Here is a 57058-nt window from a genome sequence, read left to right as displayed (position 1 = left end):
ACGCCGGACGCTCCCAGATGGCAGCCGGATTCCTCTCCCACCTCGCGGGTGAGCAGGTCGAAGTCCGATCGGCCGGATCCCTGCCCGCAGGGCAGGTCAACCCCGCCGCTGTCGAGGCCATGAAAGAGGTGGGCATCGACATCTCCCACAGCACACCCAAGATCCTCACCGCTGACGCGGTAGAGGCTTCCGACTACGTCATCACCATGGGCTGCGGCGACGCCTGCCCGGTCTTCCCCGGTAAGAAGTACCTGGACTGGGAACTCGACGACCCGGCGGGCAAGGGCGTCGAAGCCGTCCGGCCCATCAGGGACCAGATCAAGACCCGGGTCGAGGCACTCGTCACCGAGATCCACGGGAAGGGCAGCTCGCGCTGAGATGTCCGTGGCTCAGGGGCCCCCGTAACTCGATGGTCCGGGCGCTGGCGATCAGGGCGAACACCATCGTTCTCGACCACATCACGGTCCTGGAGGACACCGGGCTTGTGAAGTTCGAAGAGCTGAACGATGTGAAGTGATCAGGCCCGGTCGCCCACGCCAGGATGCTGTGAGAGCAGCCTCCCGGGCCCCGGTGCATCGAGGCAAAGGCTCAGCGTCCCGAGACATGTGATCGACGCTCGTCGACGGACTGCGCCCGCAACGCTTCGAAGGCCCGGTCGACCAGCGTCGGCAGGTGATCCCTGCCCTCGCCGTCAGCCCAGACGGTGAGGGCGGTGGTCAGTGCCGCAAGTGAGGCTGCTGCGAGGACGCGGACCCGCAGGGAATCATCGTCCGGTCGGCGTGCCATGAGGGCGTCGCGGAAGAGCTGTTCCGTGGCGTACTGGTTCTGCCACAGGCGGGCCCGTAGAGCAGGTGCGTTCCGGATCAGCCGCGTGCGTACGAGCAGTGCCTGCTTGTCCGCCTCGTAGATACCCGCGAGGCCCTGGGCAAGGGCCTGTTGGAGCGCGGTGAGTGGGTCTTCCTCCAGCGGGCGTTCTTCGATGAGCCGGGTGATCAGAGGGTCGTAGTCGTCCGATTCGACGACGGATTCCTTTGTGGGGAAGTAGCGGAAGAAGGTCATGTGGGAGACGTCCGCGGCCGCGGCGATGTCCTCCACGGTGGTGCTCTCGTAGCCCTGGTCGAGGAAGAGCCGCAGGGCGTGCTCCTGGATGCTCCGGCGGGTCTGGGCCTTCTTGCGTTCGCGCAGGCTCTCGGCAGGGGGCTCGGACCCGCCGCCGTTCGGCTTCATCGCTCTCGTCTCCCCGGAGTTCGGTGCATCGGCCGTCGCCTCACCGCGATTCCCGGTCATGGTCCTTGTCCAGGGCGGATGTCAGCCACTTGTCGAGCGCGGCCATGGACGTACCTCGCCAGGCGAGGTGAGCATCCGGGCGGACGAGCATCACGTGCACGCCCAGAGGTGTGCGGGGGGTGAGCGCTGCGATTCTGCCGGGACCTCCAAGTCGCCGGCGGGCGGCTTCGAGGAAGTCTGCCGCTCCCGTGCGGGGCGTCAACAGCGCCCAGCGGGCGCCGAGTTCCGCGTGCAGCCTGGTCCTGTGCCCGTCCGTCGTCGTGCAGTCGAGGTCCGGGGCCCGGTCGCCGGGCCGCGGGCCACGGGTCGTCCAGGTTCGCAGCGAACGACGGGCGAGCGGTCCACCCCGGTAGCTGATCTTCAGCTGGGAGGCCTGCTCCCAGATCAGCCGCTGCACCGTCGGCCGGTTCATCAGCGGCACGAGGAGGTGATCGCGCAGCGCGCGGGCCGGTGCGTTCTGCCCCGTGACCACACGGGTCATGGCGCTGGTGGACTCCAGCACCTCCTTCGCGATGGGACGGCGCTCGGACTCGTACGTGTTCAGCAGGTCCTCACCGGCCTGTCCCGAGGCCACGAGAGCGAGCTGCCCACGAACCTGTCCGCCCGAGAATTCGACCATGACCCCGGTGGCGTCCTGTTCGGCGGCGGTCAGCTCACATCCCCACTCCACTTCAGTCCCCAGCGCAAGGAGGCGATGCCTGAGTCGTGCTTCCACTTCGGACTGGGAGATCAACAGACCCGGCCGGGTCATCAGTCTTGTGGGCTGGCCGACCTTCAGCCGCGACGGGACGGCCGTCGACGTGAGTGATCACCTGTCGGATGTGGATCGAGCTCTCCGGAAGTCGTCCAATGCGCCAAGACAGTCGAGGACTTCGGACCCTCTCGGCTGGAGTCCCAAGGCCCGGGAGGTGGTGGCAGGTGCCTCGGCGCGGTCGATCACCCGGACCGGGATTCCCGCTGCCCGAAGGCCGCACGCCAGAGTGAGCCCCGTCGGCCCCGCTCCGGCAACGATCACGGCTGGAGCTTCCATGACGATCTCCTGTTAGGAACTAACAGATACTCGATAAGAGCCCGTGCCAAACAGGGAGCCGACCGACGATTGCCAGCGCTGTTCGCTGAGAACAGGCAGCCCCGGAGCGCCCTACGGGCCGAGTCCCGTCTCGCGGTCCACTGACGGCAGGTACTGCTCAGGAACGCCACAACGTCCTGGCCGGCTGAACCACTTGGACGTCATGGAGGGGTTCGCGCAGGGCGCGGAGAGGGGCCTGCCAGAAAGGCTGAAGAGCCTTGACGGTCAGGAATCGGGATTCGAACTCCACGTGACCCGCTGCGATGGTGGCGGCGCGCAGACCGCTCGCATGCAGAACCTCGATCAGATGGTGGAGTGCGCCTCCGCAGACGTCGGTCACGACCGGTGTGTCGGTGACCCGTGCGAGCGTTCCGCCGGTCACCCGGGCACTGGCTTCCAACGCGGCGATCAGGCGGACGAGGTGGACGGGACCGTCGAGCGGATCCTGAACCACCTCACGAGTCACAGCTTCGAGCTGGTCGTTGCCGAATCCCGACCAGGCGGCCACAAGCCGGGCGAGTGGTGCAGGGTCGATCAGCCTGCCCTCGTCGCCGCCGTAATCCGCTGCCTCGACCAACAGCAGAGACGGGCCGGGGCTGGGTTGCCCGTGAGAACCAGTGCTGGACATGTTCCCCTGTCTCGCTGCCGCGGACGGTCGCACCGGAGCTTCACAGTCGTCCGCCCCGAGCCGCAGTCTCGGCCATGGGGCATTGAATCGCATTGCCGACTTCCGGCAGTCTTCGGTGGCCGTTGGCTTCCGCATCAGCACGCGGCGACCTTCGGCGCAGCCGGCATCCGGCTGCTGCGTGGTGTTCGTCAAGGCGCGTCGGAAGCAAGCAGGTGCGCTTGCCCTGGTCGTAGCTGGAGTGCTTGTCCCGTCCCGTTGCGCCGCTGTGCGTCAGGGTGCTGGGAAATCGGCCTTCGCATCTCGTCGCGCCAGAAGAAGCAGCGCTGCCACGGGACCCGTGAACAGGAAGATCATGACGACCGTGTCCACCACGAGGTTCTCGGTCACGATCCCGACGGACAGGAAGCCGAGCCAGAGCAGGATCGTGAGTCGCCCCGGTGTGCTACCCCAACTCCAGTGGTGTCGCTGACAATTCTCGGTGAACTGCCTGGCCCAGCGCGGGTCGCGGGCCACGAGAGCAGCCTCCATCGTCTTCAGCGCTTGCCTCTCGCGTTTCGACAGCACGGCCACTCCACTTGGGCGATCGACGTCCCGCTTCTTCATCTCACTGCTGCTCGTCGGCCCCGCATGGAGCCGTGTGTTCAGCGTGCGAGCGGGATGCCATCGTGCTCCCCTCCGGGTGCCGCGGCAAGGACCGATCTGCCGCCGTTCCCTGCCGGGACCGCGAGTCCTGCCATGCCTGGTGCTCCCAGTCAGGCCAGAGCGAAGTAGCGCAGCCAGACGTAGCCGGCCGACAGGGTTACGGTCACGGCGGTGACGATCAGGCCGTACTTGGTGAACTGCCAGAACGTGATGGGCTGACGGTTGGATTCGGCGATCCCCAGGACCACGACGTTGGCAGACGCGCCGATGGCGGTGGCGTTGCCGCCCAGGTCGGCGCCGAGGGCCAGTGCCCACCACAGCACATGCTGGCTGTCTCCGCTACCGCCCATGTCGTGGACGAGGTCGGCGGTGATGGGCGCCATCGTCGCCACGTACGGGATGTTGTCGACGATCCCCGACAGACCGGCCGAGCCGAAGAGCAGGAGCATCGAGGCCAGCAGCGGCTCGCCTCCGGTGGCCTTCGCCAGGGACTTGGACAGTTCGCCGATGACGCCGGTCTCGATCAGTGCGCCGACCATGACGAATAGGCCGGCGAAGAAGGCCAGCGTGGGCCACTCCACTTCCTTCAGCACTGTGCCCGTCTCGGCCGTGGAAATCGCGATCAGCAGCCCGGCGCCGAGAAGCGCGACGACGCTCGGCTCGAAGTGCAGCACCGGATGGAGAACGAATCCGGCGACGACCAGGATGAGAACGATCAGGCTCTGGACCAGTAGCCGGTGGTCGTGGATGGCGTCGCGCTCCTCGAGCGCCATGACTTCCTTGGTGCGCTCCTCGTCGTAGACGAAGACCTTGCGGAACATGATCCGGCACAGCAGGATCAGCACGGCCGTGAGCACCACCGCGATGGGCAGCATGTGCACGAGAAAGTCGTTGAACGTGAGCCCGCCCCGGCTGGCGATGATGATGTTCGGCGGGTCGCCGACCAGGGTGGCGGCACCGCCGATGTTGGAGGCCAGGACTTCGGCGATCAGGAACGGGGCGGACCGCAGCCCCAGCCGCTCGCACACCAGCAGCGTCACCGGGGCGATCAGCAGCACCGTGGTGACGTTGTCCAGCAAGGCGGACGCGGCCGCGGTGATCACGATGAGCATGGCCATCACGCGGAAGGGCCGGCCGCGGGCGCGCTTCACCGACCAGATGGCCAGGTATTCGAAGACGCCGGTCTGCTTCAGCACTCCGACGATGGCCATCATGCCCAGCAGCAGGAAGATGACGTTCCAGTCGATGCCCGAGCGTTCGCTGTAGAAGGCCGCCTTGTCATCGGTGGCGCCGATCGCGAGCATGACTGCTGCGCCGCCCAGAGCCGCGGCCGTGCGGTGGACCCGCTCGGTGACGATGAGCACGTAGGCCCCGACGAATGCCGCGATCGCCGCCCAGCTCTGCCAGTCGTTCACGTGACTCCCAACAGTCGGTCCAGCAGGTGCGCCGCTGTGATCACGCCGAGCATCCGGGGCGGCGTACCCCGGGCGTGGGAGTCGTCCCCGAGTCCTTCCATGACGGCGACCAACGGGCTCCGTTCACGTGCCATCAGGGCAGCGACTTCCAGAGCGGTGTCATCCGCGTCCGTCGTCGGCGGTTTCTGCCGCTCCCGCACGGGGGGCAGGGCTTCGGATACGGGCCTGCCGGCCAGGGCTTGGCACAAGCGGTCGGCATGCTCCTCATCGATGACCCTCGCCAGGGCCGGGTCCTCGATCGCGTAGCTGGGAACCAGCACCTTGACCAGCTGGGAAGCGGGCAGCACGGCCTGCGGTCGATCGTGCTCGTCCAGCACCAGCAGTCCGGGTAGCCGACGGTCCGCCAGGAGGCGCGCGGCCTCCAGGACGTCGCTGTCGAGAGTCACCGAGGGGTACTCCTCGGCCAGGTCACGTGCGCGCATTGTCGTTCTCCTTCACCGCTTCGGCTTCGCTCGAGGCACCTCGGCCCGCAGCGGGGCCCTTCTCATGCGTGCCCGCAACGGCGTCGTCCGGAATGCCGACCAGCGCCTCGAGGCGGAAGGCACGGGCGATCGGAGCGTCAGTGCTGCTGTGCGCCACGATGGAGAAGGCGATGCACACCGCCACCAGCGTGAAAGCTTCTTTCCCGTGCGGGACGCCGGATTGCAGCACCAGTAGCCCGTAAACGACCGAGGCGAACCCCTTGGGACCGAACCACGCCGCGGTCAGCCTCTCCCTCCTGTCGAAGCGGGTGCCGACGAGCGACAGCAGCAGCGACGCCGGACGGACGAGCAGGATCGTCAGAGCGACCGCCACGTAACCGCGCCACGGGAGTCCGGCGAACAGCGACGGGGTGAGCAGGGCGCCGAAGACGAGCAGAGCCACGAACTTGGCCAACTCGGCGAAGGCCCCACCCAGCGGTTCGAAGGCGCGCCTCCCTTCAGGCGAGACCGACGCCAGCACCGCACCCGCGCAGAACGCCGCCAGGTAGGGGTTGGCATGCGTCAGATGGCAGGCCGCGTAGAGGATCACTCCCACCGAGAGCGGAAGCAGCGGCTGCAGCTTGGGCTCTGCGCCCAGGACCGGAACGCGGGTCATCCAATGGACGGCCAGCGGGAGCACGGCGCCCAGCGCCAGGCCGGCCACCAACTCCAGAAGAATCGCGTCCAGCGACGCCGTGGCCGTCTGCGCCGACGGGCCCGCCGCCGAGATGAGCACCAGGACGACGGGCAGCGCCAGACCATCGTTGATGCCGCTCTCCACGTTCAGCAACTGCCGCAGACGGGCCGGGACTTCCTTGCGTCCCACGATGGCAGAGGCGAAGACAGGGTCCGTCGGCGACAGAACCGCCCCAACCAGGAACGACGTGACCCAGTCCAGGCCCACGAGGAAGTGGGCGGCCAGCGCCACTCCGACGAACGCCAGGGGCATGCCGAGAACGAGAGCCCTGGCCGGAGAACGCCACGCTCCGCGGAGACTGGGGAACGAGACGTGCATCCCGTCCGTGAACAGCACGGCGAAGAGAGCAAGATCCGCGGTCACCGCGACGACGTCGCTGTCCGGGGTGATGTGAATCCACCCGAGGAAACCGTCACCGACCAGGGCCCCACCGACGAGGAACAGCAAAGAGGTGGAAAGCACGGACCGGGCTGCCAGCCCCGAGAGCAGCACAGCCACAAGAAGCGCTGCGCCGAAGACCACTACGAGCACCACGGGAAGCCACCGATCGGAAGAGAGCTGTCTCTTGATCGCCGACCAGACTTCCCGGCACTCCAGCGGGAACATTACACGGACGGCAACCATCCACGACAGGTCGCTGTCGACGTTCCCTGTGGTCCCGGGAGGCTCCGGTGCAGGTCGCACGCGGGGCCGGCCCGGATGCTGCGCCGGACCGGCCCCGCTCGAAACCGCTGGTCAAACTACTTCAGGAGCACCCCTTTCCTCCCGACGTGGTTGGGCCCGCACTCGTATGACGGCTGCCCGGATCGGACAGTGCCCTCACCCTCACGCGGACCGAGCCTTTCGCGTTGTGCGCAGAGCAAGGGCCACGCCGCCGAGGACCACCACGGTGGCCGCCGCAAAGAGGACCAGCGTGACCGTGCGATCGATCCCCAGGATCGTGTCGCTTCCGTCCCGCTCCGCTGCCGGGGCGGGTTTCGCGAGATGCAGCCCCTGACAGGCATCCGGGGCCGCCGCGGCCTTGGCGCCGTCGGCGACCTCGAACTGGAAGGAGTTGGTCTGGCGGTCGCCGTCGGCTGCGGAGACGCGGTAGGTGAGTGTCGTCACCCCTGCACGCATCCGGCCGACAGAGGCGCAGACGACGGAGTCGTCTGCCACCTCCGGCTTCCCGACGGGCACAGAAGCGCCTTTGGCGCCGGTCAGCTTGACCTTCGGCGTGGAGCCGGAGGCCAGGCCGGGGAACTTCAGCGAAATGACGCTCGTCCCCGTCCCGACCTTGGACCCCGGCGCCGGCGTCGCCTCCTGCAGCGGACTGTGGGCCTGGGCGGGCGCTCCGAACACGAGCAGCACGCACAGGCACCCCAGCAGGGCTGCCGACGTCCTCAGAACTCGAAATCGGCGCATGCGATCCGGTTGTCCTGAGCCTTGTGGGGGTGGACGACGAGGGCGACCGCGTCCTTGCCGGTCTTCTTCTTGTTGTTCACCGTCGTCATGGCCTTTCCGTCCTTGTCGGCCTTGAACATCAGGTGGATCTCGTTCGGCGGCTTGGCGGGGCCGCCCTTCTTGAACTGGAAGTGCTCACCGCCGTTTTCGGCGGAGCAGTGCTGTGCGTGCAGATGCGCCATATATGTGTCTCCCGGCTTCAGGCCGGTCAACGAGACAGTCACCGTGGTGCCCTTCGGGCCCTGCGCCTGCCAGGCCGTGCCGTTCACGTCGTCCATGCCGGGCGGGCGCGTGTCCAGCAGCTTGAAGGGACCCTTAACGACGTCGGCGTCGGGGATCTTGCTCGCAGGCGTGGCATGGGGGTCCCCCATCGCCTTGCCGTGCATTCCGCCCATGTTCTTGGACCCGGACCCGTGGTCGGCCGACTCCTTCGAGGCGCTGTCGGAGGACCCGCCTCCGCAGCCGGACAGCAGGGCCGCTGCCGCGGCCACGACGGTGCAGCACACCGCGAGACGAGGGCGGCCCGTACGCGCGGCCAGTCCCCGCTCGGACTTCATCGGCCGTGCCGCTGACGTGGTGTCATGCAGAGGCACCTGACCGGATACGTGATGGTTCATGGAAACTCCCGATCGATGAGGAGGCCTGGGCCCTCCCGAAGGCGTCACGGCACAACGCTGCGGCGCACCGCGCGGTAGGGACACGGCCCAGGGCCGAATGAACAGGCCGACGCGCACACAGGCCCGCCGGTACGGTCGCCTGTTCTCCCCGGCCACGGTCACCGCAGAGGTCGGACCGGTTTCAGGGCCAGACGGAGAGCAGCGCCTCGGGAGACAGGCGACTGGCTGTGCATCGGCCCTGCGGTGGGCCTCTCCGGACCACGACGTGTTCCAGTGCCGTGAGAGCGGGCTGCCGGTACTCCCCGCCATCGGCAACCGTCCGCCACGACAGGGCTCCGAAGCTGGTCTGCGCGTGTGAGAGGGCCCGGAAGACTCGGCGCAGCGGGGCGAACAGGACCGCTGCCAGCGCCCGTCCGATCCGATGGACCGCGGCTTCGCCCCGCCACAGCCACAGCCCGCACATGACAGCAGCCAGCAGGTGCGCCAGGAGCATCCCGGCGGAACCACCGTGGGTCACGGCCGAGACGAAGGACGAGCCGGAGGAGCCCATCGACCCGCCGCCGGCCATGGCCTCCCCGTGGTGCATCGCCATGCCTGCGTGGGACATCGACATCGAATGTGAGTGAGCGCCGTGATGAGCGTGAGCACTCGCCGTGGCATCCGCTGCGCCCGCCGGACGCAGCGCCCAGGGAGCGAAGGTGAACAGAAGGTGCAGCAGCCCCTGTGTGAGAACCGTGGTCCCGATGACCGTCGTAGCGCCACGCTCGCGGCCGGTCAGCCACCACCCGCACGCAGTGCCGCCGGTGAACGCGAGGCCCAGTGCCCACCAGGGCAGGACGTCGGCCGACATCAAGGCGTGCCCCAGTGCCGACGTCACCAGGCAGAGGGCTGCGAAGACCGCGGTTCGCGCCAGGCGCACGATGTCAGCGCCCGGGCCGGCAGCATCCTCCTGGCCGCACCCCCGCCTCGGACCGCCACCGCGGCGACGCGTCCGGGAGAACATGCGACAACTCCTCGCAGCCCAGGGGGCTTCCGGCCCTCAGGGGACGCCGAGCGACCGTACTCATTGCCTCACCCGGGCATCCGCCCTTCCCGGGAAGTGCCCCGGGTCACGCGGACGGTACCGGAACCCATGGGGCGGGGGGCGGCTTCTGGCACGTGAGTATCAAGCGGTCGGTCATCGACACGGTCGTGGATGTGACATGCGCGGTTGCCAGACGCGACAGAGAGGCACCGACGAACGGGTCTCCGTCAGTGACGAAAGTCGCGGCGGGGCCCGTTTCTCGCTGGTCGGACGTCAGGCGCCCTCTTTGGGGCGTCTGACGTTGCGCAAGCACTGCTTCTACGCGTAACTGACCATGTCGGTACATAGTTCCCGTCGGAGTGGCGTCAACTGCGTCAGGGCGCCGAGGAGTTGAGCCGCCCGTACGGGACGGCCGGGTCCGTGGGACGGATGACGCGGCGCACTTCGTCGACGCCGCGGCCTCACCCCGCGTGTGAGCCGGCCGGTGGGCACGTGTCGTGACGGTCGCGCCCCAGTTGCGGGCTCAGGCCGCGAACCACACCGTTGAAGCGGAACCGTCTTCGGGCTTGGACGGTGCGCAGGGAGCGCTCCCGTCGGCCGGTCGTGAAGAACCCCGCAGACCCGGGTGGGACCGGCGACGGGCCTACGCGCGAGGGCCGAGAGGAGCCGGCGGTGGAACTGGGCAACGCTGTGGTCGTCGGGGTCGACGGATCGCCCTCGAGCTTCTCGGCCGTGGAACGGGCCGCGGAAGAGGCCGTGCTGCACGGAGTCGGCCTGGACATCGTGCACGTCCTGACCATGCCGCCTCTCCCGGCCGCCGTGGACGCCACGACGTACGAAGCGGTGAGCGGGGCCATGCACGAGAAGGCGCACGGCCACCTGTCCGAGGCGGAATCGCGTGCGCGTGCCGTCGCACCGGGCATCGAGATCAGCAGCGCCGTCATGGCCGGCGAGGCGGCACATGTGCTGGTCGAGTCGTCACGCCTGGCGTCGTTGGTCGTGGTCGGCAGCAGGGGGCTGGGCGGTCTCAGAGGTCTGCTTCTGGGGTCGGTCGCGGTGCATCTGGCGGCTCACGCACACTGCCCCGTCCTGGTCTTCCGTGGGACTCCCGATCCTTCGGGGCCGATCGTGCTGTGCGCCGACGGATCCGCGGCGAACTCCGCGGCGGTCGACTTCGCCTTCGCGGAGGCCTCGTTCGGTGATGCGCGTCTCGTGGCCGCACATGTCTGGTCGGAGTGGTCGGTGCCGCCCACGCCCCCGCGGGACCCGGCTCTCGCATACGCCAGGAAGCCCGGCGAGCTGGCGGGCGAGGAGGAGGCCCTGCTGTCCGAGGCGCTGTCCGGGACGGGCGAGAAGTACCCCGACGTACCGGTGGAGCGGCGGCTGCTGCACGGACGTACACGTCAGGAACTCATCGACGCCAGCAGGGACGCGCGGCTGATGGTGGTGGGTGCGCGGGGCGCGGGGGGATTCGCCGGGATGCTGGTCGGTTCCGTCAGCCAGGCCTTGCTGCACCATGCGCATTGCCCTGTCGCGGTCGTACGCCGTGAACAGTACGAATGAGGCGGGCCGAGGGGGCGGGATGAGGGGGCGGAATGAGGGAGCGGCCGCTCAGCGCAGTCGCCGGGGGTAGGCGTCGGGGCCCGTGCCACGGCCCGGCCGCGGCGGACGGGGCTTCTTCAGGTGGATACGGCAGTCGACGGCGGTGACGCCGTCGGGCCGGGCGACGACCGGATTGAGGTCGGCCTCGGCCAGCTCGGGCAGGTCGTCCGCCATCCGCGACAGTCTCAGCAGCAGATTCCCGAGGCCGGCCAGGTCCACCGCTTCGCCGTCGCCCTGGCCGTGCAGGAGCGGCGCGCAGCGCGGTGCGGCGAGGAGTTCGCGCACGTCGCGGTCGGTGAGCGGCGCGAGGCGGGCGGCGTGGTCGGCCAGGACGTCGGTGGCGGTGCCGCCGAGTCCGAAGAGCACGAGGGGACCGAAGACTTCGTCCTGGACGACGCCGGCGACGAGTTCCACTCCGCGCCGGGCCATGGGCTGGATGATCGCGCCGGTCATCCGCTGCCCGAGGTGGGATTCCAGCTCGCGGTAGGCGGCGCGCACCGCGCCGGGGCCTTCGAGGTCGAGGAGGACCCCGCCGTGGGCGCTCTTGTGCAGCAGGTCGGGGCCGTATGCCTTGAGCGCGAGGCGCTCCCCGGCGGGCGCCAGCCGCGCGGCCTCTTCGGCAGCCGCGGCTTCGTCGTGGGCCACTGTCTGCGGCGGGTGGGGAATGCCGTAGGAGTCCAGCAGCTCCAGGCATGAGTCCGGGTCGAGCCAGACACCTCCGGGTTGCCCGGCCGGCGCGGTCCGTACGAGCCGGCGGGCGCGTTCGGCGTCCACGCTGTCGCCCAGCTCGGGCACGGAGCCGGGCGGATGCGCCAGCCAGCGGGCCCGCTCGGCGGCATGGGCGAGGGCGCGGGCGGCGTCCTGCGGATCGGCGTAGGCGGGCAGGGCGGATGGTGCGGACGGTGCGGACGGTGCGGCGCCGTCGGTGCTCCGCAGCAGCCGTACGCGCTCGGCCTGGTCCGGGAGGACTGCCAGCAGCGTTCGCGAGTCCGCCCGGAGAGCGGACGAGGTCAGTGCCCGGAGGGGATCGTCGCCGCGCGCCGCGGCGGTCGCGGTGGGGACGAGCACGACGAGCACCGCGTCGACCGGGGCTTCGGCGGCAAGCAGCCGCAGGGATGCTTCGAGAGCGGCTTGCCCGACGGCGGCGGTGGTGTCGAGGGGGTTGGCCGCGTTCGCTCCCGGCGGCAGCAGTGTGCGCAGCTGCGCGGCCAGCTCTTCGGGCAGCGGCGGAAGGTCCAGCCCGGCCTCGGCGCAGGCGTCGGCGGCGAGGACGCCGGTGCCGCCTGCGTTGGCCACGACGGCGACCGAAGCGCCGGCCGGGAGGGGCTGGGCGTGCATGAGCGCAGCCGTCCCCATGAGGTCGCCGAGGGAGCGGGTCGCGGTCACTCCGGCCTGGTGGAAGAGGGCCTGCCGGGTCATCGTGGGCGTCGCCGCCGCGGCCGTGTGACCCGCCGCGGCCCGCCGGCCCGCCTCGGACCGGCCCGCGTCCACCGTGAGTACGGGCATGGTCCGGGTGATGCGCCGGGCGGTACGGGAGAAGGCGCGGGGGTTGCCGAAGGACTCCAGGTGCAGCAGGGCGAGGCGGGTGCGCTCGTCGGCCTCCCACCACTGGAGAAGGTCGTTGCCGCTCACGTCGTACTTGTCGCCGAGGGACACGAAGCTGGAGACGCCGATGCCCAGCCGGGCGAGGTCGCCGAGCAGCGCGATGCCGATCCCGCCGGACTGCGCGGCGACTCCGGCGGTGCCCGCCTCGGGGAGGCCGGCCGCGAAGGTGGCGTCCAGGCGGACGCCGTCCTCGGTGTTCGCGACGCCGAGACAGTTCGGCCCCGCGAGCCGCATGTCGTAGTGGCGGCAGATGTCGAGGAGAGCGGCGCCCTGGGGCTCGTCCAGACCGGACGTCAGCACTGTGAGGGCTCTCACGCCGAAGTGGCCGCACTGGTCGGCCACTTCGGGCACCGCTTTCGCGGGCACGGCGAGTGCGGCGAGGTCGGGGGCGTAGGGAAGCCCGGAGACCGCGGGGTGGCACGGGACTCCTTCGACGGACCCGGCGTGCGGATTGACCGCGTAGACGGGGCCGGGAAACCCGGAGCGGCGCAGGTTCCGCAGCACGGCGCGGCCCACCGATCCGGGTGAGCGGCCCGCTCCGACCACGGCCACGGAGCGGGGCTGCAACAGCGGCCGCATGCTGGCGACATCGGCCGTGCTGCCGCGGGAGTCGACGGCGGTGAGGAAGCGCTCGTCGGGCGTCAGATCGACCCGGCAGCGGACCTCGCCGTCGTCGAAGCTGCGCTCGTAGCGCAGGCCGAGGTTCGCGAAGACCTCCAGTACGGCCCGGTTCTCGGCGAGCGCGTCGGCGGTGAAGGCCGTGACGTTCCCGGCGCGTGCCGCGTGTGCCAGGTGCTCCAGAAGAAGGGTGCCGACGCCGCAGTGCTGGAAGTCGTCGGCCACGGCGAGGGCGATCTCCGCGGTGGACGGGTCCTCGGGAAGCTGCTCGTACTCGGCCGTGCCGATGAGTTGGGAGCCGTGAAAGGCGAGCAGGGCGAGGAAGCCCGGACGGCCTGCCGCACTCGTACGGTCGGCTCCGTGCTCTCGCAGGCGGGCGCCCGCGCCGAAGAACCGCAGCTTCAGATTCCGCGGAGACATGCCTTCGTACAGCGCCCGGACCTGATCGCGGTCGGAGGTCCTCGCGGGCCGGATCCGCACCGTCCTGCCGTCGGTCAGCAGCGCGTAGGTCTCCGCTACCCGCGGGGCGGCGAACGTCATCGGCTTCCCCTTTCCCCGCCCGAGCGCTGATGCGGTACCTCCACGGCCCCCGTACCAGTACACGGGCCGGTCCGCCGCCGCGCGAGCCGGGACGGCGGCGCAGGAGGTCGCCGGCCGCCGGGGGCGGGCCCCTGCTCAACTCCTGCGCCGCTACGTGAACCCTGAGACGCTGGAAACCGGGCCGGCATCGCCTCCTGGCAGCGCTCGGAGAAGGAGCCGATATGACACCCGAGGCCAACAGCCACCACCGCGCCCCGCGGTCCAACGGGGCTTCCTCCGCGACGGCGCCGGGCCCGGATCGGCACGGCTCGGATCGCGACCTCGTGCCGGGCGCCTCGCCGCGCACCGTCGGCGACGTCATGACACGGACCGTCATCGCCGTGGGACGGCAGGCCACGTTCAAGGACGTCACCCAGAACATGCGGGAGTGGCATGTGAGCGCCGTCCCGGTGCTGGAGGCCGACGGACGCGTCATCGGCGTGGTCTCCGAAGCCGATCTGCTGGCCAAGGAGGAGTACCGCGACGGCGTCCCCGCCTTCGCCGAACCCCGCGAACGCATGGAGCAGTTGCGCAAGTCGGGCGCCCTGACCGCGGGGGATCTGATGACCGCGCCCGCGGTCTCCGTCCACGAGGACGCACCCCTGACGGAGGCCGCCCGCATCATGGCCCGGAAGCGCGTGAAGCGGCTGCCGGTCGTCGACGGTGAGGGCAGACTCGCGGGCATCGTCAGCCGCGTCGATCTGCTGAAGGTCTTTCTGCGCGCGGACGAGGACATCGCCGAGGAGGTCCGGCACGACGTGCTCGACATGCTCCCCGGCGCCAACTCCCCCCTGTTGCGCGTCCAGGTGGAGAAGGGAGTGGTCACGGTCATGGGCGAGCTCGCCGACTCCTCTCTCGTACCGGTCGCCGCGCGCCTCATCCGTTCGGTCGAAGGCGTCGTGGACGTACGGTTCGACCTCGACTGAGCCCTGCGCCGCCGGTCCCCGCCCGGCGCCCGGGCGGCCGCACGGGCCGTCCGCACGCGCCGCCGGGAACGGGCGTACCGGGACAGGTCCCTGTGGCGGGCCTCCGGTACTCGGCGGATCGTGAGGGGAGAGCAAGCAGCGCTTCCGGGCTACGTGAGGGAGACGGCTGATGCAGCACCGGACCGTCCACGATCTGATGACCCGCGCAGTGGTGCGCGTGCACCGGGACACCGGGTTCAAGAAGATCGCCGAGCTTCTGGCCGATCACGACATCACGGCTCTTCCGGTGGTCGACGACGAGGAACACCCCGTCGGTGTCGTCTCCGAGGCGGACCTGCTGGGGAAGCAGGCCGGCCAGCCCGACCCCTCCGGGCTGATGCCGTCCCGTGAACCCAGGCCGGGCAGCCGTCCCCCGGGCGAAGCGGCCGGCGCCGACGAGCTGATGACCAGCCCTCCCGTGGTGGCCCGCCCGGAGTGGAACGTCGTGGAAGCCGCACGTGTGATGGCGGACAAGCAGGTCAAGAGGCTGCCCGTCGTGAACGATGCCGACCGCCTCGTCGGCATCGTCAGCCGCGCGGACCTGGTCGGCGTCTTCCTCCGCCGTGACGAGGCCATCTACGAGGAGATCACCCAGGACGTACTGGAACGCATCCTCGGCCTTGCCGCACGGGAGCTCACCGTCGAGGTACGGGACGGCTGCGTCACGCTGCGCGGCGCGGTGGAGCCGGTCCATCTGATCCCGGTGATCGAGCGGCTGTGCCAGAGCGTGGACGGCGTGGTGAAGGTACGCAGTCATCTGACCGCCCGGTGAGCGGCGGGTCCGGGGCCCGGCGCGGGCTCAGGGTCCGGCGCGGATCCAGGGCCCGGCGGGGGTCCGAGGTCCGGCGCGGATCCGGGGCCCGGCGCGGGTCCGAGGCCCGACCCTCTGGCGCTGCTGCTGTGGGGAGCGGCAGCGCTCGCCGTCGTCGCGGGCACCGCCGTACCGGCGGAGGCGATCGTCGCCGTCATCGTGCTCAACGCGGGGTTCGCGCTGCTTCAGAAACGGCAGGCCGAGCGGGCGGTGGAGGCTCTGGCCGGTGGAGCGGGTGGCCGGACGGTGGCGAGCGGTCGCGGGCCGTGGGTGCGGTCGTGGCGCGGGGCGGCTAGGGAAGGATCTCCAGGACGTCTCGCACGGGCCGCCGCGGAGACGCGGGCCCCGGCGGGCCGTAGCCCAGCCGCAGCACCATCTGGACCGGGCCTTCCGCGCCCGAGGGGTCGCGCAGCATCCAGCGCAGGTTGGGCTGTTCCAGCGCCTGGGTGGCGAGCGCGGTGGCGAGCCCGGCTCGCGTGGCGCCCAGCAGTACGCGCTCCATCGCGGCGCCGCCGCCGAGCCAGCAGCGCGGCCCGTCCTCGCGTGTGCTGACGATGCCCAGCTGCGGGATCCGCTCGAAGTCCGCCGAGCCTCGTCCGGCCACCGGGTGGCGGCGCGCGAAGTCCCGTACGGGAGCCCGTCCGGCGTCTCGCATGGGGCCCAGGCTCTCCTCCTGGACACCGTCCTGCGCGTCCTGCGCAGGTGCCGCCGCCCCCGGCTCCGCATCCTGAAGGCGCAGCCAGCGCTCCTCATCCGGGTCTCCCCGGTAGCCGGCCTCGAGCTCCGCCTCGTCGATCAGTTCCAGAACGAAGGAGAGGTGCCAGCCTGCCGGGAAGGTCAGTGAGGCTCCCTCCTGCCGGGCCTCGGCCGCGAGTTCCTCCCGTACGGCCTGAGGAACCGGCCGGTCGGAGAAGGGATGACGGCTCGTGCGCCGGTCGGCGATGGCGCCGTGCAGCCCCGCGAGTTCAGGCTCGGCCTCGCCGCCTCTCGCGGGGCCGAACCGGAGGACAGCCAGGAGGCCCGGGTCGGACGGGTCCGGCAGCAGCTCCACCACCGGCGAGAGTCCGCGCCAGGCCGCTGCCGCCCGCAGGTTGAGCAGCGCCGCCCCGCATCCCACGTGCAACGCGCGGTTGTCCGGGTCCGAGGAGGGCATGACGCGGCCGGGGTCCGCGCGCAGCTCCAGGGACTGGCCGGTGCGGTGGAAGCGGAAGGTCCACGGCTGAGCGTTGTGCATGGACGGTGCGGCCGCCGCGTCCTGTACCAGGTTCTCGGCCACCGCGTCCTCGATGATGTCGGTGGGCATGGTCCCTCCTCGGGCACCCTCCGCGGGCCCCTTCTCGGGCCGTGCGGCTCGTCGGCCCTCTCTGCCCAGTGTCGCGCCGTGCGCCACGTCCGGCACGGGTGCGCGGTCCGGCCTCACCGGGGCTCTCGTCACCGCTTCCGTGTGCCGTCCGGCTCAGGCCGCCGGTTCCGGCACGCGGGACCCCGGGGGCCCCGCTCGTGATCCGTTTTGTGGTGTTTTACCGCAGTACGGTCTGTCGTACGGGACCGTCGGACCGTCGGCTCTTCGCCCGGCGGGAGAGACCGGCGGGAGAGAACGGAGCAGACGTGACGGACGGCAGGGACGGCACGGAGGCCACCGGCACCAGGGACGCCATGTGCGGCACCGGCACCACGGACGCCACCGGCGGCACGGACTCCACGGGCGGCACGGACCTCACGGGCGGCACCGGCCGCACCGGCGGTGGACGGTGGCAGTTCTGGATCGACCGCGGCGGTACGTTCACCGACGTCGTGGCACGCCGCCCGGACGGCGTGCTGCTGGCGCACAAGCTGCTGTCGGAGGACCCGGCCCGATACAGCGACGCCGCGGTGGCGGGAATCCGTACGCTGCTGGGCCGCCGCGATGGCGAGAGCGTCGACGGCGCCGACGTCGAGGCCGTGCGGATGGGCACCACGGTCGCCACCAACGCCCTCCTTGAACGCAAGGGCGAGCGCACCGCGCTGGTGATCACCCGCGGCTTCCGCGACGCCCTGCGCATCGGCTACCAGAACCGCCCGCACATCTTCGACCGCGCGATCACGCTGCCCTCGGCGCTCTACGAGCGGGTCATCGAGGTGGACGAGCGGATCACGGCGGACGGCACCGTGCTGCGGCCCCCGGACCTCGACGCGCTGGCCCCGCGGCTGCGGGCCGCCTACGACGACGGCATCCGCGCGGTCGCCGTCGTCTGTCTGCACAGCCATCTGCATCCGGCCCACGAGGCCGCGGTCGGCGAACTGGCCGAGCGCACCGGCTTTCCGCAGGTGTCGCTCTCCAGCGAGGTCAGCCCGCTGATGAAGCTGGTGCCGCGCGGTGACACCGCCGTCACCGACGCCTATCTCTCGCCGGTGCTGCGCCGTTACGTACAGCAGGTCGCGGACCAAGTGCGGGGCGTGCGGCTGATGTTCATGCAGTCGAACGGCGGGCTCGCGGAGGCGGGGCACTTCCGCGGCAAGGACGCGATCCTCTCCGGCCCGGCGGGCGGCATCGTCGGGATGGCCCGGATGTCCCAGCTGGCGGGCCACAACCACGTGATCGGCTTCGACATGGGCGGCACGTCCACCGACGTGTCGCACTTCGCGGGCGGCTACGAGCGGGTGTTCACGACGCAGGTGGGCGGAGTGCGGTTGCAGGCCCCGATGCTGGACATCCACACCGTCGCGGCCGGGGGCGGCTCGGTCCTGCACTTCGACGGCAGCCGCTACCGGGTGGGGCCGGACTCCGCCGGCGCGCACCCGGGGCCCGCCTCGTACCGCGCCGGAGGGCCGCTGACCGTCACCGACGCCAACGTGATGCTGGGCCGCATCCAGCCCGCCCGCTTCCCGCACGTCTTCGGGCCCGGAGGCGATCAGTCGCTGGACGCGGGGACCGTGCGGCGGCGGTTCGCGGCCCTGGCACGGGAGATCGGCGACAGCACGGGCGACGACCGCTCCGCGGAGCAGGTCGCCGAGGGCTTTCTGGAGATCGCCGTGGCGAACATCGGCAGTGCGATCAAGCGCATCTCGGTGCAGAAGGGCCATGACATCACGCGGTACGCGCTGACCACGTTCGGCGGCGCGGGCGCCCAGCACGCGTGCGCCGTGGCCGACTCGCTGGGGATCAGGACCGTACTGGTGCCGCCGATGGCCGGTGTGCTCTCGGCGCTCGGCATGGGCCTGGCCGACTCCACGGCGATGCGCGAGCAGTCCGTCGAACTCGCCCTCGCCGAGCGGCACATGGGGCGGGTCGAGGCCGTCGCCGCGGACCTGGAGTCGGCCGCTCGCGCCGAACTCCTCGACCAGGACGTGCCGGAGGAGCGGATCCGGGTGACGCGGCGCGCACAGCTGCGCTACGACGGAACCGATACGGCGGTGCCCGTCGAACTGGCGGGACACGGCGCGATGCAGGAGGCCTTCGAGACGAAGCACCGGGACATGTACTCGTTCCTCATGGACCGTCCCGTGGTCGTGGAGGCCGTCTCGGTGGAGGCGGTCGGCGTCACGCGGCAGCCGGGGCCCGGCGAACTGCGCGGCCCGGGTGCCGGCCCGGGTGCCGGGTCGGGCGAGGCCCCGGGCGGTGAGACGGCGCCCCTGTATACGGGCGGCGAGTGGCGTGACGTACCGCTGCACCGCCGGGAGTCGCTGCGGCCGGGCGACCTCGTGACCGGTCCCGCGATCGTCACGGAGTCCGACTCCACGACGGTCGTCGACCCGGACTGGCGCGCGGAGGCGACGGACACGGGACATCTGGTCGTGCGGCGTACGGCCGCACCGGCCGGTGCGGACGTCGGCACCGGCGCCGACCCCGTCCTGCTGGAGATCTTCGGCAACCTCTTCATGTCGATCGCCGAACAGATGGGCGCGCGGCTGGAGTCGACCGCGCAGTCCGTCAACATCAAGGAGCGGCTGGACTTCTCCTGTGCGCTCTTCGGCCCGGACGGCGATCTCGTCGCCAACGCGCCGCACATCCCCGTGCATCTGGGTTCGATGGGCACCACCGTCAAGGAGGTGATCCGGCGGCGCGCGGGGACGATGAAGCCGGGCGACGCGTACGCCGTCAACGATCCGTACAACGGCGGCACCCACCTCCCGGACGTCACCGTGGTGACGCCGGCCTTCGAGGAGCCCGCGCCGGGGACCGGACCCGGAGGCGGCGGTGTGGCGCACGGTGACGGTGACGGGGACGGCGGCGGTGACGGCGGCGCGGCCGAGCCCAGGATCCTGTTCTTCGTCGCCTCACGCGGGCACCACGCGGAGATCGGCGGGCTGACCCCCGGCTCCATGCCGGCGGACAGCCGCGAAATCCACGAGGAGGGCGTGCTGTTCGACGACTGGCTGCTCGTGGAGGACGGCCGGCTGCGCGAGCGGGAGACGCTGAGGCTGCTCACCGAGGCGCCGTACCCCTCCCGCAGTCCCCATACGAACATCGCCGACCTCCGTGCCCAGATCGCCGCGAACCGCAAGGGAGTCGAGGAGGTCGGCAGGATGATCGGCCACTTCGGACGGGACGTCGTGCAGGCGTACATGCGTCACGTGCAGGACAACGCGGAGGAGGCCGTACGGAAGGTCGTCGACGCCCTGGAGGACGGCGAGTACCGGTACGAGACGGATTCGGGCCCGGTGATCGCCGTACGGGTCTCGGTGGACCGCCAACGGCGTTGCGCGACGCTCGACTTCACCGGCACGTCCGCGCAGCTGGAGTCGAATCTCAACGCGCCGTCCTCCGTGGTGACCGCCGCCGTCCTCTATGTCTTCCGCACGCTCGTCGCGGACGAGATCCCGCTCAACGACGGCTGCCTGCGGCCGCTGCGGATCGTCGTCCCGGAGGGTTCGATGCTGGCGCCGGTCCGTCCCGCCGCGGTCGTGGCGGGCAACGTCGAGACGTCGCAGGCGATCACCGGGGCGCTGTACGGCGCCATGGGCGTGCAGGCGGAGGGCTCGGGGACGATGAACAACGTCACGTTCGGAAACCGCCGGCATCAGTACTACGAGACCGTCGCGTCGGGCTCCGGCGCGGGCGACGGCTTCGACGGCGCGTCAGTGGTGCAGACGCACATGACCAACTCGCGCCTCACCGACCCGGAGGTACTCGAATCGCAACTGCCGGTCCTCGTCGAGGACTTCGCCGTACGGCACGGCAGCGGCGGAGCGGGACGCCGGCGCGGCGGCGACGGCGCGGTGCGCAGGATCCGCTTCCGTGAGGCGATGACCGTGAGCACGCTGTCGGGCCACCGCCGGGTGCCTCCGTACGGAATGGCGGGCGGTGCGCCCGGCGCGCTGGGCTCGAACCGTATCGAGCGCGCGGACGGCAGCACCGTCGTGATGGGCGCGTGCGACTCGGCGGAGGCCGGGCCGGGGGACGTGCTGGTGGTGGAGACACCGGGGGGCGGCGGCTATGGGACGCCTGCCGACGCGGATGCGGATGCGGACGCGGGTGCCGCGCCGGGCGACGCGGAGGGCCGGAGCCCGGCGGATCCGGCGGATCCGGCGGGTCCGGCGGCCGGCGCCTGAACCGGCCCTCGGGGAAGGGCGGTTCAGGCACCGGCCCGGAACGCGCGGGCGGCCTCGTCGGCGTTCGGCGTCGGCGATGGGCCGGGGGCGTCCGGCCTCGGCGTTCCGCGTGGGCGGTGGCGTCGGCGGTGGATTCCGCGCGGCGTCAGTTCGCGCGGTGTCAGGCCGCCAGCCGGGCCGCGAGGGTCTTGCCGTGCGTGCCCGCCTCGTCGTGCGCCTTGGCACGCGAGGCCTCCGCGAGTTCGACCAGGGACTCCATGCCGGGGGTGCGCCCGGCCAGGGTCAGCTCCGGCACGATGAACTCCACCTTCAGACCCATGGCCTCACCGAGCGCCTTGGCCAGGTAGTTCTGCACGAACTCCCAGCTCTCGCGCGGCGTTCCCGGCCCGTAGCCGCCGCCGCGGCTGGCCACGACGACGGTGGGGGTACCGGCGGCCGAGGGGGAGTCGACGCCCGAGGTACGGCCGTTGATGATCACCTGGTCGAGCCATGCCTTGAGGGTCGACGGGATCGCCCAGTTGTACATGGGGGCGCCGATCAGCACGGCGTCCGCCTGCTCCAGTTCACGGGCCAGCTCGTCGCGGAGCGCGTACGCCGCCGTCTGCTCCGGGGTGCGGTCCTCCGGCGCGGCGAAGGCCGCGGAGGCGGCCACCCCGTCGAGGTGCGGCAGCGGCTCGGCGGCCAGGTCGCGGTATACGACCGTGCCCTCCGGGTGCTCCGCCTCCCACGCCTTGCGGAAGGACGCGGCGACGTCGCGCGAGACGGAAGCGTCCTGCGGGAAGACGGAGGAGTCGAGGTGAAGCAGTGTGGCCATGGGGGAAGCTCCTTGGATGCGGTTCGTAAGGAGGTGTTGTTGAATACGTACCTATTAATAGCACAGCTACTTACTTTTCTGCACTCCCTTGTGAGGACGCAGTACCCTTGACCCATGGCAGAGCCCCGGGGAAAGACGCATCGGCAGGGGGCGCTCGGCACCGCAGGCGGGTGCAGCGAGCCCGAGAGCGGCATCACGCGCGTCTTCCAAGTGCTGGGCAAGCGCTGGACCGGGCTCGTACTCGCCGCGCTGATGAACGGGCCGGGCCACTTCGCGCAGCTGCGCCGTGCGGTGCCCGGGATCAGCGAGCGGATGCTCTCGGACAGGCTGACCGAGCTGGCGTCGCTGGGCCTCGTCGTACGGACCGTGGAGGAGGGCCCGCCGCTGCGGGTCAGCTACAAGCTCACGGACTCCGGTCTGGCGCTGCGGCCCGCGATGACGGAGCTGACACGGTGGGCGGACTCACATCTTCCGGGCGAAGCGGCAGGCTGCCCCCGGGAGTTCAGGGACTGATCCTTGCGGGCGAGCTGGGACAGCCCCGCAGGGCTTCCGTAGGGTGGGCCCGATGAGAGCGAACCCGGAAGCGGAAGCCGAAGAGCCGGAGCAGCCGCCGGAGCGTCAGCAGAACGGGCCGAGCGGGGCGGAAGCCGGAGCCGAGGCCGGGGCAGGTACCGGAGCCGAAGCCGGGTCCGGCACCGGAGCCGAGGCCGGATCCGAGCGTGCCGAGCCGGGTACGGACCGCCTGGAGAAGGCCGTACGGGCGGCGGAGACCGCGCTGATCGAGTTCGAGATCGCGGTGGAGACCTTCAGGGTCGAGATCGAGAACTTCTCGCGGCTGCACCATCAGCGCCTCGGCCCGATGTACGCACGCCTCGACGAGCTGGACGCCGCGATCCTCGAGACGACCGCGGCGATCACCGGCGATGCGGAGGATCTGCGCAAGGCGCAGGAGGCGCGGGCCGCCGTGCTGCCGATGCCCAAGGTCGAGGAGCTGTTCCACGGCTGGATCGACTCCGAGGGGCTGCCCCCCGAGGCGACGGCGATGCTCACCGGGCAGAACGTGAAGCCGCCGAGCCGCGTGCGTCCCAGCGAGGAGGCGCGCAAGGCCTACCGCGAGCTGGTGCGCAAGGCACACCCCGATCTGGCGCAGGAGGACGCGGAGCGGCAGCGCCGCGAGGAGTTCCTCGTACGCGTCAACAAGGCCTACGCGGACGGTGATACGGACGCGCTGCACGGCCTGCTCGATGAGTGGACCAACGGCCCGCGCGAAGCGGAACCGGAGCCCGAGGTGCCGCGGAGCGAGCTGCTCTACGCACGCCTGGAGTGGCTGGCGGAGCGCAAGGAAGTGCTCGTGGCGATGGTCGAGGAGATGGAGCAGAGCGCGATCGGCGCGATGCTGCGGATGGCGCCCGACGACCCCGACAGGCTGCTGGAGGAGATCGCGGAGCAGCTGCTGGAGCAGGTCTCCGAGCGCGAGCGCGAGTTGGCGCGGCTGATACAGGTGCGCGACACCGGGGACGGCGCCGCCGCCGGGCAGGCAGGCGCCGCCGGGTCCGCCGGTGCCGGTACGGAAGACGTCTGAGCGGGCCGGGAAAGCTGAAAGAGAGCGTTGAAGTCATGGAGTTCGGTGGGTTGCCGCAGGTCGACGCCGCATCGGTGCCGTCCGACGCGCTGTTGCTCGACGTGCGGGAGAACGACGAGTGGGCGGCCGGGCGCGCCGAGGGCGCGCTGCACATTCCGATGAGTGAATTCGTCGGCAGGATCGGCGAGTTGACCGAGCGCGCCGGTGCGGGCGAGCAGGTCTATGTGGTCTGCCGGGTCGGCGGGCGCTCGGCGCAGGTGGCGCAGTATCTGAGGCAGCAGGGCGTGGAGGCCGTCAACGTGGACGGGGGCATGCTCGCCTGGGAGGCGGCGGGCCGTCCGCTGACGGCGGACGGGGAGAGCGCATACGTGCTCTGAGCCGGTACGCCGGGGCCGGTGCTGAGCCGTCGGCCGTCAGCCATGAGCCATGAGCCATGAGCTGTGAACTGTGAGCGTCAGCCCTCAGCCGTCGAAGTCGACCTCCACCGCCTCGGTCACCGGACGGGACTGGCAGGCCAGCACATAGCCGGCCTCCAACTCGTCCGGCTCCAAGGCGTAGTTGACCTTCATCCGCACTTCGCCGCTGACCAGACGGACCCGGCAGGTGCCGCAGACCCCGCCCTTGCACGCGAAGGGGGCGTCGGCGCGGTGGCGCAGGACCGTCTCCAGCACGGACTCGCCGTCGTCCATGGGCCAGCAGCCCGAGCGGCCGTCGAGGTTGGCCGTCAGGGACGCCGAGCGCGAACCGCCCGCGTCGCCGCGGGTCGCGGCCGGTGCCGGGGGCGCCTCCGTGACGTGGAAGATCTCCTGGTGGATACGGGCGCGCGGCACTCCGAGTCCGCGCAGCGCCCTCGAAGCCTCCTCGACCAGGCCGAGGGGCCCGCACAGATACCAGCCGTCGACGTCCGCCACCGGCAGCAGCGACGGCAGCAGTCCGCTCAGCCGCCGCTCGTCGAGCCGGCCGCTCGGCAGCCCGCTCTGCTGCTCCTCGCGGGAGAGCGCCGTGACGAGCTGGAAGCGGTCGGGACAGCGGTCCTTCAGATCCGCGACCTCATCCAGGAACATCGTCGACGCCGTCGACCTGTCGCTCCGTACGAGACAGAAGCGCGCCTCCGGTTCGCGCTCCAGCAGCGTGGAGGCGATCGAGAGCACGGGCGTGATGCCGCTGCCGCCCACGACGGCGGCGAACCGGCCCGGCCGCGGCTGGAGCACGAAGCGGCCGGTGGGCGGCAGCACGTCGACCAGGTCGCCCGGGCGCAGCTCCTTGACCGCATAGCTGGAGAAGTCGCCGCCCTCGACGCCGCGTATGCCGATGCGCAGCTCGGACGGCTCGGCGCGGGCGGGTGCGCAGAGCGAGTAGGTGCGTCGCGCCTCGCTGCTCGCCGTGAGGGTGTCGGCCCCGGGACGGTGCCGGCGCAGGGCGATGTGCTGCCCCGGCGCGTAGCCGTAGAGGGGGCGCAGCTCCGGAGGCACCGCGAAGCTGAGGGCGACGGAGTCGTCGGTGAGCCGCTCGACGGCCGTGACGCGCAGCGGATGGAAGGTGCTCACGGCGCCCTCACACCTCCTTGAAGTGGTCGAACGGCTCCAGGCAGGACTCGCACCGGCGCAGCGCCTTGCACGCGGTGGAGGAGAAGCGGCTCAGCAGCGTCGTCTCCGTGGAGCCGCATTGGGGGCAGCGGATGGCGAGCGTCAGCGGTACGGGCCCGCTGCCGGGGCCGCCCCTGCCGCCCGCGCCCGCTCCGGCGCGCGGGGGTGCGATGCCGTGGGCGGCGAGCTTGCGTCGGCCCTCGTCGGATATGTCGTCGGTGCTCCACGGCGGTGTGAGGACGACGCGGACGGTGACCTCGGGGACGCCGTGCCCGCGCAGCACCCGCTCGATGTCGGCGGTCATGGCCTCCACGGCCGGACAGCCCGTGTACGTGGGCGTCAGCTCGACCTCGACGGGACCGCGGGGCGCCGTCTCGCTCACCCGGCGCAGCACGCCCAGCTCGGCGAGCGTGACGACGGGCAGCTCCGGGTCCGGGACGGAACCCGCCCAGGCCTCCAGTTCCAGCTCCCGCTGCCGCCGCCCGGCCTCCGGCTCCGCCCGGGTCCCGGCCCCGCCGGGGCTCCCGGTCACCATGACGCTCCCGGGTGGCTGCGGTGCAGGTGCTGCATCTCGGCGAGCATCCGGCCGAACGGCTCCGTGTGGATGCCCTGACGGCCCGCCCCCGCCGTCCACGCCCCCGACTGGGGCGACTCCGGCACGGTCAGCGTGGCCCGCTCGAAGGTACGGGTGACGCGCTCCGTCCAGCCCGCGCGCAGCGCACCCCAGTCGACGGCACCGACCGGGCCCGGGAGGAGCGAGGGGGAGTGCCCCCAGGGCTCGAACAGCTCGCCCGTGAACCGCCACAGCGAGTCCGCCGCCCGCTGGGTGCGCTCATGACTCTCCTCGGTGCCGTCGCCGAGGCGCACCGTCCAGTGCTCGGCGTGGTCGCGGTGGTACTCGGACTCCTTCACCGCCTTCGCCGCCAGCGGTTGCCCCAGCTCGGCGAGCTGCCCGAACAGCAGCTCCTGCCAGGCGGAGAAGTAGAACTGCCGGATCATCGTGTGCGCGAAGTCGCCGTTGGGCTGCTCCGCCAACTGGCAGTTGCGGAACGCCCGTTCCTCGCGGAGGAAGGCCAGCTCGTCCTCGTCGCCCAGCTCCGCGTAGAGCGTGCGGGCCTGGCCGAGGAGGTCGAGGGCGATGTTGGCCAGGGCCAGCTCCTCCTCCAGCACCGGGGCGTGACCGGCCCACTCCCCGAGCCGGTGACTGAGCACGAGGGCGTCGTCCGCGAGCGCAAGCAGCGGATCGTCGAGCGTGGGGGCGCCGGAGCCGGAGAGCCCCTCGGAACGCGTCACAGGTTCCGCACCCCTTCCGGCACGTCGTAGAACGTCGGATGCCGGTACGGCTTGTCGGCGGCGGGACCGAAGAACGGGTCCTTCTCGTCGGGCGACGACGCGGTGATCTCGTGCGAGGGCACGACCCACACCGAGACGCCCTCGGAACGCCGCGTGTAGAGATCGCGCGCATTGCGCAGCGCCATCTCGGCGTCGGGCGCGTGCAGGCTGCCCGCGTGCGTGTGCGACAGACCGCGTCGGCTGCGCACGAACACCTCCCACAGGGGCCAGTCCGTGCCGCTCATCACGCGCTCACCGCCGTCTCCGCGCTCGCCTTCGCACCCGTCTCGGTACGCGTCTCCGTACGCGTCTCCGTACGCACCCGCTCGTGCTTGGCCGCGTACGCCGCCGCCGCGTCCCGCACCCAGGCGCCCTCCTCGTGGGCCTGGCGGCGGCGGCTTATCCGCTCGTCGTTGCACGGCCCGTTGCCCTTCAGCACCTGGCGGAACTCCTCCCAGTCGATGGGCCCGAAGTCCCAGTGGCCGCGCGACTCGTCCCACCGCAGCTCCGGGTCCGGGAGCGTCAGTCCGAGGGCCTCGGCCTGGGGGACGCAGATGTCGACGAAGCGCTGACGCAGCTCGTCGTTCGAATGCCGCTTGATCTTCCACTCCATGGAGCGGGCGCTGTGCGAGGACTCGTCGTCCGGAGGCCCGAACATCATCAGCGACGGCCACCACCAGCGGTCGACGGCGTCCTGCGCCATCGCGTGCTGCGCCTCGGTGCCGCGGCTGAGCGCCAGCAGCAGCTCGAAGCCCTGCCTCTGGTGGAAGGACTCCTCCTTGCAGATGCGGATCATCGCCCTCGCGTACGGCCCGTACGAACAGCGGCACAGCGGGACCTGGTTGGTGATGGCCGCGCCGTCCACGAGCCAGCCGATCGCGCCGACGTCGGCCCAGGTGAGCGTCGGGTAGTTGAAGATCGACGAGTACTTCTGGCGGCCGGAGTGCAGCTTGTCGAGCAGCTCCTCGCGGCTCGTGCCCAGCGTCTCCGCCGCGCTGTAGAGATACAGGCCGTGGCCCGCCTCGTCCTGCACCTTGGCCATGAGGATCGCCTTGCGGCGCAGCGACGGGGCGCGCGTGATCCAGTTCGCCTCCGGCTGCATGCCGATGATCTCGGAGTGCGCATGCTGTGCCATCTGGCGCACCAGCGTCCTGCGATAGTCGTCGGGCATCCAGTCCCGCGGCTCGATCCGCTCGTCCGCGGCGATGGCGCCGTCGAAGGCCGCGACGGACTCCGCCGGCTCTCCGGCGTCCTGTGCGCCCTCGCCGAGCAGCACCGATGTCATCCCGACCCCCTTGCCGACGGCACAAGCCGCAGTCCCAACCGACCGATCGTTCGGTTCAATGGTGGGCCGCGGGCCCACAGGGTGTCAAGGCTCGAATAATCTCTGAGGTCGTATCCGACGACTAGCCGGGCGACCGACCGGACGCGGGGAGCAGGGGAGGGCATGGAGCCAGAAGAGCAGCAGGCGCCGCGGGGGGAACCGCGGCCTGGGCCGTCGTACGAGCGGGCGGCACGTGCGCCGTACGGGGCAGCGGACGGGCCGGTGCACGGTCCCGGTGCGGCGCCGGTGCACGGTGCGGGGGTCGCCGGCCTCTCGCGGGCGGGGCGCGCGGTCGTGGCGGTGGCCGCGGCGGTCGTCGTCCTCGCGGTCGCCGTTCACCTGGCGATGGTCTTCCTGCACGTGGCGCCCGCGAACACGCTCAGCAAGAAGCACGGCGAGGCCATAGACGACTACGTCTATCCCGAGTTCGAGCAGAACTGGAAGCTCTTCGCACCCAACCCCCTCCAGCAGAACATCGCCGTGCACGCACGCGCCCGCGTCGCCAAGGACGACGGCGGCACGGAGACGACCGGCTGGGTCAACCTGTCGAGGATGGACGGCCGGGACATCGACCACAACATCGCGCCCAGCCACGTACAGCAGAACGAACTCCGCCGCGGCTGGGAGTTCTACCGCGGCGCGCACGACGACAAGGGCAAGCCCCTCGGGCTGCGGGGCGAGCTGTCCGAGACGTACCTCAAGCGAATAGTGATGCTGCGCTTCGGCCGTGAGCTCAACGGCGGCACCGTCGAGCGCATCCAGGTCCGGTCCGCGACGACGCCCGTCGGTCCTCCTCCGTGGAGCGAGGAGAAGAACGACGCCAAGACCGAGTACCAGGTGCAGCCCTGGTGGCAGATCGGCAGCGCCGACCTTCCGGGGGGCTGGGACCAGTGACCGAGCAGCACCGTCCGCATCACGACGCGACGCGTTCGCCGTCCCCTTCGCACTCTCCCGCCGCGTCGCCCGCTCGCGGCGCTCATGACGCTCCCGAAACCGGCGAGGCTCCCGGCACCGGCGAGGGTCCGGAGACCCACGAGGCGTACGAGGGCTTCCTCTCCCGGGGGCTGGCGCGGGTGACCGCCGAGGCCGTCGCCCCGTACCAGACGGCGGTCGTACGGATCGGCTTCGCCTTCACCTGGCTCTGCTTCCTCCTGCGGGAGTTCCCCAACCGCCATGAGCTGTACGGGCCCGACGGCCCCTGGAGCTGGAAGCTCGCCGAGCGGCTGACCGAGTCCAACCACGCCTTCACCGTGCTGATGTGGTCGGACGGCGCGGCCTGGTTCGAGTTCGTCTACGCGCTGGCCGTCGTCGCGAGCGTCTCGGTGATCCTCGGCTGGCGCACCCGTACCGCCTCCGTGATCTACATGGTCGGAGTGCTGGGACTCCAGAACCGCAGCGTCTTCATGGGCGACGGCGGCGACAACGTCATCCACCTGATGGCGATGTACGTGATCCTCACCCGCTGCGCCGAGGTCTGGTCCCTCGACGCCCGCCGCAGGCGCAGGAGGGCGCGGGCCGCCGAGGACGCGATGGCGGAGGGGCGCCCGCCGTCCGCGGCCCGCGACACCACGGGCGCCGTGCTGTGGTGCGTCTTCGGCGTGATCATGCTCGTCTCGACGGTCGGCGGGGCGCTGAGCGTCGGCTGGGGCGTGTTCTTCTGGGTGCTGTGGGCGTCGCAGGCCGTGTGGTGGGCGGCCGAGCGCTACATGCCGGACAGCGAGGCGCGCACCGTCTGCGACATGGTGGCCAACCTCGTGCACAACGGGGCGCTGCTGGTCATCGTCGTGGAGGTCTGCCTGATCTACTCGACGGCCGGCTGGTACAAGATCCAGGGCTCCCGGTGGCAGGACGGCACCGCCGTCTACTACCCGATGAACCTGGACTACTTCTCGCCCTGGCCCGAGCTGAGCTCCTTCCTGGCGAGCAGCGGACTGCTGATCCTCATGGCCACGTACATCACGGTCATGGTCCAAGTGGCGTTCCCGTTCACGCTGTTCAACCGGCGCGTCAAGAACGTGCTGCTCGCCGCGATGATCGCCGAGCACATGAGCATCGCCGTGCTGCTCGGGCTGCCGTTCTTCTCCATGGCCATGATCGCGGCCGACGCCGTCTTCCTGCCGACGATCGCGCTGGTGTGGCTGGGCGACCGGTTCCGCGGCGGCTGGGAGCGGGCGCTGGGCCGGCTGCGCCCGGGACGCGGACACGGTACGTACGACGACGGCCGCGACGGCGCCGGCGGTCACGGCGGAGAAGGGCCCGGAGACGAGGACTCGGCTTCGCCGGTGCCTCAGCAGCGGAGCGGCGACGGGGTGTCCGTACGCTGACGGCATGACCGCCGCGGAGGAGACCGGAGTCGCGCCGCTGCTGCGGCAGTGGCGCGAACTGGCCGGGAGCAGCGTGCTCCTGGACGGTTTCCACGCGCTCAAGCACGCGCTCCGTTTCGGCGCGCGGGTTCCGCTCGCGCTCACCGAGGACCGCGCCGCCGTGCTCTCCCTCGCCCGCGAGCTGGCGCCCGATCTCGCGGGGCGGCTGGAGGGGCTGCTTCGCGACGTGCCGCGCGGGACGCTGCACGGCCTGGTGCCGCGTCCCCATCCCACGGGTGTCGCGGCGCTGGCCGTACGGGGCGGAGACGATCTCGCGGACGCCCGTACGGCCCCGGTGATCGTGCTCGACGATCCACGTCATCTGGGCAACGTGGGTGCGGTGATCCGGCTGGCCGCCGGGGCGGGCGCCGCCGGAGTGCTCACCACCGGCACGGTCGACCCGTGGCACCCCAACGTGGTCAGGGCGAGCGCCGGGCTGCACTTCGCGACGGCGGTACGGCGGTGCGAGCCGCCGGAGCTTCCGCCGGGGCCCCTCTACGCGCTCGATCCCGAGGGCCGTGACCTCCGCGGGCTCGTACTGCCGGACGACGCGATCCTGGCGTTCGGCTCCGAGCGGCACGGGCTGTCGGACGCGCTGCGCGAGCGAGCCGACCAGCTGGTGGCCCTGCCGATGCGGGCGCAGGTCTCCAGCTACAACCTGGCCACCAGCGTCGCGATGACGCTGTACCACTGGATGGCGGGCCGTGCGCCGGACCCGGGCGGGCCGCGCAGTACGGACGGCACCGGGCCGGACGCCATCGGCCAGCGGGGCGCCGAACCGGACAGCACGGGGACAGGCATGGACGGCACGGACGGTACGGCGCGGAGCTGACCGGTGGGCGGGCGCGGACTCAGAGGTACGGGCCGCCCGAGCGGGCCGACCGACCCGGCTCCTCGTCGCCGAGCGTGCCGTCCTCGGGGAGCGTCCCCGGCGGCAGCGCCCTGCGCATCTGCTCCAGCTGCGCCCGCGCCGCCATCTGCTGGGCGAAGAGCGCCGTCTGGATGCCGTGGAAGAGGCCTTCGAGCCAGCCCACGAGCTGTGCCTGCGCGATGCGCAGTTCGGCGTCGGTGGGGATGTTGTCCTCGGTGAAGGGCAGGGAGAGCCGCTCCAACTCCTCGATCAGCTCCGGAGCGAGACCGTCCTCCAGCTCCTTGATCGAGCTGGTGTGGATCTCCTTCAGCCGCACGCGGCTCGCCTCGTCCAGCGGAGCCGACTTCACCTCTTCCAGCAACTGCTTGATCATGCTGCCGATGCGCATGACCTTCGCGGGCTGCTCGACCATCTCCGTGACGGGGACCTCAGCCTGCTCGTCGCCGTCCCCGCCGGCGGCCTTGGAGTCGGCGCTGCCGAGGGCCATGCCGTCCGGTCCCACGACCAGGACGTGCTGGTTCTCCTTCGGCCGTTCGTTGCTCGGCTGTGTCATGCCTCCATTCTGCACTCATGTCCCGGCCGCCTGTCCGGCGAGTCCGGTTCATCCGCGGGCGGGGCGCTGCGGCGGCTGCCGTGTGCTCGGCGTACGGCCGCCGGGCCCGCACCGGTCGCGTCAGGTGTGCCTCAACCGGACGGCGATCAGGGCGAGTCCCAGACCGATCAACGTCAGCCCGGCGCCCAGGGGCAGCACGGGGGACACCTCGCCGGTGGCGGCGGTCGTGGGCGTACCGCCGTCGGAGGGCGCGGACTCCGGCCCGGGATGGGCGGGTTCGGGCTGCACCTGCTCGTAGAGGTCCTGCGTGCCGAAGAGTCCGGAGCCGTCACCGTAGGAGTCGGAGCCGTAGCCGGAGTCCGTGCCGGGGGCCCGGCCGGTAGCGGGATCACCGGCGGGGTCGGGGGCGGAATCAGGAGCGTCATGTTGTGGGCCGTCGTACCGCGGGCCGTCGTGGTGGCCGTGCCCGGGATCGGCGTGCGGGCCGCGGTCCCCGTGTGCCGCTCGCGCACCCGGTCCGTCCCTCGCGTCCCTCGCCTCCCTCGCGTCCGTCACCTCCGTCACGCCCGTTGCGTCCGTGGCGGCGGGCGAGGGCCGTACGCGTGCTGCCGCGCCCCGCGAAGTGCCCCGCACCCGGGGCGACTTCGCCTCGGTGCCGCCCTCCGCGCTCACCGCGGAGACCGCGGCGTGCTCGCGCGGACCCGCGCCGTGCGCGTCGGGGCCCGGTGCGGCGCCGGTGAGGACGGCGACCAGCGCCGCGGCCACGCACGGCATCGCCGCGGAAGCGCGGAGTGTGCGGGGACGGGCGGAAGCGAGGGTGGTGTGGCGTCTGTGCCGCACGGCAGAGACCCTCCCGGTGCGGATCGTCCAATGATGCAACCAGAGTTACATAATTGGACAAACCCGGCATCCGGGAGGGTCTGTCCGGCCCCTGCCGAGCGCTAAGGAGTGAGCAGGATCTTGCCCACGTGGGTGCTCTCCTCCATCGCACGGTGCGCGTCAGACGCACGGCTCATCGGGACGGCACTGTCGACCACCGGCCGCACCCTGCCGTCCGAGACGAGCGGCCATACGTGCTCCCGTACGGCCGAGACGATCGCCGCCTTCTCCGCCGCCGGACGGGCACGCAGCGAAGTCGCCGTCACGGCCGCCCGTTTGGCGAGCAGAGCGCCGAGGTTCAACTCGCCCTTGCGACCGCCCTGGAGGCCGATGATCGCGAGACGGCCGTTGACCGCGAGCGCCTTGATGTTCTGCTCCAGGTACTTGGCGCCGATGATGTCGAGCACGACGTCGGCGCCCCGGCCGTCCGTGCCCGCGCGCACCGCCTCGACGAAGTCCTGCTCGCGGTAGTTGATCAGGATGTCCGCGCCCAGTTCGGCGCAGCGGTCCAGCTTCTCCTTGCTGCCGGCGGTGACCGCGACCTGTGCGCCGACCGCCTTCGCCAGCTGGATGGCCATGGTGCCGATTCCGCTTCCGCCGCCGTGGATCAGCAGGGTCTCGCCGGGGCGGAGATGGGCGACCATGAAGACGTTCGACCAGATGGTGCTGGTCACTTCGGGAAGCGACGTGGCCGTCTGCACGTCGATGCCGTCCGGCACGGGCAGCAGTTGGCCGGTCGGTACGGCGACCTGCTCGGCGTAGCCGCCGCCGCCCAGCAGCGCGCAGACCTCGTCGCCGACGGCCCACGTGTTCACGCCGGGGCCGAGCGCCGAGATGCGGCCCGAGCATTCGAGGCCGGGGTAGGGGGAGGCGCCGGGCGGCGGATCGTAGAAGCCCTGCCGCTGGAGGATGTCGGCACGGTTGACGGCGCTCGCCGCGACCTCGACGAGCACCTCGCCCTCGCCTGGTTCGGGGACGGGGACCTCGGCCCAGACGAGGGCCTCGGGTCCGCCTGGTTCGGGAATGGTGACCGCGTGCATCGTGGAGTTGGACGTACCCATGGGGCCGACGCTACCCGCTGGGGCAGCACCCGGGGTCAAGCCTCCGGGGACCTTTCTCCGGGACTCCGTGCGGCGGCGCCCCGCGTGGTCGTATGCAGACGTACGGGGCCCGCCCCCGCGGCCCGTTCCTGCTGCCGAGCCCAACTCGTCGACGTGCGGGCCGTTTCGGGAAGCGGCATGGGCCGGTGGCAGCGGTCGTACGGGCGTCGGTGGGGCCCCAACTGGCCGCGCTGCCACGGCCGCAGAGGAGACGCGGGGGCGGGGAGCCCGCGGCCGGTCGAGCGCCGGCAGAGGTCCGGGGCGGTCCGGCCGTGGTCCGGAGGCGGTCCGGTCGGTGTCCTGTCGGGGCCCGGCGGCGGTCAGGGGTCAGCGGCCGGGGCCGCGTTCGTGGCGCCAGAAGCCGACGACGCCGGGTCCGCCCCGTCCGCCGAAGCCGCCGGGACCTCCGCCGGGACCACCGCCGGGACCGCCCGTACCGTCACCGTCCGTACCGTCTGAGCCGCCCGTGCCGTCCGAGTCGTCGAAGCCGCCGCCGCCCGCGCCGCTGTGCGTCGGATCGGTGCTGCCGAGCGGGCCGCCGCCGGAGTCCGCGCGCAGCGTCTCCGCGTTCGGATGCGGAGCCGCCGAGCGCTGGATCACCACGACGCGGTCCGTGGACTGGAGGGGGTCCGCCTGCGGATCGTCGTATCCGAGCAGCCTGTGCCCCCGTACGACAGTGACCACCAGGTCCTTGCACTCCCGCGGCGGACGGCCCGCCTCCGCCTTGGTCACGGGCCGTTCGGTGAGGCTGAGTCCCGAGCCCTGCTGGATGAGGTCCTCCATCACCGAGCTGGCGTTGGGGCTGAGCACGGACAGCCCGAGGAGCCGGCCGGCGGCGCTCGCGCTCGTGATCACGGCGTCGGCGCCGGACTGGCGGAGCAGCGGTACGTTCTCCTCCTCCCGCACCGCGGCGACGATCTTGAGGCGCCGGTTGATCTGCCGTGCGGTGAGCGTGACCAGCACCGCGGTGTCGTCCCGCTGGGTCGCGATCACGATCTGCCTGGCCCGGCGCACCTCGGCGCGCGCGAGCACGTCGCTGCGGGTGGCGTCGCCGACGACGCTCACATAGCCCTCGTCGTTCGCGGCCTTGGCGACGTGGTGGTTCGGGTCGACGACCACTATCCGGTCCCGGCGTACACCGGTGGACAGCAGCGTCTGTGTCGCCGAGCGGCCCTTCGTGCCGAAGCCGACGACGACGGTGTGGTCACGCAACTGGGACCTCCAGCGGGCGAGGCGCCACTGCTCCCGTGTGCGGTCGGTGAGCGCTTCGAGCGTGGTGCCGATGAGGATGATCAGGAAGAGGATGCGGAGGGGCGTGACGAGCAGGATGTTGGCGATGCGGGCGCTGTCGCTCGCCGGTGCGATGTCTCCGTATCCGGTGGTGGAGAGGGTGACGGTCGTGTAGTAGACGGCGTCGAGGAAGGAGACCTTGCCGTCCGCGTTGTCGTTGTAGCCGCCGCGGTCGAGGTAGACGATCAGGACGGTCGTCGCGAGCACGGCGAGCGCCGCGAGGAGACGGCGCCCGACCTGGAGCTGCGGGCTGACTTCCGAGCGGGGCAGCAGGATCCGGTAGCCGTCGCTCGCGTTGGACGCCCTCACCAGGCGAACCAGGGCAGCGGAAGCATCTGCGCGGCGGTGCCCGTGGAGAGGCCGCCGGGCGGTACGACGGCGAAGGCCGTGGCCGTGGCGACGCCGCGCAGCATCGCGGGACCGTTGTAACGCAGCGGCCGCGCACGGGACTTGGTGTCCGGCTCCGCGGGGGAGAACGCGACGGGCACGAGCCGGGTGTCGCGGGGATGGCCCTGGACGTCGTCGGTGAGGCGCGCGAAGACCCCCTCGGAACCGGGCGGCCGGGGCGGTGCCCCCGCTCCTCGGCCCGCCGCTGCGCCCGGCGGTCCGGGACGGTCGGCGAGCGTGCGGATCAGCGGCTCGGCGAGGGTCACCAGGCCGGAGAGGGCCGCGAGGGGGTTGCCGGGGAGACCGACCAGGTACGGGCCGTTCACCGTCCCGCCGGTGCGGTGGGAGGCGCTGCCGCCGGTGCTCGCGGTGCCGGTGCCGTCGCCGGTGTTCGTGCCGCCGGGGTCGCCGCCGGTGCTCGTGCCGCCGTCATCGCCGTGCCCGGTGGCGTGGCGTCCCGGCAGTCGGGCCAGCAGCATGGGGTGGCCCGGCCGTACCCGTACGCCCTCGATGAGGAGACGCGCGCCGACCCGCGCCAGCGTGGGACGCAGATGGTCGACGGGCCCGCGGGCCGTGCCGCCGGTGGTGACGATCAGGTCGGCGGTGGTCGTGGCGACGGCCTCGTGCAGCGCTTCCGCGTCGTCGCCGAGCCGCCTGGTGACGATCACGTCGGCCCCGAGCGCCGAGAGCCACGGGGCGACGGCCGGGCCGAGAGCGTCGCGGATGCGCCCGTCGCGTGGGACTCCGCGGTGCAGCAACTCGTCGCCCAGCACGAGGACTTCGGCACGCGGGCGCCTGACGACCGTCAGCCGGTCGTAGCCCGCGGCGGCGGCGAGGCCCAGCACGGCGGGTGTGACCTGTGTGCCCGCCGGCAGCAGCCGGTCTCCCGAACGGCACTCCTGGCCGCGGGGGCGGATGTCCGTACCGGGCTGGGGCCGGTGGGACGTGCGCAGCCGCGTGCCGTCCGTCTCGCCGTACTCGTGACGCAGCACGGCGTTCGCACCGGGCGGGATGCGGGCGCCCGTCGCGATGGGGACCGCCCGGCCGTCGGGGAGCGGCAGGGGTTCGGACGTCGCACCGGCGAGGACGCCCCGGGCTTCGGGGTCGTCCGGCAGCGTCCAGGGCCCCGGGCCGGAGACCGCCCAGCCGTCCATGGCCGAGGTGTCGAAGGACGGGAGGTCGGTGAGGGCGTCGAGCGGGGCGTCGAGCGTGTGGTGCAGCGCCTCGTCGAGCGGAAGGGTGCGGGAGGGGAGGGGGCCCGCGGTGCGCGCGGCGAGGGTGCGGGCGTCGGGCCACGGGACGTCGCGGGGGTGCGCTTCCGCTTCCGTTTCGTCCGCCGTACGGGACCGGTGGAGCGCGTCCGTGCGGGAGGAGCGGGAGGAGCGGGGGGCGAGCCAGTCCGGGGCGGCGAGGTCGTCGTCGTCCGTGCGGGAGCGCTCGGTGCTCGCCCTGTCCGTGGGGCCGGTGCGGCCGGTGCCGGTGCCGTTGCCGCGGTCGCCGCCGCGGTTGCGCTCGCGGTTGCGGTCGTTGCCGCGCTCGCGGTCGCGGTCGCCGCCCGTGCCGCGGGGGCGCGGCGGTTCGGCGTTCACCCCGGTGTCGGCGGTCACGGAAGCCGAACGGCCGTCCGCGGTACGGCCGGTGGCCCGGCCGCCGGCGGTACGGTGTGCGGCGCCCGCCGAGCCGTTGGCCAGGGCGATGGCCTCGTCGAGTTCGTCGCCACCGCTCATCGCCCGTCGCTCTGCTTCCCGTCGTTCTGCGCCCCGCCCTGCTCACCGGCGCCGGTCTCCGGGCCCTCTTCGCCCTCCGCGGCCCAGCGTGCCGCCAGCCGGGCCGCCGTTTCCGCCGCCTCCGCGACCTGTTCGGGAGAGCCGCCCCGCCGGGCGGCCGCGTACCCCACGAGGAACGTGGTCAGCGGCGCGGCCGGACGTGCCACACCGTGGGCGGCGTCGCGGGCCAGGTCGAGAAGTGCGGCGGTGTCGACATCGAGGTCCTCGATGCCGAGTTCGGCCTTGGCAGCGGCCATCCATTCGTCCAGCACGGTGTCATGCTCCCTGATACGGGCCCTCGCGGCCGCGACGTCTTCCCAGGTGTCACAGTCGACGGCGTCGGGCGCGCTCGCCCCGCCGCCGGCTGCGACGTCGATGCGACGAAGTCTCAGCTCAGGAAGGAGCAGCCGCAAGGGGAGCCCGGTGAGGCTTCCGTATTCGGCGCGCAGCAGGGCCAGTTCACGACGCAGCGACTCGCTGCGGTACGCGGCGAGAAGAGGCTGGTCGCGGCCGTCGTTCACGATCGCGCCGTCGGTCCCCTCGATCCCCTCGGTCCCGTCCGCGGTGTGCGTAGCCGTACCCGTGCTCGTAGCCGTACCCGTGCTCGTATCCGTGACGGAAGCCGTGCCCGTGACCGTGCTCGTCTCCGTATCCGGGGCCGCCGCCTCAAGTAGCGCCCCTACCGTCTCCGTCCGCAGGAACGGCAGATCCGCGGAGAGCACGAGAACCGTACGGGCGGAGACACCGCCCAGTCCCGCGTCGAGCGCGGCGAGCGGACCGGAGCCCGGCGGATCCTCCCGTACCCAGGCGACCGGCCGCCGGGTCGGCCTCCGCGGACCGACGACGACCGTGGCCGCCGCGCCGTCGCACGCGGACAGCACGCGGTCGAGCAGGGTGCGGCCGCCCACGGTCAGCGACGGCTTGTCCGTCCCGCCGAGACGCCTGGCGCCGCCGCCCGCGAGGACGATCGCGTCGTACGCGTCGCAGGGGTGCGCGCGGCCCGTCGCGGTGGCGGGCGCGCGGCCGTGCGCGGGGCTGCCGGGTGCGTGGACTTCGGGTGTCACGCCTTAGAGCGTACGGAGCAGCACCGCCGGCTGTTCCACGCAGTCCGCGACGAAGCGCAGGAAGCCGCCCGCCGTACCGCCGTCGCACACCCTGTGGTCGAAGGTGAGGGAGAGCTGCACGACCCTGCGGACCGCCAGTTGGCCCTCGTGGACCCAGGGCTTCTCGGCGATGCGGCCGACGCCGAGCATCGCGGCCTCGGGGTGGTTGATGATCGGGGTCGAGCCGTCGACGCCGAAGACGCCGTAGTTGTTGAGCGTGAAGGTGCCGCCCGTCATGTCGGACGGCTTGAGATCGCCGGTGCGCGCGGACTCCGTGAGCCGCGCGAGCTCCTCGCTCAGCCGGGCCGCGTGCATCGCGTGCGCGCCCTTTACGACCGGGACCACGAGCCCACGCGGGGTCTGCGCGGCGAAGCCGAGGCCGACCTCGGAGTGGCGCACGACCTCGCGGGCCTCGGTGCCGACCGTCGCGTTCAGCTCGGGGAACCGGGCGAGCGCGGCCGTGCAGATGCGGGCGAGTAGCGCCAGCAGCGACACCTTCGCGGCACCGCTCCGGGAGTTCATCGCCCGCCTCGCGGCGAGGAGTTCGGTCGCGTCGGCGTCGACCCAGCAGGTGGCGTCCGGGATCTCGCGGCGGCTGCGGGAGAGCTTGTCGGCGACGGCGCCGCGGAAGCCGGTCAGCGGGATGCGCGTGGCGTGCTCTGGCGTCGGTTCGGTGCCGGGCCCGGTGGCCGGCGGGGCCGGGGGCCGCACGTACGTCTGCGCCTGTGCCTGTGCCTGTGTCTGTGCCTGTGTCTGCGCCTGTGCCTGTGTCTGCGCGGGCGGTGCAGCCGGTGCCGTCTCCGTACGGGAGCGTGCCGCGCGCTCCACGTCCGCGCGGAGGATCAGGCCGTCCGGGCCGCTGCCCGTGACCGCGCGCAGGTCGAGGTCGTGCTCGCGCGCGAGGCGCCGTACGAGCGGTGAGATGACGGCGACCGGCCCCTGCCCGGCCGCCCTGGGAGCAGGCGCCGGTGCAGGGGCCGCGGGGGCCGGCGGGCCGAAGCCGTCGACGGGGCGGGTGCGTCGACGGCGGCCCGCCGGGGCTCCGGTGCCATAGCCGACCAGTACGTTGCCGGAGGCTTCCGGGGCGGTGCCGTTCGCGGGCGAGCCGTTGGCGACGGAGCCGTTCGCACTCGTGCCTTCCGCGGTGGTACGGCCGCCCGCGACGCCGTCGCCGCCGTCGCCGTCCGCGCCGCCGCCCGTGCCCGCGTCCGCACCCCCGCCCGTGCTGTCCTGCGCGCCCACGGCCACCGTCAGCAGCGGCGCCCCGACCGGGATCTCCGCGCCCTCGTCGCCGTAGCGCGCCGTGACGACGCCGCCGTACGGGCAGGGCACGTCCACGAGCGCCTTCGCCGTCTCGACCTCGACGACGGACTGGTCCACCGCGACCACGTCGCCCACGGCCACCATCCACCGCACGACCGTGGCCTCGGTCAGCCCCTCGCCCAGATCGGGAAGCGTGAACTCCCGCACGGAAGCCATCAGTTGACCCCTCCCCCGGAGACCGTTCCTCCGGCGGCCGTTCCTCCGGTGACCGACCCTCCGGCGTCCGTGGCCCGCCACTCGCTCTCCCACTGGAGGCGTGCGACGGCGTCGAGCACCCTGTCCACGTCCGGCAGATGGTGCTTCTCCAGCATCGGCGGCGGATACGGGATGTCGAACCCGGAGACCCGCAGCACCGGCGCCTCCAGGTGGTGGAAGCAGCGTTCGCTCAGCCGCGCCGCCAGCTCCGCGCCCGGCCCGGCGAAGCCCGCCGACTCGTGCACGACGACGGCCCGCCCCGTGCGCCGTACGGACGCCGCCACCGTCTCCTCGTCGAACGGCACCAGCGACCGCAGGTCCACCACCTCCAGCTCCAGGCCCTCGTCGCGCGCCGCCGCCTCCGCGGCCTCCATGCAGACGGGCAGGGACGGCCCGTACGTGACGAGCGTCGCCGAGGTGCCGGGGCGGCGGACGACCGCGCGGCCGATCTCCGGGACCTCCTCCGGCTGCTCGGGCGACCAGTGGTCCTTCGCCCAGTACAGCCGCTTGGGCTCCAGGAAGATCACCGGGTCGTCGCTCTCGATGGAGCGGCGCAGCAGCCCGTACGCGTCGGCGACCGTCGCCGGAGTGACGACGTGCAGGCCGGGCGTGGCCATGTAGTACGCCTCGGAGGAGTCGCTGTGGTGCTCGACGCCGCCGATGCCGCCGCCGTAGGGCACGCGGACCGTGAGCGGCATGGGCAGTGCGCCGCGCGTGCGGTTGCGCATCCGCGAGATGTGCGAGACGAGCTGCTCGAACCCCGGGTACGCGAAGGCGTCGAACTGCATCTCCACCACGGGCCGCATGCCGTACATGGCCATGCCGACCGCCGTGCCGAGGATGCCCGCCTCCGCGAGGGGGGTGTCGGTGCAGCGGTCCTCGCCGAACTCCTTCGTCAGCCCGTCCGTGACGCGGAAGACACCGCCGAGGGTGCCGACGTCCTCACCGAAGACGTGCACGGACGGGTCGGCCGCCAGGGAGTCGCGCAGCGCGCGGTTGAGCGCCTGCGCCATCGTGGACTGCTTGCGTACGGGCTCACGGGGCGGCTGTGCGCCCGGCTCCGACGACGTGCTCGTCACCGTGCTCATTTCTGGCTCCCCTGGCGGCCGGAGTGCGCCCGGCCGTGAGCGTTCCGCTCGACGGGCGCCGCGGTCCCCTCCGCCGTGGTCCCCTCCGCCGTGGTCCCCTCCGCCGCGGTCCCCTCCGCCTCGGCGGCGTCGAGCTCGGCGCGCAGCATCTCCGCCTGCTGGTGCAGCTGCGCCGTCCGGTGGGCGAAGACGTGGTCGAAGAGGTCCATGGGGTGCAACTCCGGCTCCCGGTGCATGCGTTCGCGAAGGTCGCCCGCCATTCGTTCGGCCTCCTCGCGGGCCTGCCGTACGCCCTCGTCGTCCAGGAGCCCGCGAGCGCGCAGCTCCCGCTCCGTCAGCGCGACCGGGTCGTGCTCGCGCCACTCGTCGACTTCGGCGGCCTCCCGGTAGCGCGTGGCGTCGTCGGCGTTGGTGTGCGCGTCCAGGCGGTACGTCACCGCCTCCACCAGGGTCGGGCCCTCGCCCCCGCGGGCACGCTCGACGGCGTCCGAGAGCACGCGGTGCACGGCGGCCGCGTCGTTTCCGTCGACGAGGCGGCCAGGCATGCCGTAACCCACGGCCTTGTGCGCGAGGGACGGCGCCGCGGTCTGCTTCGCCAGCGGCACGGAGATCGCGAAGCCGTTGTTCTGCACGAGGAAGACCACCGGGGCCTGCCACACGGCGGCGAAGTTGAGGGCCTCGTGGAAGTCGCCTTCGCTGGTGCCGCCGTCGCCAACCATCGCGAGCGCGACGACGTCGTCGCCCTTGAGGCGGGCCGCGTGCGCCAGGCCCACCGCGTGCGGCAGCTGGGTGGCCAGCGGAGTGCTGAGGGGGGCGACTCGGGTCGCGCGCGGGTCGTACCCGCTGTGCCAGTCGCCGCGGAGCAGCGACAGCACGGCCACCGGGTCGAGGCCGCGGGCGACGGCCGCGAGGGTGTCCCGGTAGCTGGGGAAGAGCCAGTCCTGCTCGCGGAGGGCCAGCGCCGCGCCGACCTCGGCGGCCTCCTGGCCCGTGGAGGACGGATAGACGGCGAGACGGCCCTGCTTGGTGAGCGCCGTCGCCTGCTCGTTGAAGCGGCGGCCGCGCACCAGGTGCCCGTACAGCTCGCGGAGCAGTGCGCCGTCCAGCTCCGCGCCGGTGCCGAGCAGCCGGAACGGCTCCCGGTCGGGGAGGAGCGGAGCGGGGTCGCGGCGGGGTCGCCAGGCCGGGGGCGGTGCGAGGTGGTAGGCACCGGACTGCTCGAGAACCGTCATGGTGAGCACCTCACTCGTGGGGCTGCGGGTCGGATTGCGGACTGCGCTGAAGGTCGGTCTACGGGTCGGGGTCGCTTCGGTTCGCCGGGGCGGTGCAGTGCGCTCCAGGGCCTGTCCGGGAGTCGTCCCGGACAGGCCCCGATGGGCGTGGAGCCGATTGGCGTGCTCCCCTACCGATTGTTCGGTTGCCAGCACAGTTTGGCTACAGGCGGCGAGAGCCTGTGGACAAGTTGAGGGATCGTGCGTTCGATGGGAGCAAGACGTCCAAGGAGGGGAGGCGCCAGGGCATGCCGGACGGACAGATTGCCGATTCGTCCGGTGCGTCCGGCGGCCCGGGCGCCGAGGGGGCCGGAACGGCGCCGCGGACGGCTCCCCGAGGTGATCGCGGACCGGCTCCGCGAGCGGATCACGGACCGGACTCCGCGGCCCTGGACCACCGTCCGCCGGCCCGCGAGCTCGACCCCGTCGACAGGGACATCCTGCGGCTGCTGCGTTCGGACGGCCGGATGTCGGTGCGCGCCCTGGCCGAGCAGGTCCACATCTCCCGCGCCAACGCGTACGCCCGCATCAACCGGCTCGTCGACGACGGCGTCATACGTGGCTTCAGCGCGCGCATCGACGAGGAACGGGCGGGGCAGGGGGCGTCCGCCTACATCACGCTCAAGATCGTCCAGGACTCCTGGCGCAGCGTCCGCGAGAAGCTGCTGCAACTGCCCGGTGCCGCTCATATGGCGCTGGTCAGCGGCGACTTCGACGTGCTGCTGCTGGTGCACACCGCGGACAACAGATCGCTGCGCGACCTCGTCCTCACGAGGATCCAGTCGATCCCGGAGGTGATCAGCACCCGTACGCTGCTGGTCTTCGAGGAGACCCATCTCGAACCGGACATCTGACGGTACGGGTCACGGCCGCGGGCGCGAGGAGACGTGCGCACCCGCCGCCACACCTCGACGCACACCCGCACGCGACCGGCACGAGGGGTTCCACATGGCGGCTAAGCGGCAGGGCACGCGCAACGACAGCGGCACCGGCGGCCGTACCGGTACCGGCACCGGGAGCCGTACGGGTACCGGCGGTGGCACCGGTACCGGTACCGGCAGGTCCTGGTGGGGCTGGGGACGTACCGAAGAGGCGCTTCCCGACAGCGAGTGCACCGCCCTCGCCGCCCTGTTCCCCGGTCTGCCGTCCGAACCGCTGCCGGTCCCCGACCTCGCCGCGATCGACCTGCCGCGGCCCCGCGTCGAGCCGCCCGCCGCGCTCGCGCATCTGGTCTCGGACGGCCCGGCGGACCGGGCCGCCCACACGTACGGCAAGGCGTACCGCGACGTCGTACGCGCCCTGCACGGCGACCTCTCCGCCGCCCCCGACCTGGTCGCCTTCCCCGGCACCGAGGCGGAGCTGGTGGATCTGCTCGACTGGGCGGCCGCGCGGAACGTCGCCGCGATCCCGTACGGCGGCGGAAGCTCCGTCGTCGGCGGAGTCGAATACCGCGGCGGCGACCACGCGGGCGTCCTCACGCTCGACATGTCCGCCATGGACCGCGTGCTGGAGGTGGACACCGTCAGCAGGGCGGCCCGCATCCAGGCCGGTGTGTTCGGGCCTGCGCTGGAGGGCCAGCTGCGTGAGCACGGCGCCGGGATGACGCTGCGGCACTTCCCGCAGAGCTTCGAGTTCTCCACGCTGGGCGGCTGGCTGGCCACCCGCGCCGGCGGCCACTACGCGACGCTGCACACCCGCATCGACGACCTCGTCGAGTCGATGCGCGTGGTCACCCCGGCCGGGACCTCCGAGTCGTGGCGGCTGCCGGGATCGGGCGCGGGCCCGTCCCCCGACCGGCTCTTCCTCGGCTCCGAGGGGACGCTGGGCGTGATCACCGAGGCGTGGATGCGGCTCCAGGACCGTCCCGTGCACAAGGCGTCGGCGGCCGTGCGCTTCACGGGATTCGCGGACGCGGTGGAGGCCGTGCGTGCCGTCTCGCAGTCCGGGCTCCACCCGGCCAACTGCCGGCTGCTCGACCCCGGCGAGGCGGCTCTCGCGGGAGCGGCACACGACGGGGAGAGCGTGCTCGTGCTGGGCGTTGAGTCGGCGCACCGGCCCGTGGACGGGCAGCTCGCGGAGCTCTGCGCGCTGGCCGCGGACCACGGCGGCTTCGTGCCGGGGCAGGGCGACGGGAGCGGCGGGAGCGGCGGGGGCTCCGGTGGCGGTGTCGCCTCCGGGGGCTCCGGGGGTTCCGCGGATTCCGGTGACGAGGCCGTCGGCGCCTGGCGGTCGGCCTTCCTGCGCATGCCGTACATGCGGGACGGCCTGGCGCGGATGAGCGCCATCACCGAGACCTTCGAGACGGCCTGCACCTGGGACCGGTTCACCGCGCTCCACGACGCCGTACGCACCGGAATCGGCGCCGCCGTCGAGGAGATCACCGGCGGTCCGGGACTCGTCAACTGCCGCCTGACGCACGTGTATCCGGACGGCGCGGCCCCGTACTTCACGGTGATCGCCGCCGGACGCCGCGGGCAGGAGGCCGCCATGTGGGACGAGATCAAGAGCGCCGCGATGGAGGTGCTCGCACGGCACGGCGCCACCGTCACCCACCATCACGCCGTCGGCAGGGACCACCGGCCCGGCTACGACCGGCAGCGTCCGGAGCCCTTCGCGCTGGCGCTGCGGGCCGCCAAGTCGGCGCTCGACCCGAGCGGGATCCTCAACCCGGGCGTGCTTTTCGACGCGAGCGGGGGCGAGGCCGGCGGCTGAGCCGGTACGGGCGGGCCGGTACGGGGCGGGAAAGCGGGTGCAGCGGAGGGGCGGCGACGGGACAGCGACGGGACAGCGACCGGACAGAAGAGGTCCGGGGAGTGGATCAGTTGCGCAGGCCCGCGAAGGCCGTGCGCACGACGGCCTCGGCGACCTCGTCGCTGGTGGCCGCGCCGCCGCGCCCCGCACGCGACGGCCGGTACCACTCGACGATGGAGTTGATCATCCCGAAGAGCAGCCTGGTCGCGAGCCGCACGTCGACGTCCGCCCGCAGGTCGCCGTCCGCCACGGCCTGCTTCAGCAGCTCCGAGACCCGCTGGTCGAACTCGCGGCGGCGGGCCATCGCCCAGCGCTCGGTGTCCGTGTTGCCGCGCACGCGCAGCAGCAGCGTCACGTACGGCAGCTCCGACATCAGTACCTCGACCGTGCGCCGGGTGACGTGCTCGAGCCGGTCGATGGCGCGGCCCTCGCGCGCCCGCGGCTCGTCGAGCACTCCGAAGAGCCCGCTGAGGGCGCGGCTTATCGCGCGGCGCAGCAGCTCCTCCTTGCCGCGCACGTGGTGGTAGATCGACGATTTCGAGATGCCGGCGGCCTGCGAGAGATGCTCCATCGACGTGCCGTCGTAACCGCGCTCGATGAACACCTCCACGGCGACTTTCAGCAGCGAATCGGGCGTGTAGGTGTCGCGCTTGACCGGCATGCGGCCGATGCTATCCGCGTTGTCCACAGGCTCACCGTCCCCCTTGCACCGACCGATCGTTCGGTAGCAGTATCTACCTGTCGCTGCGGGACCGACAGCCCGTGCGGCCGCTCAGGGCCGGCGTCTGCGGCCGGTGCGGGCCGTGCGCGCGACGCAGCACGCAGCACGCAGCAGCGCCAGCCAGCCACCCATGCCACCGGCCCGACGAGGAGTTGGTCTTCCGTGACCGCACCCGTGACCCCGTCCGCGAGCACCCCGGCGACGCCGTCGGCGAGCGCGCCGGCCACCGCGTCCGCAGCCGCCGAGCTTCCCGCGGCCCGGCTGATCGAGAAGCACCGGCCCACGCTCGACCGTGCGCTGGAGGCGATCCGCACCCGGGAGTTCTGGTCGCCGCACCCCGAGCACCCCAAGGCTTACGGGGAGGATTCGGGAGTGGCCGGTTCCCTGAGCGCCGGGCAGGGCCAGGCCGCGTTCGACGCGCTGCGCGGCGGCCGCTTCGAGATCGAGGGCCAGCCGGGCACGGCGGGTCCGGAGGGCGGCTGGGCCGCGACCGAGGTCTCGCCGTACGGGCTGGAGATGGGCATCGAGTATCCGCGCCCCGACCTGGATCTGCTGCTCCCCGAGATGCGCAAGGCGATGCCCGCGTGGCGCGACGCGGGGCCGGAGGCGCGGGCGGCGGTGTGCCTGGAGATCCTGGCCCGTATCAGCGCCCGCACGCACGAGTTCGCCCATGCGGTGATGCACACCAGCGGGCAGGCCTTCATGATGGCGCTCCAGGCCGGCGGCCCGCATGCGCAGGACCGCGGCATGGAGGCGGTGGCGTATGCCTACGCCGAGCAGGTCCGCACCCCGGAGGCGGCCGACTGGTCCAAGCCGCAGGGCAAGCGTGATCCGCTGGAGCTGGGCAAGCGGTTCACGCCCGTGGGCCGCGGCGTATCGCTGCTGATCGGCTGCAACACCTTCCCGACGTGGAACGGCTATCCGGGCTTCTTCGCCTCCCTCGCCACCGGCAATCCGGTGCTGGTCAAGCCCCATCCGCGTGCGGTGCTGCCGCTGGCGCTGACGGTCCGCGTCGCGCGTGAGGTGCTGACCGAGGCGGGCTTCGAGGCGAATCTCGTGGCGCTCGCCGCCGAGCGGGAGGGCGAGGGCATCGCGAAGGAGCTGGCCGTCCGCCCGGAGATCCGGATCGTCGACTACACGGGCTCGACGGCCTTCGGCGACTGGCTGGAGGCCCACGCCCGCCAGGCCCGCGTCTTCACGGAGAAGGCGGGGGTCAACACCGTGATCGTCGACTCCACCGACGACTACAAGGGAATGCTCGGCAATCTCGCGTTCTCGCTCTCGCTCTACAGCGGCCAGATGTGTACGACGCCGCAGAATCTGCTGATCCCGCGGGACGGCATCAGCACGGACGTCGGGGAGAAGTCGTACGACGAGGTGGTCGCCGATCTGGCCACCGCCGTCGGCAAGCTGCTCGGCGACGACGCCCGGGCGAACGCGATTCTGGGCGCCATCGTCAGCGACCAGGTGCTCGCACGCGTCGAGTCGGCGGGCTCGACGGGTTCGCCGGGCGAAGTGGCCCTGGAATCAAGGTCGGTGGAGCATCCCGACTTCCCGGGTGCCACGGTGCGTACGCCCGTCATCGTCAAGCTGGACTCGGCCAAGCCGGAGTCGGAGGCGGTGTGCTTCGCCGAGTGCTTCGGGCCGGTCTCCTTCGCCGTCGCCGTCGACTCCACCGCGGACGCGGTGGCGCTGCTGCGCCGGACCGTGCGGGAGAAGGGTGCGATGACGGTCGGCGCGTACACGACGTCGCCCGCCGCCGAGCGCCTGATCGAGGAGGCCTGCCTGGACGAGTGCGCCCAGCTCTCGCTCAACCTCACCGGTGGGGTCTATGTGAACCAGACCGCGGCGTTCTCCGACTTCCACGGCTCGGGTGGCAACCCTGCGGCGAACGCGGCGCTGTGCGACGGCGCGTTCGTCGCCGACCGCTTCCGTACGGTCGAGGTTCGGCGGCCCGCGCAGCCCGCAGAAGCCGCGCAGGGCTGAATCGGCAGGGGCCCGGGGGCGGTTCGGGTCCGAGGCGGCAGTAGACCCACGAGGCACAGGACCGGGCTGGCCGGGTCCCGCCAAGACCGGCGCCGGTGCGGCCACCGCCACCGCCCCCGCCACTGGCCCGACGCGGCACGACGAAAGCGGGGACCGACGCGTAAAGCGGGGCGCCCGACGCGTGCGGTGCGCGTCGGGCGCCCCTGCCGGAGAGACCGGTCCAAGTGCCAGGCCTGCGGCGGCCGTTGGGAGCGGTAGCCGACCCGCGGCCCGCCTTGGGCCGCGGCGACCGCAGGCGTGTGCCCCGCCCGGACAAGCCGCGGACCGGCGCTGCGCGGTCAGTCCGCGGGCTTGCCCGTGGACACGGTCAGGTCGATCTTGTCCTTCTTCGGATCCAGGTACTCGATGCCGTCGGGGGACTGCTCCAGGACCATGTTCTTGCCCCAGATGTTCTCGTCCTCGTGCGAGATCTCCCCGAGCCTCCAGCCGGCGGCCTTGATGCACTTCTTCACCGAGGCGAGGTTCTTGTAGGTGAAGTCGGGCACGATCTTCTTGCCCCGGTCCGAGTAGCTGTCGGGCGCGTCCGTGCAGCGCGTGGTCTCGATCGTCTTGGACTTGTCCTCGGGCTTGAACCCGTCGGCGCCCTCGTCCTCGCTGTCGCCGCCGCTGCCCTCCGCTTCGGAACTGGGCTCGGGCGCCTGGGGCGCCGCCGCGGTGGCCGACGGCTTGTCGTCGGCCTTCTTCTTGTCGTCGGGGTTGGTCACCACGAACGCGATGATCATCGCCGTGATCGCGACGAGCACGGCGACCGCCGAACCGATGATCACGGGCGTATTGCTCTTGCGGCCGCCGCCTCCCCCCGGAGGCTGCTGCGGCGACAGCGTGTACGGCGGCGGGGTGTGCTGCCCCGCGCCCGGCTGAGCCGCGTACGGCGCCGGCGCCCCCGGTGCGTACTGGCCCATCGGCGCGGTGCCCGGTGGCGGTGGCGTCGAGGGCCCGAAGCCGCCGTACTGCTGCTGCGGCTGGTACGGCTGCATCCCGGGCGGCGGCGCACCGCCCTCACCGACCTGCGGGAAGACGGCCTGCCCGACGCCCGCGCCGCTCTGCACGGCCGGCCCGCCCTGCACGATCGACGGCGAGGCTCCGGCCGCCGCGGCCTGCCCGGAGACGCGAGCGCACTCCTGGTTCATCGTCTCCGCGGAGGGGAAGCGCTCGTTCGGGTTCTTCCGCAGGGTGCGCGCCACGAGCGCGTCCACGGCCGGCGTCAGCGACTGATTGATCGCCGACGGCGTCGGAGCCTCCTCCTGTACGTGCGCGTACGCGATGGCCAGCGGGGAGTCGGCGTCGAACGGCAGCCGTCCGGTGAGCAGTTCGAAGAGCATGATGCCGACCGAGTACAGGTCGGAACGTGCGTCGACGCCGCGCCCCAGCGCCTGCTCCGGCGAGAGGTACTGCGGAGTGCCGACGACCATGCCGGTCTGAGTCATCGACGTGACCCCGGACTGCATGGCCCGCGCGATGCCGAAGTCCATGACCTTGACCACGCCGCGCTTGGTGATCATCACGTTGCCGGGCTTGATGTCCCGGTGGACCAGCCCCATCTCGTGGCTGACCTCCAGGGCCGCCAGCACATCGCCCGTGATCTTCAGCGCCTTCTCGGCGGGCATCGCGCCGAACTGCGCGATGTCCTCGTCCAGTACGGAGCGCAGCGGCTTGCCCTCGACGTACTCCATGACGATGTACGGCACCAGGGCGCCGGAACCCCCGCCGGAACCGCTCCCGGACAGCTCGTCCTCGCCGGAGTCGAAGACCGAGACGATGTTCGTGTGCGTGAGCTTGGCGACCGCCTGCGCCTCGCGACGGAAGCGCTCACGGAAGGACTGTTCGCGCCCCAGCTCGGTGTGGAGGGTCTTGACCGCGACCTTGCGGTCGAGGACGGAGTCGTATGCGAGATAGACCGAGGCCATGCCGCCGGCACCGAGCAGGCTCTGCAACTGGAAGCGGCCGCCTCCGACCGTGCGGCCCGCGTACTCCGCGCCCGCCTGTCCGCCGTCGTCACTCATCTGACTGCTCCCCCTCGGCGGCACGCCCCCGCACAGTTCTTGTCGAGGGGCGGATCCGGCCCCCGTAAGCCCGCTGATTCTCGATGATTCCCGGCACCGCTCGCGGTACCCGCTCAAGTCTGCCGGAGGGCTCCCCTACGTCAAGCGCAGTGCCCGTTCCGTAACCCGATGCGCAACCTGTGACCGCAACTGCGGCAGGTGAACCGCTCCGTAACTCTTGCGGACTCTTGCCTCCCCTTGCGGCTCGATGTGCCGCAAACCCCTTGTGCACCACCCCGCACAGGCGCCCTGCGCACGGCCCGTGAGGGCGTTCCACAAGGGCCTGTGCCCGTCGCCTGCGAACTTGCCAGCCGGGCACCGCAGCCGATTGGATGGCTGGTCCGTCCCCATCCATGCGACTCCCCCGAGCCTGTAGCCTCCAAAGCGGTACGAGCCGACTCCGGGGCGTCCGGCATGGGCCGAGAGTCAGGGGGTAGGCACCGCGCGACCCACGGCATGACGGCATTTCGATCCACGGCGAGGACTAATGGCACAGACGCAGGCCGGCGGGGGTCCCTCCGACCCCGACGCCATGGGCGGCTCCATGGCCGAATCGCCGGAGCTGTGGGGCAACAACGGCCTCGTCGGCGACGGCCGCTACCGCCTCACGCACCGCCTCGGCCGTGGCGGCATGGCGGAGGTCTTCGCAGCCGAGGACCTGCGTCTGGGCCGTACGGTCGCGGTGAAGCTGCTGCGCTCCGACCTCGCCGAGGACCCGGTCTCCAAGGCCCGCTTCACGCGTGAGGCGCAGTCCGTCGCGGGCCTCAACCACCACGCGGTCGTCGCGGTCTACGACTCCGGCGAGGAGACGATCGGCGGCAACGTCACGCCGTACATCGTGATGGAGCTGGTCGAGGGCCGTACGATCCGCGATCTGCTGATGAACGCGGAGGCGCCGCCGCCCGACCAGGCGCTGATCATCGTCTCGGGCGTGCTGGAGGCCCTGGCCTACAGCCATCAGCACGGCATCGTGCACCGCGACATCAAGCCCGCCAACGTCATCATCACCAACACCGGCGCGGTGAAGGTGATGGACTTCGGCATCGCCCGCGCCCTGCACGGCGCCTCCAACACCATGACGCAGACCGGCATGGTGATGGGCACGCCGCAGTACCTCTCCCCGGAGCAGGCCCTGGGCAAGACGGTCGACATCCGCTCCGACCTCTACGCCACGGGCTGTCTGCTCTACGAACTGCTCACCCTCAGACCGCCGTTCACGGGCGAGACCCCGCTGTCGGTGGTCTATCAGCACGTGCAGGACGAGGCGGCGCCCCCGTCGGAGTCCTCCGAGACCGTGCCGCCCGAGCTGGACGGGCTGGTGATGCGGGCGCTCGCCAAGGACCCGGACGACCGGTTCCAGAGCGCCGAGGAGATGCGCGGTCTCGCGCAGTTCGCGCTCCAGATGCTGCACGAGCAGGGCAGCCACACCGGCGGCGCGTGGAACACCGGCCCCGTCGCACACGCCGGAGGCTCCACCCCGGCGATGGGCGTCCCCGGCGTCGACGCCAGGCAGCACCCGGCGCACGGCGACACCTCGCAGCTGGCGCCGCCGATGCTGATGGGCGCGCCCGACCGGGACGACGGCGGCTTCGAGGGCGGGTCGCGCCGCGACGGCCGTGGCGGCGGCGGGCTGAAGTACGCCTTCATCGCCTTCATCGCCGTGATCGCGGTCGCCGCGGGCATCTGGTTCGCGACGACCTACGACTCCGACAAGGGGAAGAACGACACCAAGCCGGACGCCCCCGCGTCGGAGCCGAAGGACAAGAAGACCACGCACAATCCGAGCCCGACGCCGACGGAGACCGAGGAGGAGCCCGGTACGACCACGGGCGACACCGGCGAGGACACGCCCTCCGAGACTCCGTCGGAGACGACGCCGAGCGAGACCGAGAGCTCGCCCTCGGACGAGCCCACGGGTTCGCCGAGCGAGTCGGAGACCGGCGGCGGCCGTGGCGGCAACACCAACAGCGGTAACAGCGGCGGCCCGTCCAGCACGCCCCCCGAGTCGCCGTCCGGCGACGTCGGCGGTGAGGACTCCGGCGGCGAGGGCGGTCCCGGAGGACCCGAGGAGTGACCGGAAGGGGCCCGGATCCCCGGGTCCCGGCCCTTGCTCCTGCCCGGGTTCGTGCGTCCCGCGTCCGGTCTCCCGGACCGGGCCCCGGCGCCGCGCCTTCCCGGTCCCCGCGGAGTCAGATTCCCTGCGGCTCGTCAGTACCGCCGTCCTGCCCCGCCCGCATCCGGGCCACGTACGCGGCGGCCTGCGTCCTGCGCTCCATGCCCAGCTTCGACAGCAGCTGCGACACATAGTTCTTGATCGTCTTCTCGGCGAGGTTCAGCTCCTCGCCGATGGCGCGGTTGGTCATGCCCGCTCCGATCAGGTCGAGGATGATGCGCTCCTGGCCGGTGAGCGACGCCAGCTTGTCGTCGTCGCCACCGCCTCCCGCGCGCCCGGCCCCTCGGCGCAGCCGCTCCACCACGCGCCGGGCGGCGTCCGGGCCGATCAGCGCCCTTCCGGCTGCGGCGTCCCGCACGGCCGACTGGAGCTCCTTGCCGCGGATGCCCTTCAGCACGTAGCCGGAGGCGCCGGCCAGCACCGCGTGCACCAGTGCCTCCTCGTCCGGGAACGAGGTGAGGATCAGGCACGCGATCTCCGGGGCGCGGGAACGCAGCTCCCGGCAGACCTCGATGCCGCTGCCGTCGGGGAGACGCACGTCGAGCACGGCGACGTCGGGACGGGCCTCGGGGATGAGGTCGAGCGCGTCGGCCGCGTTGTCCGTCTCGCCGATCACCTCGATGTCGGGTTCCGCCGTCAGCAACTCGTGCACCCCTCGGCGGATCACCTCGTGATCATCGAGCAGGAAGACAGTGATTTGGGTGCTTTCTTCCATTTTTTCAGTCTCACACACTGGTCACTGCTCTGCCCTTCCCGCACTCTGGAGCCGCGGGATACCGTGCTGGTGGCCTTCCCACGCCAAAGGCGCAGGGGAAGGTTCTGCGAGGCCCGCGAGGCTGTGACCAGTGATGTCCCTGATCTTTCGCTTGCTCGGACTCCACGAGTCCCATTAGTTGGAAATCCGAGCAAAGTTGCAGGTCAGGGCAGCTTCATGCATGTATGGAGTCCTGGAACCGCTTCAGCGGGCCTCAACCGAGACATCGTCACCGTCCGGTTGCCGTCCGTGCCGCACCCACCCCGTGCGCCGTACGGGACCGGGCGAGCCTCCCTCCGCCTGCGGGCGGGGGATCCCCAGGCCACCGGCGACCCCGTGGGCCGGACAGAAGAGGAGCACACGTGACCGTGGAAAGCACTGCGCGCAGCACTTCGCGCCGCAGCGGCACCGGAGGCAAGCGCGCCACGAAGAAGACGGCGTCACCGCAGAGCGAGGCCGGCAGCACGACCAGTAAGAACGGCACGAGCAGCACGAGCAGCACGAGCGGTACGAACAGCACGAACGGCAGGGCGGCGAAGACGGCGAGCACGGCGAAGGCCAGGACCGGTAAACCCGCGAAGTCCGCAGCCAAGCCCGCCAAGTCTGCCGGGACCGCCAAGTCCCCCGGGACCGCGAAGACCGCCGGGACGCGGGCGAAGCCCGCCAGGACGGCGAAGTCCGCCAAGGCCCCGCGCTCCCCGAAGCCGCGCACCGCCGGAGCACACGCGGACGGCACCGCCGGCAGCGAGCTCGTACAGCTGCTGACCCCCGAGGGCGAGCGGGTCGAGCACCCCGACTACGCCATAGATCTGACGGCGGAGGAACTGCGCGGCCTGTACCGCGACATGGTCCTCACCCGCCGCTTCGACAGCGAGGCGACATCCCTCCAGCGCCAGGGCGAACTCGGCCTGTGGGCCTCGCTGTTGGGCCAGGAGGCCGCCCAGATCGGCTCCGGGCGCGCGCTGCGCGACGACGACTACGTCTTCCCCACCTACCGCGAGCACGGCGTCGCATGGTGCCGCGGGGTGGACCCGACGAAGCTGCTCGGCATGTTCCGCGGCGTGAACAACGGCGGCTGGGACCCGACGGCCAACAACTTCCACCTCTACACGATCGTCATCGGCTCCCAGGCCCTGCACGCCACCGGCTACGCGATGGGCATCGGCCTCGACGGCTCCGACTCCGCCGTCATCGCCTACTTCGGCGACGGCGCCTCTTCGCAGGGCGACGTGGCGGAGGCGTTCACCTTCTCCGCGGTCTACAACGCACCGGTCGTCTTCTTCTGCCAGAACAACCAGTGGGCGATCTCCGAGCCCGCCGAGCGGCAGTCCCGGGTGCCGATCTACCAGCGCGCCGCCGGCTTCGGCTTCCCCGGAGTGCGCGTCGACGGCAACGACGTGCTGGCCTGTCTCGCCGTCACCCGCGCCGCCGTCGAGCGTGCGCGCAGCGGCGAAGGGCCCATGCTGGTCGAGGCGTTCACGTACCGCATGGGCGCCCACACCACCTCCGACGACCCGACCCGCTACCGCCGCGACGAGGAGCGCGCGGAGTGGGAGGCCAAGGACCCGATCGCGCGGCTGCGCACGTATCTGGAGAAGGACGGGCTCGCGGACGACGCGTTCTTCGCCTCCATCGACGAGGAGAGCGAGGCCATGGGCAAGCACGTGCGGGAGGCGATCCGCACGATGCCCGACCCGGACACCATGGCCATCTTCGAGAACGTCTACGCCGACGGTCACGCGCTGGTCGACGAGGAGCGCGCCCAGTTCGCCGAGTACCTCGCGTCGTTCGCCGACACGGGCGACGAGCCGGCCGTCGCGGCCGCATCCGCAGGGGAGGGCCGCTGACATGGGCGCCGCCACATCGACCGCTTCGGCATCCGCCGCGTCCACCCCGGGCGTACGGAAGATGCCCATCGCCAAGGCCCTCAACGAGGCCCTGCGCTCCTCGATGGAGAACGACCCGAAGGTGCTCGTCATGGGGGAGGACGTCGGCAAGCTCGGCGGCGTCTTCCGCATCACGGACGGGCTCCAGAAGGACTTCGGCGAGCAGCGGGTCATCGACACCCCGCTGGCCGAGTCGGGCATCGTCGGCACGGCGATCGGGCTCGCGCTGCGCGGGTACCGGCCCGTCGTGGAGATCCAGTTCGACGGTTTCGTCTTCCCGGCGTACGACCAGATCGTCACGCAGCTCGCGAAGATGCACGCCCGCGCGCTCGGCAAGATCAAGCTGCCCGTCGTCATCCGCATCCCGTACGCGGGCGGAATCGGTGCCGTCGAGCACCACAGCGAGTCGCCCGAGGCGCTCTTCGCGCACGTCGCGGGGCTGAAGTGCGTATCGCCGTCGAACGCCTCCGACGCCTACTGGATGATGCGCCAGTCCATCGAGAGCGACGACCCGGTCGTCTTCTTCGAGCCCAAGCGCCGCTACTGGGACAAGGGCGAGGTGGACACCGCCGCCATCCCCGCGCCGCTGCACGCTGCACGCGTCGCACGCCAGGGCGCCGATCTGACGCTGGCTGCCTACGGGCCGATGGTCAAGACGTGCCTGGAGGCGGCGTCGGCGGCGGAGGAGGAGGGGCGTTCCCTCGAAGTCGTCGACATGCGCTCGATGTCGCCGATGGACTTCGACACCCTCCAGAAGTCGGTCGAGAAGACCCGAAGGCTTGTGGTGGTGCACGAGGCCCCCGTATTCCTGGGGACCGGCTCGGAGGTGGCCGCCAGGATCACGGAGCGCTGCTTCTACCACCTGGAGGCTCCGGTGCTGCGCGTGGGCGGTTTCCACGCGCCGTATCCGCCGGCCCGGTTGGAGGACGAGTACCTTCCGGGTCTCGACCGGGTGCTCGATGCCGTCGACCGTGCGCTGGCGTACTGAGGAGAGTCGTGACGATGACTGAGAGCGCGACCCGCATCCGTGAGTTCAAGATGCCCGATGTGGGTGAGGGGCTGACGGAGGCAGAGATCCTCAAGTGGTACGTCCAGGCCGGTGACACGGTGACGGACGGCCAGGTCGTCTGCGAGGTCGAGACGGCCAAGGCGGCCGTTGAACTGCCCATTCCCTTCAACGGAGCCGTGCACGAGCTGCGCTTCGAGGAGGGCACGACGGTCGACGTGGGCACCGCGATCATCGCGGTGGACACGGATCCGTCGGCCGGGCCTGCGGGCGAGCCGTCTGCGGGCGAGGTTGCGCCCGCGGGTGACGGAGGGGACGGAGAGGAGTCCGGCGGAGGCGCCGGCGGAGGCGCAGGCGAAGGCGAGAAGCGGCAGCCCGTGCTCGTCGGGTACGGCGTCGCGGAGTCCTCGACGAAGCGCCGCCCGCGCAGGCAGCAACCCGCCCCGGACGCGACGCGGAACGGGGACGGCGGTGCGCCGCAGCCCGTCCGGGAAGCCGTTCAGGAGTCCGTACGGGAGACCGTACAGGCCGCCGTACAGGGCGAGTTGAACGGCCACCGGGACGACGAAGGGGCCGCCGCGGCCGTGTCCGGCACGAGCACCGCCGGCCGCCCGCTGGCCAAGCCGCCCGTGCGCAAGCTCGCCAAGGACCTCGGCATCGACCTGACGACGGTGATACCGACCGGCCCGGACGGAGTCATCACCCGTGAGGACGTGCACGCGGCCGCGGCTCCCGCCGCCGCCCGTGTCCCCGCGCCCACGGCTCCCGCCGCCGCCCCGTCGACGGCACCGCCCGCCGCCGACCGGCCGGAGACGGCGGGTGCGGGGGTGCGCGAGACGCGGGTGCCGGTGCGCGGCGTACGCAAGGCCACGGCGCAGGCGATGGTCGGCAGCGCCTTCACCGCGCCGCACGTCACGGAGTTCGTGACCGTCGACGTGACGCGCACGATGAAGCTCGTACGGGAGCTGAAGCAGGACCCGGACATGCAGGGGCTGCGGGTCAACCCGCTGCTGCTGGTCGCCAAGGCGTTCCTGGTGGCGCTGCGCCGCCACCCGGAGGCCAACGCCGCCTGGGACGGGGCGAACCAGGAGATCGTGCAGAAGCACTACGTCAACCTGGGCATCGCCGCGGCCACTCCGCGCGGCCTGATCGTCCCGAACATCAAGGACGCCCACGCGAAGACGCTGCCCGAACTGGCCGAGTCGCTCGCGGAGTTGGTGTCCACGGCCCGGGACGGCAAGACCAGCCCGGCCGCGATGCAGGGCGGCACGGTGACCATCACCAACGTCGGCGTCTTCGGCGTCGACACCGGTACGCCCATCCTCAACCCCGGGGAGTCCGCGATCCTCGCCTTCGGGCAGGTACGGCAGCAGCCCTGGGTGCACAAGGGCAAGGTCAAGCCGCGCGACGTCACGACGCTCGCGCTCGCCTTCGACCACCGCCTGATCGACGGCGAGCTGGGCTCGAAGGTCCTGGCGGACGTGGCGGCGGTGCTGGAACACCCCCGCCGCCTGATGACCTGGACCTGACGCCCCGACCACCAACCGGTGCCGGGCCCTCAACGGGGGCCCGGCACCGCTGCGTTGGGGCGCCTTGGGCGCCCGGGTATTCGCGGCGTGGCGCGCGGGGCGCGCGTGCTGCGGCGGTACGTCGGCGCTGCGTGCGGGGTTTGCGCGAGGGCCAACGGGCGCCCGCCGCCGCTGCGTTGGGGCCTGACGGCCCCGGCCCCCGGTGGTTTCGGGGCGCTTGGCGGCTCGGTGCTGCCGCGTCCGTCGGGCCTGCGGCCCGACCGGCTTC

General features: G+C 72.0%; 48 protein-coding genes and 1 pseudogene (1 of these 49 cut by a window edge). 18 read left to right on the top strand and 31 right to left on the bottom strand.

What is annotated here, in order from left to right; all coding sequences use genetic code 11:
- On the top strand, positions 1-377 hold the 3' portion of the coding sequence (locus HCC61_RS25970) for an arsenate reductase ArsC (protein WP_169139456.1). Its footprint begins 46 nt before the window's first position; only the last 377 of its 423 coding nucleotides appear in the window; its start codon lies off the left edge, out of view; the stop codon is at positions 375-377.
- Positions 378-588: 211 nt separating this feature from the next.
- On the opposite strand, the gene HCC61_RS25965 is transcribed toward HCC61_RS25970, so the two are convergent.
- From HCC61_RS25965 to HCC61_RS25920, 11 genes are all read right to left on the bottom strand, one after another.
- On the bottom strand, positions 589-1227 hold the full coding sequence (locus tag HCC61_RS25965) for a TetR family transcriptional regulator (protein WP_169139455.1): 639 nt from the start codon (positions 1225-1227) through the stop codon (positions 589-591).
- Between the two features lie 40 nt (positions 1228-1267).
- On the bottom strand, positions 1268-1957 hold the full coding sequence (locus HCC61_RS30950; RefSeq protein ID WP_346777388.1) for an FAD-dependent monooxygenase: 690 nt from the start codon (positions 1955-1957) through the stop codon (positions 1268-1270).
- Positions 1958-2095: 138 nt separating this feature from the next.
- Positions 2096-2317, bottom strand: a complete 222-nt coding sequence (locus HCC61_RS31570; protein ID WP_240969292.1) for an FAD-dependent monooxygenase — start codon at positions 2315-2317, stop codon at positions 2096-2098.
- 157 nt (positions 2318-2474) lie between these two features.
- Positions 2475-2933: a hypothetical protein gene (locus tag HCC61_RS25955; RefSeq protein ID WP_169139453.1), complete on the bottom strand. Its 459-nt coding sequence runs from the start codon at positions 2931-2933 to the stop codon at positions 2475-2477.
- A gap of 321 nt (positions 2934-3254) precedes the next feature.
- Entirely contained in the window at positions 3255-3587 is a 333-nt protein-coding gene (locus HCC61_RS25950; RefSeq protein WP_169139451.1) for a DUF3040 domain-containing protein, read from the bottom strand.
- Between the two features lie 149 nt (positions 3588-3736).
- Positions 3737-5041, bottom strand: a complete 1305-nt coding sequence (locus tag HCC61_RS25945) for an ArsB/NhaD family transporter (RefSeq protein WP_169139449.1) — start codon at positions 5039-5041, stop codon at positions 3737-3739.
- Positions 5038-5523, bottom strand: coding sequence for a CBS domain-containing protein (locus HCC61_RS25940; RefSeq protein WP_169139447.1), 486 nt, complete (start codon positions 5521-5523; stop codon positions 5038-5040). Before HCC61_RS25940 ends, HCC61_RS25945 begins: the two co-directional genes overlap by 4 nt.
- Positions 5510-6793 carry a cation:proton antiporter gene (locus HCC61_RS25935; protein ID WP_169139691.1) on the bottom strand — a complete coding sequence of 428 codons (1284 nt, stop codon included), beginning with the start codon at positions 6791-6793 and terminating at the stop codon, positions 5510-5512. The genes HCC61_RS25940 and HCC61_RS25935 overlap by 14 nt, the downstream gene beginning before the upstream one ends.
- Positions 6794-7084: 291 nt before the next feature.
- Positions 7085-7609 (bottom strand): copper resistance protein CopC, encoded by a 525-nt coding sequence (locus HCC61_RS25930; RefSeq protein WP_346777387.1) that lies wholly within the window; start codon positions 7607-7609, stop codon positions 7085-7087.
- A 32-nt stretch (positions 7610-7641) separates the two neighbouring features.
- Positions 7642-8319, bottom strand: a complete 678-nt coding sequence (locus tag HCC61_RS25925) for a superoxide dismutase family protein (RefSeq protein ID WP_240969291.1) — start codon at positions 8317-8319, stop codon at positions 7642-7644.
- Between the two features lie 181 nt (positions 8320-8500).
- Positions 8501-9238 (bottom strand): hypothetical protein, encoded by a 738-nt coding sequence (locus tag HCC61_RS25920; RefSeq protein WP_346777386.1) that lies wholly within the window; start codon positions 9236-9238, stop codon positions 8501-8503.
- Positions 9239-10021: 783 nt separating this feature from the next.
- Between HCC61_RS25920 and HCC61_RS25915 the strand changes: the two genes are divergently transcribed.
- A complete protein-coding gene (locus HCC61_RS25915) occupies positions 10022-10906 on the top strand; it encodes a universal stress protein (RefSeq protein WP_206323035.1) in 885 nt (294 codons plus the stop codon).
- 48 nt (positions 10907-10954) lie between these two features.
- Here HCC61_RS25915 and HCC61_RS25910 read toward each other — a convergent pair whose 3' ends face one another.
- Complete coding sequence (locus HCC61_RS25910; protein WP_169139443.1) at positions 10955-13708, bottom strand: GNAT family N-acetyltransferase; 2754 nt, start codon at positions 13706-13708, stop codon at positions 10955-10957.
- Positions 13709-14067: 359 nt separating this feature from the next.
- Between HCC61_RS25910 and HCC61_RS25905 the strand changes: the two genes are divergently transcribed.
- Positions 14068-14673, top strand: coding sequence for a CBS domain-containing protein (locus HCC61_RS25905; protein WP_240969308.1), 606 nt, complete (start codon positions 14068-14070; stop codon positions 14671-14673).
- A gap of 169 nt (positions 14674-14842) precedes the next feature.
- On the top strand, positions 14843-15484 hold the full coding sequence (locus tag HCC61_RS25900) for a CBS domain-containing protein (protein WP_169139439.1): 642 nt from the start codon (positions 14843-14845) through the stop codon (positions 15482-15484).
- Between the two features lie 331 nt (positions 15485-15815).
- On the opposite strand, the gene HCC61_RS25895 is transcribed toward HCC61_RS25900, so the two are convergent.
- A complete protein-coding gene (locus HCC61_RS25895) occupies positions 15816-16826 on the bottom strand; it encodes a nitroreductase family protein (RefSeq protein WP_169139437.1) in 1011 nt (336 codons plus the stop codon).
- A 305-nt stretch (positions 16827-17131) separates the two neighbouring features.
- On the opposite strand from HCC61_RS25895, the gene HCC61_RS25890 reads away from it, so the two are divergent.
- Complete coding sequence (locus HCC61_RS25890) at positions 17132-21055, top strand: hydantoinase B/oxoprolinase family protein (protein WP_346777385.1); 3924 nt, start codon at positions 17132-17134, stop codon at positions 21053-21055.
- 160 nt (positions 21056-21215) lie between these two features.
- On the opposite strand, the gene HCC61_RS25885 is transcribed toward HCC61_RS25890, so the two are convergent.
- Positions 21216-21869, bottom strand: coding sequence for an NAD(P)H-dependent oxidoreductase (locus tag HCC61_RS25885; protein WP_169139435.1), 654 nt, complete (start codon positions 21867-21869; stop codon positions 21216-21218).
- Between the two features lie 114 nt (positions 21870-21983).
- On the opposite strand from HCC61_RS25885, the gene HCC61_RS25880 reads away from it, so the two are divergent.
- The 3 genes from HCC61_RS25880 to HCC61_RS25870 are packed head-to-tail and all read left to right on the top strand — an operon-like array spanning position 21984 to position 23828.
- A complete protein-coding gene (locus HCC61_RS25880; protein ID WP_169139433.1) occupies positions 21984-22382 on the top strand; it encodes a helix-turn-helix domain-containing protein in 399 nt (132 codons plus the stop codon).
- 52 nt (positions 22383-22434) lie between these two features.
- Positions 22435-23451 carry a J domain-containing protein gene (locus tag HCC61_RS25875; RefSeq protein ID WP_240969290.1) on the top strand — a complete coding sequence of 339 codons (1017 nt, stop codon included), beginning with the start codon at positions 22435-22437 and terminating at the stop codon, positions 23449-23451.
- Between the two features lie 35 nt (positions 23452-23486).
- Entirely contained in the window at positions 23487-23828 is a 342-nt protein-coding gene (locus HCC61_RS25870; RefSeq protein WP_169139431.1) for a rhodanese-like domain-containing protein, read from the top strand.
- A gap of 84 nt (positions 23829-23912) precedes the next feature.
- Here HCC61_RS25870 and HCC61_RS25865 read toward each other — a convergent pair whose 3' ends face one another.
- The 5 genes from HCC61_RS25865 to paaA are packed head-to-tail and all read right to left on the bottom strand — an operon-like array spanning position 23913 to position 27654.
- Positions 23913-24998, bottom strand: coding sequence for a 2Fe-2S iron-sulfur cluster-binding protein (locus HCC61_RS25865; protein WP_169139429.1), 1086 nt, complete (start codon positions 24996-24998; stop codon positions 23913-23915).
- Positions 24999-25005: 7 nt separating this feature from the next.
- A complete protein-coding gene (gene paaD / locus HCC61_RS25860; RefSeq protein ID WP_169139427.1) occupies positions 25006-25572 on the bottom strand; it encodes a 1,2-phenylacetyl-CoA epoxidase subunit PaaD in 567 nt (188 codons plus the stop codon).
- Positions 25566-26330: a 1,2-phenylacetyl-CoA epoxidase subunit PaaC gene (gene paaC, locus HCC61_RS25855; protein ID WP_169139425.1), complete on the bottom strand. Its 765-nt coding sequence runs from the start codon at positions 26328-26330 to the stop codon at positions 25566-25568. The genes paaD and paaC overlap by 7 nt, the downstream gene beginning before the upstream one ends.
- Positions 26327-26614 carry a 1,2-phenylacetyl-CoA epoxidase subunit PaaB gene (paaB, locus tag HCC61_RS25850; RefSeq protein WP_169139423.1) on the bottom strand — a complete coding sequence of 96 codons (288 nt, stop codon included), beginning with the start codon at positions 26612-26614 and terminating at the stop codon, positions 26327-26329. Before paaB ends, paaC begins: the two co-directional genes overlap by 4 nt.
- Complete coding sequence (paaA, locus tag HCC61_RS25845; RefSeq protein WP_169139421.1) at positions 26614-27654, bottom strand: 1,2-phenylacetyl-CoA epoxidase subunit PaaA; 1041 nt, start codon at positions 27652-27654, stop codon at positions 26614-26616. The genes paaB and paaA overlap by 1 nt, the downstream gene beginning before the upstream one ends.
- 162 nt (positions 27655-27816) lie before the next feature.
- Here paaA and HCC61_RS25840 point away from each other — a divergent pair, with 162 nt between their 5' ends.
- Genes HCC61_RS25840 through HCC61_RS25830 form a run of 3 tightly spaced genes read left to right on the top strand, consistent with a single transcriptional unit; the run spans position 27817 to position 30888 of the window.
- Positions 27817-28587, top strand: coding sequence for a DUF5819 family protein (locus HCC61_RS25840; protein WP_240969289.1), 771 nt, complete (start codon positions 27817-27819; stop codon positions 28585-28587).
- On the top strand, positions 28584-30017 hold the full coding sequence (locus HCC61_RS25835; RefSeq protein WP_169139419.1) for an HTTM domain-containing protein: 1434 nt from the start codon (positions 28584-28586) through the stop codon (positions 30015-30017). The genes HCC61_RS25840 and HCC61_RS25835 overlap by 4 nt, the downstream gene beginning before the upstream one ends.
- A gap of 4 nt (positions 30018-30021) precedes the next feature.
- Positions 30022-30888 (top strand): TrmH family RNA methyltransferase, encoded by an 867-nt coding sequence (locus HCC61_RS25830; protein ID WP_169139417.1) that lies wholly within the window; start codon positions 30022-30024, stop codon positions 30886-30888.
- Positions 30889-30907: 19 nt separating this feature from the next.
- Here the strand turns inward: HCC61_RS25830 and HCC61_RS25825 are convergent, their stop codons facing one another.
- The 9 genes and pseudogenes from HCC61_RS25825 to pdhA (HCC61_RS25785) all read right to left on the bottom strand — a co-directional run bounded on the left by HCC61_RS25825 (position 30908) and on the right by pdhA (HCC61_RS25785) (position 41843).
- The gene (locus tag HCC61_RS25825; RefSeq protein WP_169139415.1) at positions 30908-31480 is read right to left on the bottom strand and encodes a bacterial proteasome activator family protein; all 573 of its coding nucleotides are present in this window, start codon (positions 31478-31480) and stop codon (positions 30908-30910) included.
- A 120-nt stretch (positions 31481-31600) separates the two neighbouring features.
- The gene (locus tag HCC61_RS25820) at positions 31601-32320 is read right to left on the bottom strand and encodes a hypothetical protein (protein WP_169139413.1); all 720 of its coding nucleotides are present in this window, start codon (positions 32318-32320) and stop codon (positions 31601-31603) included.
- A 101-nt stretch (positions 32321-32421) separates the two neighbouring features.
- Positions 32422-33399 carry an NAD(P)H-quinone oxidoreductase gene (locus tag HCC61_RS25815; protein ID WP_169139682.1) on the bottom strand — a complete coding sequence of 326 codons (978 nt, stop codon included), beginning with the start codon at positions 33397-33399 and terminating at the stop codon, positions 32422-32424.
- Positions 33400-34035: 636 nt separating this feature from the next.
- A pseudogene (locus HCC61_RS25810) lies at positions 34036-35061 on the bottom strand (potassium channel family protein); the annotation flags it as partial.
- Entirely contained in the window at positions 35055-36863 is a 1809-nt protein-coding gene (locus HCC61_RS25805) for a molybdopterin molybdotransferase MoeA (RefSeq protein WP_169139411.1), read from the bottom strand. The gene HCC61_RS25805 and the pseudogene HCC61_RS25810, both read right to left, overlap by 7 nt.
- A complete protein-coding gene (locus tag HCC61_RS25800; RefSeq protein ID WP_169139680.1) occupies positions 36860-37870 on the bottom strand; it encodes a DUF6457 domain-containing protein in 1011 nt (336 codons plus the stop codon). Before HCC61_RS25800 ends, HCC61_RS25805 begins: the two co-directional genes overlap by 4 nt.
- A gap of 99 nt (positions 37871-37969) precedes the next feature.
- A complete protein-coding gene (locus HCC61_RS25795; RefSeq protein ID WP_169139409.1) occupies positions 37970-39484 on the bottom strand; it encodes a dihydrolipoamide acetyltransferase family protein in 1515 nt (504 codons plus the stop codon).
- Positions 39484-40536, bottom strand: a complete 1053-nt coding sequence (locus HCC61_RS25790; protein ID WP_240969305.1) for an alpha-ketoacid dehydrogenase subunit beta — start codon at positions 40534-40536, stop codon at positions 39484-39486. The genes HCC61_RS25795 and HCC61_RS25790 overlap by 1 nt, the downstream gene beginning before the upstream one ends.
- 71 nt (positions 40537-40607) lie before the next feature.
- Entirely contained in the window at positions 40608-41843 is a 1236-nt protein-coding gene (gene pdhA, locus HCC61_RS25785) for a pyruvate dehydrogenase (acetyl-transferring) E1 component subunit alpha (protein ID WP_169139405.1), read from the bottom strand.
- A gap of 287 nt (positions 41844-42130) precedes the next feature.
- Between pdhA (HCC61_RS25785) and HCC61_RS25780 the strand changes: the two genes are divergently transcribed.
- Together HCC61_RS25780 and HCC61_RS25775 are read left to right on the top strand one after the other, a co-directional pair.
- A complete protein-coding gene (locus HCC61_RS25780) occupies positions 42131-42736 on the top strand; it encodes an Lrp/AsnC family transcriptional regulator (RefSeq protein ID WP_169139403.1) in 606 nt (201 codons plus the stop codon).
- Between the two features lie 94 nt (positions 42737-42830).
- The gene (locus HCC61_RS25775; RefSeq protein ID WP_169139401.1) at positions 42831-44594 is read left to right on the top strand and encodes an FAD-binding oxidoreductase; all 1764 of its coding nucleotides are present in this window, start codon (positions 42831-42833) and stop codon (positions 44592-44594) included.
- A 106-nt stretch (positions 44595-44700) separates the two neighbouring features.
- Here HCC61_RS25775 and HCC61_RS25770 read toward each other — a convergent pair whose 3' ends face one another.
- Positions 44701-45294, bottom strand: coding sequence for a TetR/AcrR family transcriptional regulator (locus HCC61_RS25770; RefSeq protein WP_169139678.1), 594 nt, complete (start codon positions 45292-45294; stop codon positions 44701-44703).
- A gap of 321 nt (positions 45295-45615) precedes the next feature.
- Between HCC61_RS25770 and paaN the strand changes: the two genes are divergently transcribed.
- Positions 45616-47340 carry a phenylacetic acid degradation protein PaaN gene (gene paaN, locus HCC61_RS25765; RefSeq protein ID WP_206323031.1) on the top strand — a complete coding sequence of 575 codons (1725 nt, stop codon included), beginning with the start codon at positions 45616-45618 and terminating at the stop codon, positions 47338-47340.
- Positions 47341-47678: 338 nt separating this feature from the next.
- On the opposite strand, the gene HCC61_RS25760 is transcribed toward paaN, so the two are convergent.
- Positions 47679-49403 carry a protein kinase gene (locus tag HCC61_RS25760; RefSeq protein WP_169139399.1) on the bottom strand — a complete coding sequence of 575 codons (1725 nt, stop codon included), beginning with the start codon at positions 49401-49403 and terminating at the stop codon, positions 47679-47681.
- Between the two features lie 526 nt (positions 49404-49929).
- Here HCC61_RS25760 and HCC61_RS25755 point away from each other — a divergent pair.
- On the top strand, positions 49930-51516 hold the full coding sequence (locus HCC61_RS25755; protein WP_169139397.1) for a protein kinase: 1587 nt from the start codon (positions 49930-49932) through the stop codon (positions 51514-51516).
- Positions 51517-51631: 115 nt separating this feature from the next.
- Here HCC61_RS25755 and HCC61_RS25750 read toward each other — a convergent pair whose 3' ends face one another.
- The gene (locus HCC61_RS25750; RefSeq protein WP_169139395.1) at positions 51632-52330 is read right to left on the bottom strand and encodes a response regulator transcription factor; all 699 of its coding nucleotides are present in this window, start codon (positions 52328-52330) and stop codon (positions 51632-51634) included.
- Between the two features lie 401 nt (positions 52331-52731).
- On the opposite strand from HCC61_RS25750, the gene pdhA (HCC61_RS25745) reads away from it, so the two are divergent.
- From pdhA (HCC61_RS25745) to HCC61_RS25735, 3 genes are read left to right on the top strand one after another with little or no spacing between them, the layout of a single operon-like run.
- A complete protein-coding gene (pdhA, locus tag HCC61_RS25745) occupies positions 52732-54216 on the top strand; it encodes a pyruvate dehydrogenase (acetyl-transferring) E1 component subunit alpha (RefSeq protein WP_346777384.1) in 1485 nt (494 codons plus the stop codon).
- A gap of 1 nt (position 54217) precedes the next feature.
- Entirely contained in the window at positions 54218-55243 is a 1026-nt protein-coding gene (locus HCC61_RS25740) for an alpha-ketoacid dehydrogenase subunit beta (protein WP_169139393.1), read from the top strand.
- A 14-nt stretch (positions 55244-55257) separates the two neighbouring features.
- Positions 55258-56790 (top strand): dihydrolipoamide acetyltransferase family protein, encoded by a 1533-nt coding sequence (locus HCC61_RS25735; RefSeq protein WP_169139391.1) that lies wholly within the window; start codon positions 55258-55260, stop codon positions 56788-56790.
- Positions 56791-57058 lie beyond the last annotated feature (268 nt).

The organism is Streptomyces sp. HNM0575 (assembly GCF_012726265.1).
Taxonomy (GTDB): Bacteria; Actinomycetota; Actinomycetes; order Streptomycetales; family Streptomycetaceae; genus Streptomyces.
The sequence above is the reverse complement of the archived record's forward strand: the minus strand, read 5'-3'. Positions and strand labels throughout refer to the sequence as shown.

What these genes read in the sequence shown, in the direction of transcription:
- HCC61_RS25910 (WP_169139443.1), bottom strand. Translation starts at nt 13,708, where the DNA reads ATGACGTTCGCCGCCCCGCGGGTAGCGGAGACCTACGCGCTGCTGACC.
- paaA (WP_169139421.1), bottom strand. Translation starts at nt 27,654, where the DNA reads ATGACATCGGTGCTGCTCGGCGAGGGCGCACAGGACGCCGGAGAGCCG.
- HCC61_RS25770 (WP_169139678.1), bottom strand. Translation starts at nt 45,294, where the DNA reads ATGCCGGTCAAGCGCGACACCTACACGCCCGATTCGCTGCTGAAAGTC.
- paaD (WP_169139427.1), bottom strand. Translation starts at nt 25,572, where the DNA reads ATGGTGACCGGGAGCCCCGGCGGGGCCGGGACCCGGGCGGAGCCGGAG.
- HCC61_RS25780 (WP_169139403.1), top strand. Translation starts at nt 42,131, where the DNA reads ATGCCGGACGGACAGATTGCCGATTCGTCCGGTGCGTCCGGCGGCCCG.
- HCC61_RS25870 (WP_169139431.1), top strand. Translation starts at nt 23,487, where the DNA reads ATGGAGTTCGGTGGGTTGCCGCAGGTCGACGCCGCATCGGTGCCGTCC.
- HCC61_RS25790 (WP_240969305.1), bottom strand. Translation starts at nt 40,536, where the DNA reads ATGGCGCAGGCGCTCAACCGCGCGCTGCGCGACTCCCTGGCGGCCGAC.
- pdhA (WP_169139405.1), bottom strand. Translation starts at nt 41,843, where the DNA reads ATGACGGTTCTCGAGCAGTCCGGTGCCTACCACCTCGCACCGCCCCCG.
- HCC61_RS25825 (WP_169139415.1), bottom strand. Translation starts at nt 31,480, where the DNA reads ATGACACAGCCGAGCAACGAACGGCCGAAGGAGAACCAGCACGTCCTG.
- HCC61_RS25875 (WP_240969290.1), top strand. Translation starts at nt 22,435, where the DNA reads ATGAGAGCGAACCCGGAAGCGGAAGCCGAAGAGCCGGAGCAGCCGCCG.
- HCC61_RS25840 (WP_240969289.1), top strand. Translation starts at nt 27,817, where the DNA reads ATGGAGCCAGAAGAGCAGCAGGCGCCGCGGGGGGAACCGCGGCCTGGG.
- HCC61_RS25750 (WP_169139395.1), bottom strand. Translation starts at nt 52,330, where the DNA reads ATGGAAGAAAGCACCCAAATCACTGTCTTCCTGCTCGATGATCACGAG.
- HCC61_RS25755 (WP_169139397.1), top strand. Translation starts at nt 49,930, where the DNA reads ATGGCACAGACGCAGGCCGGCGGGGGTCCCTCCGACCCCGACGCCATG.
- HCC61_RS25885 (WP_169139435.1), bottom strand. Translation starts at nt 21,869, where the DNA reads ATGGCCACACTGCTTCACCTCGACTCCTCCGTCTTCCCGCAGGACGCT.
- HCC61_RS25900 (WP_169139439.1), top strand. Translation starts at nt 14,843, where the DNA reads ATGCAGCACCGGACCGTCCACGATCTGATGACCCGCGCAGTGGTGCGC.
- HCC61_RS25940 (WP_169139447.1), bottom strand. Translation starts at nt 5,523, where the DNA reads ATGCGCGCACGTGACCTGGCCGAGGAGTACCCCTCGGTGACTCTCGAC.
- HCC61_RS25880 (WP_169139433.1), top strand. Translation starts at nt 21,984, where the DNA reads ATGGCAGAGCCCCGGGGAAAGACGCATCGGCAGGGGGCGCTCGGCACC.
- HCC61_RS25895 (WP_169139437.1), bottom strand. Translation starts at nt 16,826, where the DNA reads ATGCCCACCGACATCATCGAGGACGCGGTGGCCGAGAACCTGGTACAG.
- HCC61_RS31570 (WP_240969292.1), bottom strand. Translation starts at nt 2,317, where the DNA reads ATGGAAGCTCCAGCCGTGATCGTTGCCGGAGCGGGGCCGACGGGGCTC.
- HCC61_RS25775 (WP_169139401.1), top strand. Translation starts at nt 42,831, where the DNA reads ATGGCGGCTAAGCGGCAGGGCACGCGCAACGACAGCGGCACCGGCGGC.
- HCC61_RS25905 (WP_240969308.1), top strand. Translation starts at nt 14,068, where the DNA reads ATGACACGGACCGTCATCGCCGTGGGACGGCAGGCCACGTTCAAGGAC.
- HCC61_RS25815 (WP_169139682.1), bottom strand. Translation starts at nt 33,399, where the DNA reads ATGCACGCGGTCACCATTCCCGAACCAGGCGGACCCGAGGCCCTCGTC.
- HCC61_RS25965 (WP_169139455.1), bottom strand. Translation starts at nt 1,227, where the DNA reads ATGAAGCCGAACGGCGGCGGGTCCGAGCCCCCTGCCGAGAGCCTGCGC.
- HCC61_RS25740 (WP_169139393.1), top strand. Translation starts at nt 54,218, where the DNA reads ATGGGCGCCGCCACATCGACCGCTTCGGCATCCGCCGCGTCCACCCCG.
- HCC61_RS25950 (WP_169139451.1), bottom strand. Translation starts at nt 3,587, where the DNA reads ATGAAGAAGCGGGACGTCGATCGCCCAAGTGGAGTGGCCGTGCTGTCG.
- paaB (WP_169139423.1), bottom strand. Translation starts at nt 26,614, where the DNA reads ATGAGCGGCACGGACTGGCCCCTGTGGGAGGTGTTCGTGCGCAGCCGA.
- HCC61_RS25760 (WP_169139399.1), bottom strand. Translation starts at nt 49,403, where the DNA reads ATGAGTGACGACGGCGGACAGGCGGGCGCGGAGTACGCGGGCCGCACG.
- HCC61_RS25830 (WP_169139417.1), top strand. Translation starts at nt 30,022, where the DNA reads ATGACCGCCGCGGAGGAGACCGGAGTCGCGCCGCTGCTGCGGCAGTGG.
- HCC61_RS25735 (WP_169139391.1), top strand. Translation starts at nt 55,258, where the DNA reads ATGACTGAGAGCGCGACCCGCATCCGTGAGTTCAAGATGCCCGATGTG.
- HCC61_RS25925 (WP_240969291.1), bottom strand. Translation starts at nt 8,319, where the DNA reads ATGAACCATCACGTATCCGGTCAGGTGCCTCTGCATGACACCACGTCA.
- HCC61_RS25795 (WP_169139409.1), bottom strand. Translation starts at nt 39,484, where the DNA reads ATGGCTTCCGTGCGGGAGTTCACGCTTCCCGATCTGGGCGAGGGGCTG.
- HCC61_RS25805 (WP_169139411.1), bottom strand. Translation starts at nt 36,863, where the DNA reads ATGAGCGGTGGCGACGAACTCGACGAGGCCATCGCCCTGGCCAACGGC.